This is a genomic window from Pseudogulbenkiania sp. MAI-1 (assembly GCF_000527175.1).
GTDB lineage: Bacteria > Pseudomonadota > Gammaproteobacteria > Burkholderiales > Chromobacteriaceae > Pseudogulbenkiania.
The window spans coordinates 4,071,345-4,115,000 of the sequence record NZ_AZUR01000001.1 but is presented as its reverse complement, the minus strand read 5'-3'; the positions used below and the strand labels follow the sequence as shown (position 1 = coordinate 4,115,000).

At 66.9% G+C, this 43,656-nt stretch carries 48 protein-coding genes, 2 rRNA genes and 1 other RNA gene (2 of these 51 running past the window's edge); 28 read left to right on the top strand and 23 right to left on the bottom strand.

Translation table 11 applies throughout. From position 1 onward, the window contains the following. From PSEMAI1_RS0119315 to speB, 9 genes are all read left to right on the top strand, one after another. Nucleotides 1-1,606, top strand: a 23S ribosomal RNA gene (locus PSEMAI1_RS0119315) (it extends 1,285 nt beyond the left edge of the window). Nucleotides 1,607-1,721: 115 nt separating this feature from the next. Then, nucleotides 1,722-1,835 (top strand): 5S ribosomal RNA (gene rrf / locus PSEMAI1_RS0119310). 256 nt (nt 1,836-2,091) lie between these two features. Further along, a complete protein-coding gene (gene rfaE2, locus PSEMAI1_RS0119305) occupies nt 2,092-2,592 on the top strand; it encodes a D-glycero-beta-D-manno-heptose 1-phosphate adenylyltransferase (RefSeq protein ID WP_024304454.1) in 501 nt (166 codons plus the stop codon). Further along, the gene (locus tag PSEMAI1_RS0119300) at nt 2,589-3,557 is read left to right on the top strand and encodes a biotin--[acetyl-CoA-carboxylase] ligase (protein ID WP_024304453.1); all 969 of its coding nucleotides are present in this window, start codon (nt 2,589-2,591) and stop codon (nt 3,555-3,557) included. Before rfaE2 ends, PSEMAI1_RS0119300 begins: the two co-directional genes overlap by 4 nt. Further along, nucleotides 3,554-4,270, top strand: a complete 717-nt coding sequence (locus tag PSEMAI1_RS0119295) for a type III pantothenate kinase (protein WP_024304452.1) — start codon at nt 3,554-3,556, stop codon at nt 4,268-4,270. Before PSEMAI1_RS0119300 ends, PSEMAI1_RS0119295 begins: the two co-directional genes overlap by 4 nt. Next, entirely contained in the window at nt 4,267-5,046 is a 780-nt protein-coding gene (locus tag PSEMAI1_RS0119290; RefSeq protein WP_024304451.1) for an SPOR domain-containing protein, read from the top strand. Before PSEMAI1_RS0119295 ends, PSEMAI1_RS0119290 begins: the two co-directional genes overlap by 4 nt. An 85-nt stretch (nt 5,047-5,131) precedes the next feature. Then, nucleotides 5,132-5,923, top strand: coding sequence for a YoaK family protein (locus tag PSEMAI1_RS0119285; RefSeq protein ID WP_024304450.1), 792 nt, complete (start codon nt 5,132-5,134; stop codon nt 5,921-5,923). 94 nt (nt 5,924-6,017) lie between these two features. Further along, nucleotides 6,018-7,982, top strand: coding sequence for a PhoX family phosphatase (locus PSEMAI1_RS0119280; protein ID WP_024304449.1), 1,965 nt, complete (start codon nt 6,018-6,020; stop codon nt 7,980-7,982). A 240-nt stretch (nt 7,983-8,222) separates the two neighbouring features. After that, complete coding sequence (speB, locus tag PSEMAI1_RS0119275; RefSeq protein WP_024304448.1) at nt 8,223-9,188, top strand: agmatinase; 966 nt, start codon at nt 8,223-8,225, stop codon at nt 9,186-9,188. A 96-nt stretch (nt 9,189-9,284) separates the two neighbouring features. On the opposite strand, the gene PSEMAI1_RS0119270 is transcribed toward speB, so the two are convergent. The 5 genes from PSEMAI1_RS0119270 to cobT form a co-directional block, all read right to left on the bottom strand. Beyond that, on the bottom strand, nt 9,285-10,286 hold the full coding sequence (locus PSEMAI1_RS0119270) for a M48 family metallopeptidase (protein WP_024304447.1): 1,002 nt from the start codon (nt 10,284-10,286) through the stop codon (nt 9,285-9,287). Continuing rightward, nucleotides 10,283-11,416, bottom strand: a complete 1,134-nt coding sequence (locus PSEMAI1_RS0119265; RefSeq protein ID WP_024304446.1) for a YjgN family protein — start codon at nt 11,414-11,416, stop codon at nt 10,283-10,285. The genes PSEMAI1_RS0119270 and PSEMAI1_RS0119265 overlap by 4 nt, the downstream gene beginning before the upstream one ends. Before the next feature lie 166 nt (nt 11,417-11,582). Beyond that, a complete protein-coding gene (gene cobS, locus PSEMAI1_RS0119260) occupies nt 11,583-12,314 on the bottom strand; it encodes an adenosylcobinamide-GDP ribazoletransferase (protein ID WP_024304445.1) in 732 nt (243 codons plus the stop codon). Next, nucleotides 12,302-12,904, bottom strand: a complete 603-nt coding sequence (locus PSEMAI1_RS0119255; protein ID WP_024304444.1) for a histidine phosphatase family protein — start codon at nt 12,902-12,904, stop codon at nt 12,302-12,304. Before PSEMAI1_RS0119255 ends, cobS begins: the two co-directional genes overlap by 13 nt. Continuing rightward, nucleotides 12,901-13,944, bottom strand: a complete 1,044-nt coding sequence (gene cobT, locus PSEMAI1_RS0119250; RefSeq protein ID WP_024304443.1) for a nicotinate-nucleotide--dimethylbenzimidazole phosphoribosyltransferase — start codon at nt 13,942-13,944, stop codon at nt 12,901-12,903. Before cobT ends, PSEMAI1_RS0119255 begins: the two co-directional genes overlap by 4 nt. Before the next feature lie 280 nt (nt 13,945-14,224). On the opposite strand from cobT, the gene cobU reads away from it, so the two are divergent. From cobU to PSEMAI1_RS0119230, 5 genes are all read left to right on the top strand, one after another. Further along, entirely contained in the window at nt 14,225-14,764 is a 540-nt protein-coding gene (cobU, locus tag PSEMAI1_RS0119245) for a bifunctional adenosylcobinamide kinase/adenosylcobinamide-phosphate guanylyltransferase (RefSeq protein ID WP_029770849.1), read from the top strand. A gap of 135 nt (nt 14,765-14,899) precedes the next feature. Further along, nucleotides 14,900-15,109 (top strand): hypothetical protein, encoded by a 210-nt coding sequence (locus tag PSEMAI1_RS0119240; protein ID WP_024304442.1) that lies wholly within the window; start codon nt 14,900-14,902, stop codon nt 15,107-15,109. Beyond that, on the top strand, nt 15,106-15,417 hold the full coding sequence (locus tag PSEMAI1_RS0119235; protein ID WP_024304441.1) for a cell division protein ZapA: 312 nt from the start codon (nt 15,106-15,108) through the stop codon (nt 15,415-15,417). Before PSEMAI1_RS0119240 ends, PSEMAI1_RS0119235 begins: the two co-directional genes overlap by 4 nt. A 30-nt stretch (nt 15,418-15,447) precedes the next feature. Then, nucleotides 15,448-15,631: non-coding RNA, 6S RNA (ssrS, locus tag PSEMAI1_RS21575), on the top strand. A 52-nt stretch (nt 15,632-15,683) separates the two neighbouring features. After that, on the top strand, nt 15,684-16,304 hold the full coding sequence (locus PSEMAI1_RS0119230) for a 5-formyltetrahydrofolate cyclo-ligase (RefSeq protein WP_029770848.1): 621 nt from the start codon (nt 15,684-15,686) through the stop codon (nt 16,302-16,304). Between the two features lie 46 nt (nt 16,305-16,350). Here the strand turns inward: PSEMAI1_RS0119230 and PSEMAI1_RS0119225 are convergent, their stop codons facing one another. Next, nucleotides 16,351-16,521 (bottom strand): hypothetical protein, encoded by a 171-nt coding sequence (locus tag PSEMAI1_RS0119225; RefSeq protein ID WP_024304439.1) that lies wholly within the window; start codon nt 16,519-16,521, stop codon nt 16,351-16,353. Nucleotides 16,522-16,668: 147 nt separating this feature from the next. After that, entirely contained in the window at nt 16,669-16,833 is a 165-nt protein-coding gene (locus tag PSEMAI1_RS22080) for a hypothetical protein (RefSeq protein ID WP_198019643.1), read from the bottom strand. 150 nt (nt 16,834-16,983) lie between these two features. Between PSEMAI1_RS22080 and PSEMAI1_RS0119215 the strand changes: the two genes are divergently transcribed. The 7 genes from PSEMAI1_RS0119215 to PSEMAI1_RS0119185 all read left to right on the top strand — a co-directional run bounded on the left by PSEMAI1_RS0119215 (nt 16,984) and on the right by PSEMAI1_RS0119185 (nt 24,245). Then, a complete protein-coding gene (locus tag PSEMAI1_RS0119215) occupies nt 16,984-17,442 on the top strand; it encodes an EVE domain-containing protein (protein ID WP_024304438.1) in 459 nt (152 codons plus the stop codon). After that, the gene (locus PSEMAI1_RS0119210) at nt 17,442-18,251 is read left to right on the top strand and encodes a sulfite exporter TauE/SafE family protein (protein WP_024304437.1); all 810 of its coding nucleotides are present in this window, start codon (nt 17,442-17,444) and stop codon (nt 18,249-18,251) included. The genes PSEMAI1_RS0119215 and PSEMAI1_RS0119210 overlap by 1 nt, the downstream gene beginning before the upstream one ends. Before the next feature lie 78 nt (nt 18,252-18,329). After that, a complete protein-coding gene (gene pip / locus PSEMAI1_RS0119205) occupies nt 18,330-19,271 on the top strand; it encodes a prolyl aminopeptidase (protein ID WP_024304436.1) in 942 nt (313 codons plus the stop codon). A gap of 155 nt (nt 19,272-19,426) precedes the next feature. Beyond that, nucleotides 19,427-22,045 carry a leucine--tRNA ligase gene (gene leuS, locus PSEMAI1_RS0119200; RefSeq protein ID WP_024304435.1) on the top strand — a complete coding sequence of 873 codons (2,619 nt, stop codon included), beginning with the start codon at nt 19,427-19,429 and terminating at the stop codon, nt 22,043-22,045. Between the two features lie 232 nt (nt 22,046-22,277). Next, nucleotides 22,278-22,808 carry an LPS assembly lipoprotein LptE gene (gene lptE / locus PSEMAI1_RS0119195; protein WP_024304434.1) on the top strand — a complete coding sequence of 177 codons (531 nt, stop codon included), beginning with the start codon at nt 22,278-22,280 and terminating at the stop codon, nt 22,806-22,808. Beyond that, entirely contained in the window at nt 22,789-23,793 is a 1,005-nt protein-coding gene (holA, locus tag PSEMAI1_RS0119190; protein WP_024304433.1) for a DNA polymerase III subunit delta, read from the top strand. Before lptE ends, holA begins: the two co-directional genes overlap by 20 nt. A 164-nt stretch (nt 23,794-23,957) precedes the next feature. After that, a complete protein-coding gene (locus PSEMAI1_RS0119185; RefSeq protein WP_024304432.1) occupies nt 23,958-24,245 on the top strand; it encodes a hypothetical protein in 288 nt (95 codons plus the stop codon). A 51-nt stretch (nt 24,246-24,296) separates the two neighbouring features. Here the strand turns inward: PSEMAI1_RS0119185 and PSEMAI1_RS0119180 are convergent, their stop codons facing one another. The 15 genes from PSEMAI1_RS0119180 to pxpB form a co-directional block, all read right to left on the bottom strand. Beyond that, nucleotides 24,297-25,037 carry a lytic transglycosylase domain-containing protein gene (locus tag PSEMAI1_RS0119180; RefSeq protein ID WP_024304431.1) on the bottom strand — a complete coding sequence of 247 codons (741 nt, stop codon included), beginning with the start codon at nt 25,035-25,037 and terminating at the stop codon, nt 24,297-24,299. 358 nt (nt 25,038-25,395) lie between these two features. Continuing rightward, a complete protein-coding gene (locus tag PSEMAI1_RS0119175) occupies nt 25,396-25,917 on the bottom strand; it encodes a YcnI family protein (RefSeq protein ID WP_024304430.1) in 522 nt (173 codons plus the stop codon). 222 nt (nt 25,918-26,139) lie between these two features. Continuing rightward, nucleotides 26,140-26,610: a 23S rRNA (pseudouridine(1915)-N(3))-methyltransferase RlmH gene (gene rlmH, locus PSEMAI1_RS0119170; protein WP_024304429.1), complete on the bottom strand. Its 471-nt coding sequence runs from the start codon at nt 26,608-26,610 to the stop codon at nt 26,140-26,142. Nucleotides 26,611-26,701: 91 nt separating this feature from the next. Next, entirely contained in the window at nt 26,702-27,070 is a 369-nt protein-coding gene (gene rsfS, locus PSEMAI1_RS0119165) for a ribosome silencing factor (protein ID WP_029770845.1), read from the bottom strand. Between the two features lie 87 nt (nt 27,071-27,157). Beyond that, nucleotides 27,158-27,814 carry a nicotinate-nucleotide adenylyltransferase gene (gene nadD / locus PSEMAI1_RS0119160; protein WP_024304427.1) on the bottom strand — a complete coding sequence of 219 codons (657 nt, stop codon included), beginning with the start codon at nt 27,812-27,814 and terminating at the stop codon, nt 27,158-27,160. Then, nucleotides 27,811-28,389 (bottom strand): carbonic anhydrase, encoded by a 579-nt coding sequence (locus PSEMAI1_RS0119155; RefSeq protein WP_024304426.1) that lies wholly within the window; start codon nt 28,387-28,389, stop codon nt 27,811-27,813. Before PSEMAI1_RS0119155 ends, nadD begins: the two co-directional genes overlap by 4 nt. A gap of 122 nt (nt 28,390-28,511) precedes the next feature. Then, nucleotides 28,512-28,703 carry a hypothetical protein gene (locus PSEMAI1_RS21930; protein WP_156943171.1) on the bottom strand — a complete coding sequence of 64 codons (192 nt, stop codon included), beginning with the start codon at nt 28,701-28,703 and terminating at the stop codon, nt 28,512-28,514. Between the two features lie 17 nt (nt 28,704-28,720). Further along, nucleotides 28,721-30,076 (bottom strand): acetyl-CoA carboxylase biotin carboxylase subunit, encoded by a 1,356-nt coding sequence (gene accC / locus PSEMAI1_RS0119150; protein ID WP_024304425.1) that lies wholly within the window; start codon nt 30,074-30,076, stop codon nt 28,721-28,723. Next, nucleotides 30,066-30,197, bottom strand: coding sequence for a hypothetical protein (locus PSEMAI1_RS22355; protein ID WP_255327057.1), 132 nt, complete (start codon nt 30,195-30,197; stop codon nt 30,066-30,068). Before PSEMAI1_RS22355 ends, accC begins: the two co-directional genes overlap by 11 nt. Nucleotides 30,198-30,211: 14 nt before the next feature. Then, nucleotides 30,212-30,661, bottom strand: a complete 450-nt coding sequence (gene accB / locus PSEMAI1_RS0119140) for an acetyl-CoA carboxylase biotin carboxyl carrier protein (protein ID WP_024304424.1) — start codon at nt 30,659-30,661, stop codon at nt 30,212-30,214. A 75-nt stretch (nt 30,662-30,736) separates the two neighbouring features. Beyond that, a complete protein-coding gene (locus PSEMAI1_RS0119135) occupies nt 30,737-31,963 on the bottom strand; it encodes an MFS transporter (protein ID WP_024304423.1) in 1,227 nt (408 codons plus the stop codon). Nucleotides 31,964-31,996: 33 nt separating this feature from the next. Further along, entirely contained in the window at nt 31,997-32,791 is a 795-nt protein-coding gene (locus tag PSEMAI1_RS0119130; RefSeq protein ID WP_024304422.1) for a putative hydro-lyase, read from the bottom strand. 102 nt (nt 32,792-32,893) lie between these two features. Beyond that, nucleotides 32,894-33,634, bottom strand: coding sequence for a 5-oxoprolinase subunit PxpA (gene pxpA, locus PSEMAI1_RS0119125; RefSeq protein WP_024304421.1), 741 nt, complete (start codon nt 33,632-33,634; stop codon nt 32,894-32,896). After that, the gene (locus tag PSEMAI1_RS0119120) at nt 33,624-34,550 is read right to left on the bottom strand and encodes a biotin-dependent carboxyltransferase family protein (RefSeq protein ID WP_024304420.1); all 927 of its coding nucleotides are present in this window, start codon (nt 34,548-34,550) and stop codon (nt 33,624-33,626) included. The genes pxpA and PSEMAI1_RS0119120 overlap by 11 nt, the downstream gene beginning before the upstream one ends. Next, nucleotides 34,543-35,217 carry a 5-oxoprolinase subunit PxpB gene (gene pxpB / locus PSEMAI1_RS0119115; RefSeq protein WP_029770844.1) on the bottom strand — a complete coding sequence of 225 codons (675 nt, stop codon included), beginning with the start codon at nt 35,215-35,217 and terminating at the stop codon, nt 34,543-34,545. Before pxpB ends, PSEMAI1_RS0119120 begins: the two co-directional genes overlap by 8 nt. A gap of 214 nt (nt 35,218-35,431) precedes the next feature. Here pxpB and PSEMAI1_RS0119110 point away from each other — a divergent pair, with 214 nt between their 5' ends. Beyond that, on the top strand, nt 35,432-35,941 hold the full coding sequence (locus PSEMAI1_RS0119110; RefSeq protein WP_024304418.1) for a winged helix DNA-binding protein: 510 nt from the start codon (nt 35,432-35,434) through the stop codon (nt 35,939-35,941). Between the two features lie 157 nt (nt 35,942-36,098). Here the strand turns inward: PSEMAI1_RS0119110 and PSEMAI1_RS0119105 are convergent, their stop codons facing one another. Continuing rightward, nucleotides 36,099-36,959: an MBL fold metallo-hydrolase gene (locus PSEMAI1_RS0119105; protein ID WP_024304417.1), complete on the bottom strand. Its 861-nt coding sequence runs from the start codon at nt 36,957-36,959 to the stop codon at nt 36,099-36,101. Between the two features lie 109 nt (nt 36,960-37,068). On the opposite strand from PSEMAI1_RS0119105, the gene PSEMAI1_RS0119100 reads away from it, so the two are divergent. From PSEMAI1_RS0119100 to aceE, 6 genes are all read left to right on the top strand, one after another. Beyond that, a complete protein-coding gene (locus PSEMAI1_RS0119100; protein WP_024304416.1) occupies nt 37,069-37,407 on the top strand; it encodes a helix-turn-helix transcriptional regulator in 339 nt (112 codons plus the stop codon). Further along, a complete protein-coding gene (locus tag PSEMAI1_RS0119095) occupies nt 37,404-37,832 on the top strand; it encodes a YeeE/YedE family protein (RefSeq protein ID WP_024304415.1) in 429 nt (142 codons plus the stop codon). The genes PSEMAI1_RS0119100 and PSEMAI1_RS0119095 overlap by 4 nt, the downstream gene beginning before the upstream one ends. Nucleotides 37,833-37,842: 10 nt before the next feature. After that, on the top strand, nt 37,843-38,259 hold the full coding sequence (locus tag PSEMAI1_RS0119090) for a YeeE/YedE family protein (RefSeq protein ID WP_024304414.1): 417 nt from the start codon (nt 37,843-37,845) through the stop codon (nt 38,257-38,259). Beyond that, the gene (locus PSEMAI1_RS0119085) at nt 38,256-39,926 is read left to right on the top strand and encodes a SulP family inorganic anion transporter (RefSeq protein WP_024304413.1); all 1,671 of its coding nucleotides are present in this window, start codon (nt 38,256-38,258) and stop codon (nt 39,924-39,926) included. The genes PSEMAI1_RS0119090 and PSEMAI1_RS0119085 overlap by 4 nt, the downstream gene beginning before the upstream one ends. Nucleotides 39,927-39,978: 52 nt before the next feature. Beyond that, nucleotides 39,979-41,418 carry a M48 family metalloprotease gene (locus PSEMAI1_RS0119080; protein ID WP_024304412.1) on the top strand — a complete coding sequence of 480 codons (1,440 nt, stop codon included), beginning with the start codon at nt 39,979-39,981 and terminating at the stop codon, nt 41,416-41,418. A 294-nt stretch (nt 41,419-41,712) separates the two neighbouring features. Further along, nucleotides 41,713-43,656 carry the 5' portion of a pyruvate dehydrogenase (acetyl-transferring), homodimeric type gene (aceE, locus tag PSEMAI1_RS0119070; RefSeq protein WP_024304411.1) on the top strand. It continues 723 nt past the right edge of the window, so the window shows 1,944 of its 2,667 coding nt (coding positions 1-1,944); it begins with the start codon at nt 41,713-41,715; its stop codon lies off the right edge, out of view.

Sequence of the window (43,656 nt, the reverse complement as noted above, 5' to 3'; positions counted from 1 at the left end):
CGCTCGCCGAAAGCCCAAGGTTTCCTACGCAACGTTCATCGGCGTAGGGTGAGTCGGCCCCTAAGGCGAGGCTGAAAAGCGTAGTCGATGGGAAACGGGTCAATATTCCCGTACTCTCGTATAGTGCGATGTGGGGACGGAGAAGGTTAGGTCAGCCAGGTGTTGGACGTCCTGGTTTAAGCCGGTAGGTGGGAGCGGTAGGCAAATCCGCCGCTCTATTAACACCGAGACGTGATGACGAGGCTCTACGGAGCCGAAGTGACTGATACCACGCTTCCAGGAAAAGCCACTAAGCTTCAGCTATACGAGAACCGTACCGCAAACCGACACAGGTGGGCAGGATGAAAATTCTAAGGCGCTTGAGAGAACTCAGGAGAAGGAACTCGGCAAATTGATACCGTAACTTCGGGAGAAGGTATGCCTCTTAGGGTGTAGGACCTCGCGTTCGAAGCCTCGAGAGGTCGCAGAGAATCGGTGGCTGCGACTGTTTATCAAAAACACAGCACTGTGCCAACACGAAAGTGGACGTATACGGTGTGACGCCTGCCCGGTGCCGGAAGGTTAAGTGATGGGGTGCAAGCTCTTGATCGAAGCCCCGGTAAACGGCGGCCGTAACTATAACGGTCCTAAGGTAGCGAAATTCCTTGTCGGGTAAGTTCCGACCCGCACGAATGGCGTAACGATGGCCACACTGTCTCCTCCTGAGACTCAGCGAAGTTGAAATGTTTGTGAAGATGCAATCTCCCCGCTGCTAGACGGAAAGACCCCGTGAACCTTTACTGTAGCTTTGCATTGGACTTTGAACAGACTTGTGTAGGATAGGTGGGAGGCTATGAAACCAGGACGCCAGTTCTGGTGGAGCCGCCCTTGAAATACCACCCTGGTGTGTTTGAGGTTCTAACCTTGGTCCGTGATCCGGATCGGGGACAGTGCATGGTAGGCAGTTTGACTGGGGCGGTCTCCTCCCAAAGTGTAACGGAGGAGTTCGAAGGTCACCTAGGTACGGTCGGAAATCGTGCTGATAGTGCAATGGCAAAAGGTGGCTTAACTGCGAGACCGACAAGTCGAGCAGGTGCGAAAGCAGGACATAGTGATCCGGTGGTTCTGAATGGAAGGGCCATCGCTCAACGGATAAAAGGTACTCCGGGGATAACAGGCTGATTCCGCCCAAGAGTTCACATCGACGGCGGAGTTTGGCACCTCGATGTCGGCTCATCACATCCTGGGGCTGTAGCCGGTCCCAAGGGTATGGCTGTTCGCCATTTAAAGTGGTACGTGAGCTGGGTTCAAAACGTCGTGAGACAGTTTGGTCCCTATCTGCAGTGGGCGTTGGAAGTTTGACGGGGGCTGCTCCTAGTACGAGAGGACCGGAGTGGACGCACCTCTGGTGTACCGGTTGTCACGCCAGTGGCATTGCCGGGTAGCTAAGTGCGGAAGAGATAACCGCTGAAAGCATCTAAGCGGGAAACTCGCCTGAAGATGAGACTTCCCTGAGGACTTGATCCTCCTGAAGAGTCGTTCGAGACCAGGACGTTGATAGGTCGGGTGTGGAAGCGCTGTGAGGCGTGAAGCTAACCGATACTAATTGCTCGTGAGGCTTGATCCTATCATTTGAGTGGCTTGGGCCACGCGGTGAAGTGTGCGACGTACGATCGATTACCCAAATTCGAAATGGAAGCTGACAGGCTTCCAGGCTTCTTCCAGTTTGTTGACAGTTTATGTCTGGCGGCCTTAGCGAGGTGGTCCCACTCCTTCCCATCCCGAACAGGACCGTGAAACGCCTTAGCGCCGATGATAGTGCGGCCTTGCCGTGTGAAAGTAGGACACCGCCAGACTCCCCTTGAGAAGAGCCCAGACCTTACGGTCTGGGCTTTTTGCTTTGCGTTGGCTTTGCGCCGCACGCAGACGGCCTCTCACCTTCCCTCTGCCGCAACGAAAATGGCCGGAATCCCGGCCGGAGGTAGAGCGGATTGCACCCGCACTCGGTATCGCTTGGGAGACGTGGGGCGGGATGGTATCCTGACCAGCTTGTCGAGCCGAGAGGCCGGGTCTGCAAGAGCCCGGTCTTGCCGGCCAGTTTGAAGGATGCCCATGACCTACCCCACTCCCCAGTTTGAAGACAAGATTTGCCCGCCGGAACAGTTGGCCGAGCGCCTGGCGACACTGCCGCGGCCTCTGGTATTCACCAATGGCTGCTTCGATATCCTGCACCGTGGTCACGTGACTTACCTCGCCCAGGCTGCGGCGCTGGGTGCCAGCCTGATCGTGGCCGTCAATACCGATGCCTCGGTCAAGCGTCTGGGCAAGGGGGATGATCGTCCGATCAATTCCCAAGACAATCGCGCCGCCGTGCTGGCGGCGCTGGAAAGCGTCGCGCTGGTGACCTGGTTCGACAACGATACGCCGGCCGAGCTGATCGAACTCGTGAAGCCCGATGTGCTGGTGAAGGGAGGCGACTGGACGCCAGAGCGCATCGTCGGCGCGGCAGAGACGCTGGCACGGGGCGGCAAGGTGTATTCGATCCCGTTCCTGTTCGATACCTCGACCACCGCGACGCTGCGGAAGATTCGCGAAAGCGAAGGCAAGGCGTGAGCGAGCAGCACGCTTTCGCGGTGCTGAGGGCGCTGTCCGACGGCCGCTTCCATTCCGGCGAGGCGATCGCCCAGCAGCTCGGCGTGTCGCGCACCCTGGTGTGGCAGGCGGTGCATACCATCGAGAACGATTTCGGGCTGGCGGTGTACAGCGTGCGCGGGCAGGGCTATAAGTTGGCCGAAGGATTCGAGTGGCTCGACGTGGCGGCGATCCGCGCCGGGCTCTCGCCGGCTGCCGCCGAGGCGCTGACGGTGGCGGTGGCCGAACGTGTCGACTCGACCAATTCCCAGTTGATGCAGCATGCCGCCAGCAACGATCTGCACGGTCTGGTGCTGGCCGCCGAGCTGCAGACCGCCGGCCGGGGCCGGCTCGGCCGCCGTTGGCAGATGCGGCTGGGTTCGGGGCTGACGTTTTCGCTGTTATGGCGTTTCGACAAGGGGCTGGCGGGGCTGGCCGGCTTGTCGCTGGCGGTCGGCGTGGCCTTGGCGCGGGCGCTGCGTGCCTTGGGTGCGCCGGTGACGCTGAAATGGCCGAACGACGTGTTGCTCGAGGGCCGCAAGCTGGCCGGCATCCTGATCGAGCTGTCGGGTGAGGCGATGGGGCCGGCGGCGGTGGTGATCGGCATCGGCCTCAACTTGCAGTCGCCGGGCGAGGTGGATCAGCCGGTGGCGGCGTTGGAAGAGGCTGGCATGCAGGTCGGCCGCAATGCCTTGCTGGCGGCTTTGCTCAACGAGCTGCAGCAGGTGCTCGATGCTTTTGCCAAACAGGGGTTTTCTGCCGTGCGCGAGGAGTGGCTGGCGCTGTCGGCGCATCGGGACAGTCCGGTGCGGCTGTCGTTCTCGCATGGCGAGCCGGTCGACGGCATCGCCCGGGGGGTGGCGGACGACGGCGCACTGGAGGTGGAAACGGCAGCGGGGATGCAGCGTTTCCACGTCGGCGAAGTGAGTCTGAGGGCGTTGTCGTGAAGCTGTTGATCGACGCCGGCAATACGCGGGTGAAATGGGCCTTGCACGATGGCCGCGACTGGCTGGCGCAGGGTGCGGTGGCGCATGCCGACATCGCCACTCTGGCCGGGGTCTGGGCGGCTTATCCCATCCGCAGCGTGCATGCCGCTTCGGTGGCCAGCACGGCGGTGAGCGCCGCGCTGGAGGCGGCGGTGCCGCTGCCGGTGCAGTGGGTGAAGGCGCAGAAGAGCGGCGGCGGGGTGCGCAACCATTATCGCGATCCTGGCGAGCAGGGGGCCGACCGCTGGCTGGCGGTGCTGGCGGCGCATGAGCTGGTGGCGGGCGATGTGGTGGTGGTGTGCGCCGGTACCGCGCTGACGGTGGAGGCGCTCACTGCCGAGGGGGATTACCTGGGCGGGCTGATCGTGCCCGGTCATGCCCTGATGCTGGAGAGCCTGGCGCGCGGCACCGCCAACCTGAACCGGCAGCCGGGACAGGTGGCGGCGTTTCCACAAGGCACGCAGGATGCGCTGGCGTCGGGCGCGCTCGATGCGCTGTGCGGCGCCATCGAGCGCATGCGCCGGCGCTTGGCGGAGAAGACCGGGCGCGGCGTGCCCGAGCTGCTGCTGAGCGGCGGCGATGCCGAGCGGTTGGCGCCTTGGCTCGCGGCACCGTTGCGGATCGTGGATAATCTGGTGCTGATCGGATTGTTAAAGGTGGCGAGCGAGTCATGAAGTGGTTTCTAGCCCTGGTGGTAGCCCTCAACCTGGGGGTAGCGCTGTACGGTTCGCTGAAACAGCGCCCGGCGGTCGACATCCATGCCCAGGAAGTCAGCCCGGAGCAGCTCAAGTTGCTGCCGAACGGGTGGGGCGTGCCGAGTGCGTCGGCCGAGGCCAGCGCCCCCAAGGCGCAGACGGTCTTGCCGGCCACTCTCGACGGCAAATCGGTGGCCGATGCCGCCGCGACTCCGACGCCGGCGCCGGTGGCGACCAAGGAGGAGGCTGCCCCGGCTCCCGGGAAGGCTCCGCCGGCGAAGCCGGAAACGCAGGCTTGCTTCCAGTGGGGGCCGCTCGATGCGCGCCAGTTGGCACGGGTGAAGGCCCGCCTGGCAACGCTCAAACTGGAGGCCGCCCAGCTCAAGGAGGCGCAGAGCAGCGAGTTGCGCGGCAGCGGCAAGTTCTGGGTGTATCACCCGGCGCTGGCCACGCAGGCCGAAGCGCAGACGCTGCTGGCCAACTTGAAGGGCAAGGGTTTCGACGGCTACATCGTGCAGAATGACGACTACAAGGGCAGCGTGTCGCTCGGCTTGTTCGGCAGCGAGGCCTCGGCCCAGGCGCTGGCCGCCAAGGCGAAGGCGGCCGGTTTCGCCAAGGTCGTGGTCGAGCCGCGCGGCCAGAAGGTGGTCACCACCCGGCTGACGCTGAGTGCCCTGAACGAGGAGCAGACCGGCCGATTGACCGCGCTGCAGAAGCGCCTGCTGCCGCGCGTGCCGCTGGCGGCGTGTCAATAGCATCGATTTGCTTGTCAGCCCGATTCGGGCGGCGCATTATTGAAAAGCGGCACTCCTGCCGCTTTTTCTTTGGCCTCCCGCTGCCATGTCGCGACGCGTCAACATCACCCGGCTGTTGGACCGGGGGACTTTCAACGACCGGGTCATCCACCAGCTCGGCTGGTCGATGGCGTTCAGCGCCGGCGCGCTCAACGCCGGCGGTTTTCTGGCGGTGCACCGTTACACTTCGCACGTTTCCGGCGTGGTCTCCAGCATGGCGGACCATTTCGCGCTGGGCGAACTGCGTCTGGCGCTGTCGGCGCTGTTGATGCTGCTGAGTTTCATGGCCGGCGCGATGCATTCCACCTGGCTGATCATCTGGGCGCGGCGCCAGCGCCTGCGCGGCGGCTACGGTGTGTCGATCATGGAAGAGGCTTTCCTGCTGCTGCTGTTCGGTCTGCTGGGGGCCGGACTGTCCTTGCACAAGGGGTTGCTCACGCCGCCGACGGTGTTGCTGTTGTGCTTCATCATGGGCATGCACAACACCGTCGTCACCAAGCTGTCGCGCGGCCTGCTGCGCACCACGCACATGACGGGCATCGCCACCGACATCGGCATCGAGCTCTCCAAGCTGCTCTATCTCGACCGTGCCGGTCCGGGGCGGGGGCAGCGCGTGCAGGCCAACCATGCCAAGCTGAAACTCTATCTTCTGATCCTCGTCGCGTTCTTTGCCGGCGGCGTGGTCGGGGCACTCGGTTTCAAGCATCTGGGCTACGGTTTTTCGCTGCCCTTGGCGAGCGGCCTGTTCCTGCTCGGGCTGCGCCCGGTGTGGTACGACGTCCGGCTGCGACTGCGGCTGTGGCAACAGCAGGGGTGGGCGGTCAAAGACAATTCATGAGATTGACATGTTTTAGTGATTTTCTTGTCATGTGACGCTCGTAGTCTTGGCGGTCGATTCCTTAGTGGATTAGACCGATTTCCAGGAGCATTGAATGAGCGAGAGCTACAAGATCAAGCAGCATGGCGTGGACGAGCCCACCAATCCTTCGGCCAACCCGGCCCTTTCCGAGGTGCTGGAGGCGCGACTGTCGCGTCGTGGCGTGCTGAAAGGCACGGGTGCCGCCGGTTTGGCCGGCTTGTTTGGCGGTAGCCTGGCCACGCTGGCCGAAGCGGCGCAACTGCCGTTCGCCAAGAGGCCGGCCGCGCTCGGTTTCACCCCGATACCCTTCTCCGCCGAAGACCGCGTGATCGTGCCGCAAGGCTACGTGGCCAACGTGCTGTACGCCTGGGGCGACCCGGTCGGCATCAAGGGCGCCATGCCGGCGTTCAAGCCGGATGCATCCAACAGCGCCGCCGAGCAGGAACTGCAGGCCGGCATGCACCACGACGGCATGGCCTTCTTCCCGCTGCCGCTGGGCTCCACCGGCTCCAAGCACGGCCTGATGGCGATCAACCACGAATACACCGACGACGGCCTGCTGCATACCGACGGGATGAAGACCTGGAACGCCGACAAGGTGAAGAAGGCGCAGGCGGCGGTCGGCGTGTCGGTGATCGAGGTCGAGGACACCGGCAAGGGCGGCTGGAAGGTGGTGCGTCCGTCCAGGTACGCGCGCCGCATCCACGCCAATACCCCGATCGCCATCCAGGGCCCGGCGCGCGGCCATGCGCTGATGCAGACCGAGGCCGACCCGAAAGGGGTGGAAGTGCTCGGCACTTTCCAGAACTGCGCCAGCGGCCCGACGCCGTGGGGTACCTACCTCACCTGTGAAGAGAACTTCGACGGCGTGTTCGTCAACGATTCGGGCAAGCTGACCGACCTGGAGAAACGCTATGGCATCTCCAACAAGGACGCCGGCTACAAGTGGGCGTGGGAAGATTTCCGCTTCGACGCCCAGATCAACCCGAACGAACCGAACCGCTTCGGCTGGGTGGTGGAGATCGATCCGTTCGATCCGAAATCGAAGCCGGTCAAGCGCACCGCGCTGGGTCGCTTCAAGCACGAAGGCGCCACCGTCGCCATCGCTCCGTCCGGTCACGCCGTGGTGTACATGGGCGACGACCAGCGTTTCGAGTACATCTACAAGTTCGTTTCCAAGAACAAGTTCGACCCGAAGAACCGCAAGGCCAACATGAGCCTGCTGGACGAGGGCACGCTGTACGTGGCGCGCTTCGACGCCGACGGTTCCGGCCAGTGGCTGCCGCTGGTGGCCGGCCAGAACGGCCTGAGCGCCGACAAGGGTTTCGCCAGCCCGGGCGACGTGGTGATCAAGGCGCGCATGGCGGCCGACGTGATGGGCGCGACCAAGATGGACCGTCCGGAATGGATCGCGGTGCACAGCCACAAGCCGGGCGAGGTGTACTGCACGCTGACCAACAACAGCGACCGAGGCAAGGACGGCAAGCCCGGTCCGGACGCGGCCAACCCGCGTGCCGACAACAAGTTCGGTCACATCATCCGCTGGAACGAGAACGGCGGCGACGCCACGGCCACGACCTTCAAGTGGGACATCTTCGCGCTGGCCGGCCGCCCCGATGCCGCCAAGGAGCAGCACAAGAGCGCGATCAAGGGCGATGCCTTCGGTAGCCCGGACGGCCTGAAGTTCGACTCCAACGGTGTGCTGTGGGTACAGACCGACGTGTCCACCTCGACGGTGAACATGAAGGAATATGCCGGCATGGGCAACAACCAGATGCTGGCGGTGGTGCCGGAGACCGGCGAGTTCCGCCGCTTCCTCACCGGCCCCAACGGTTGCGAGATCACCGGCATCGCCTTCACCCCGGACATGAAGACCATGTTTGTCAATATCCAGCACCCGGGCGAGCCGGATAGCGAACGCTCCGATCCGGACAAGCCGACGGCCATTTCCTCCTGGCCGGAAGGTCCGAACGCCGGCCGCCCGCGTGCCGCCACCGTGGTCATCCGCAAGCAGGATGGCGGCGTGATCGGCTCCTGATCCCGAGTTTCACTTGCCTCTTTAAAGCCTCGTGCCGGCGGTCTCCCCGCCGGCTTTTTTTCCTTCCGGCCAAGTGGCGTGCCGGCCTGACGGGCTTGAAAGTACCGGACGGGCGCGGCACACTATCGGCCTCCGTGCCAAGGCGGCGCGGCAGCCTCAACCCGTCGGCTTGCAAGATGGACGGGAAGCGTCGGTGCCGGCTGCTGTGCCGTCCCGGCGTACTCTCTGACGGAGAGTTTCATGTCTCACACGATTCATGGCGATGGCGCCATTCGTCGTACCTCGTTGTACGGTTCCTCGATCGAAAATACCTACGGTGGCGTCCTGAGCTTCATGCGCCGCAACTACACGCGCGACCTCACCGGCGTCGACGTGGCGATTTCCGGCATTCCGTTCGACCTGGCGGTGACCTTCCGCCCCGGCGCGCGTCTCGGCCCGGCCGCGGTGCGCGCCGCCAGCGTGCAACTGGCCGAACTCAAGCCGTTCCCGTGGGGCTTCGACCCCTTCGACGATCTGGCGGTGATCGACTACGGTGACTGCTGGTTCGACGCCCATAATCCGCTGACCATCAAGGACAGCATCATCGAGCACGCGCGCACCATCCTGGCCTCCGGCGCCAGGATGCTGACCTTCGGTGGCGACCACTATGTGACCTATCCGCTCTTGATCGCGCACGCCGAGAAGTTCGGCAAGCCGTTGTCGATCATCCACTTCGACGCACACTGCGACACCTGGCCGGACGACAGCCCGGATTCGCTGAACCACGGCACCATGTTCTACAAGGCGGTGAAGGACGGCCTGATCGACCCGAAGACCTCGGTGCAGGTCGGCCTGCGTACCTGGAACGACGATTTCATGGGCATCAATCGCCTGGACGCGCCGTGGGTGCACGACAACGGCGCCGAGGCGGCCATCGCGCGCATCAAGGAGATCGTCGGCGATACCCCGACTTATCTCACCTTCGACATCGACTGCCTCGACCCGGCGTTCGCCCCGGGGACCGGTACCCCGGTGCCGGGCGGGTTGACCACGGCGCAGGCGCTGAAGATCGTCCGCAACCTGAGCGACGTCAACCTGGTCGGCATGGATGTGGTGGAGGTGTCGCCGCCGTTCGACCAGAGCGAGATCACCGCGCTGGCCGCCGCGCACATCGCCTGCGACCTGCTGTGCCTGCTGCGCAACCGCAAGCTGGCGGGCAAGCTGTAAGCGCGCGCTGCCTACGGCAACAACGAGCCCTTGCCTCCGGCTGACTATAGATTTGTCGGCGCCGGTGGGCCTCCGGCCACGTCCGGAGCGACAGGCTCAGCCGGGTGGGCAGCGCTGGCCGCCGGGCGGCTGGCGGCGTTCCTCGGTACCGGGGTGGCTGGAGAGCAGCGGGCTGGTTTCGCCAACATCGACAGCGAGGCGCGCGAGGAAGCTGCCCAGCAGGCAGGGGGAGCGGCCGGTGGCGGAGAGGCGCTGGAAGGCGAAGCGGTCGGCCTCGCGTTCGAAGTCGCGCGAGTATTTCATGTCGGCCAGCAGCAGCGGCGCCAGCACCAGGATCGAGCTGCTGTCGCCGGTGAGCAGCGATACGGCCAGTGACAGCCCTCCGTACTGGATGACACCGCGCAGGCCGTGGCGGTGCTCGACGTGGCCCGCTTCGTGCGCCAGCACGGCGAACAGTTCGTCGTCGCTGCGGGCTTCCTGTACCAGTTGATCGGTCATCATCACCTGGCCGCCGGGCAGGGCGAAGGCATTGGGGCCGATGTCCGGCGCGTTGACGAGGGTGAGCTGGTAACGGTAGGGGCTGCCTGCCGGCGCGGCCTGTTCCAGTAGGGCATGCATGGCGCGTTGCCGTGCCGGGGGCAGGGTTGTGGGCCGGAGAGTGCGGGTCTGCTGGAGCAGGCGCAGGGTCTGTTCGGTCATCAGCCTTTCCACGGCGACTGGTGTATGGCGGGCGGCGGTTTCGGCGAGCCAGGGCAGGCCGTAGCGGTACCCCAGGCCGGCGGTGGCAACGGCCAGCACCAGCAGCAGGCCAAGCACATGCCAGCCGCTGTGCAGCCACTCCAGCAGACGTTCGCTCAGCGGCAGCCGGCCGAGCAACTGGCGGCCTGCTGTCCGGTCGGCCACCTCGATGACGCCGCCGTCCGGCAGGAGCAGCTTGTCCGGCAGGCCGGGCAAGCCGGCCTCGCACTCCACGTCTTTCAGCGGATAGCGCCGGGTGTGCTCGCCGTCGCTGAAGACCAGTTCGTCCCGTTCGCGCCAGAGCGCGATGGGGCGTGGCGTGGGGCGCTGGCCGTCCAGGTAGCTGCCGCGCAGTCTCATAGGCCCAGGTCCAGCTCGAAACCATCCACGGCGGCATCGCCCAGCGCCGTGCGCCCGGCTGCCGGCGAGGAGCGGAGATCGGCGAGGTCGTCGGCCGGGTACATGGCGAGATGCTCCAGCCGGTAGCGCAGGGCGCGCAGTCTGGCGTAGGGATAGAGCAGGCCCAGCGAGATCAGTGTCAGGAAGGCGTTGCCGAGGTGCAGCTTGAACAGCTGGCGCAGTGTCATGGTGCTTTCGAAGCGGTGGCGGCGACCGTCATGCTCCAGCACGGTGTGGTTCCAGACCTCGTTGGCCAGGCGGTCGCCGATCACCTGGCCGATGGCGAGCCACATCAGCAGGAAGAACAGGTAGAGTACCACGCCCGCTACGATCAGCCACAGCATGCCCGGCATGTTGGTCATGGCGTCTCGATCCATGCCTCCGGCCAGGATGCCGCTGGTCAGACCCAGGATCACCCCGACCAGCACGAAACCGAGCAGGGCGCACAGCAGGCCTTTCAGGACTACCCGGTAGTAGCGGCCGACGCAGTTCTCCATCTCGAAGCGGGCGCCGCCGAAGCGGGCGTGGTTCACCAGGAATTGCTGTTGCCAGTGGCGGACGTAGGGCAGCGCGAGGCCGAGCGTCAATACGCTGATCAGCAGCCCACCGAGATAGGGGCCGGCGGCATCCCAGCCCCGGGCCCGGAAGTCGAAACGCATCTGGCGCCAACTGGTGTTGCGCAGCCGGAACGTCATCGCGGTTACCACCACCCAGGGCAGCAGCGGCAACAGCACCAAGTAGAGCAGGGCGGACAGGCCCGGGGTGAGCCTGTCGGCCAGCGCCAGCGCCACCAGCACGGCCACGATCAAGAGGCGCCCCTTGAGAATGGCCAGCGGCTTGCCGTGGTAGTCGAAACTGGCTCCGGCCAGGCGGGTGTGGCCGTACAGGTATTTGAGGGTGCGCACCTTGCCCCAGGCCGAGTAGATGCCCAGGGTCACGATGGACAGCAGGAGGTTGACGATCCAGATGCGGAAGAAGGCGCCGGTTTCGCCGCTGAAGCTGAAGCGCAGGACGTCCGGTGTGGGCGGTGTGGCGGGAGGCGGATTCTCTAGCGGTGCGAACGGCGTGGTGTCCTGCGGTGTCGTGTACATGATGTGCCCCTGTCGTCGTGCATTGGCCGAAGCGGAGCCGCCCCGCTGCTCCCATGAGGGGGATGGGCCGGCTTATTCTTTTGTCATTGTAGGAGGAGCGCCGACGTTTTTGAATCCCGGGTGGCGGATCCGAGGGCGGCAGGCGGGAGCTGCAAGCCGCCGATGGTCAGCCCGGCAGTGCCGGCAGCACCACCGCGGCGATCAGCAGCGCGATCTCCGTGGCCTCGACGCCGGCCCCGAGGCAGTCGCCGTTCATGCCGCCCACGCGTTGCGCGAGGAAGCGGCGCCAGCCCCATAGCGCTGGGGGAGCCAGCAGGAGGGCCGGGGCGAGCAGCGCGGACAGCGCCACGAGCACGGCGGCCCCCAGCGTTAGCGCGCGCCGGTCCGGCTGGCCGGCGAACAGGGCGGCACTGCCGGGGGCCAGCGGCGGCAGGGTGGCCGACCACCACACCGCGCCCAGCCGGGCCCAGGCCGGGATCAGCAGCAGCCCCCAGGGGGCAGCTCCCGCCTTGGCCAGCAGCATCAGCAGCACCAGCTTGGCGGTCAGCGCCAGTACCAGGGCGATGACGCCGAAGCTGCCCAGGTGCGGGTCCTTCATCACTTCCAGCAGCCGTTCGCGCGAGCGGTGCGCCGCGCCCAGGCCGTCGGCCAGATCCGCCAGCCCGTCCAGATGCAGGCCGCCGGTCACCCATACCCACACGCCGAGCGCCGCCAGTGCCCCCAGCCACGGATCGACGCGCGCGCCCAGCCACAGCGCCGCTGCCAGCAGCGCGCCGATCAGCATGCCGACCACGGCGAACCAGCGCGCGCTGTCGGCCAGCCATTCGGCGCGGAACTCCTTGAGCGTCGGGGTCGGCAGGCGGGTCAGGAACTGCAGCGCCAGGATCAGTCCGCGCATGACGGCTCCAGGCGCAACAGGTAGGCGGGATGGCCGTCGAGGATGGACAGTTGGGCGAAGCCGCCGCGCTGCACCGTCAGCAGCCGCGCCACGTTGAAGCCGGTGCCGAGCAGCTCGGCCAGCAGCACGGTGATCACCCCGCCGTGGCTGACCAGCACGCGGTGGCTGCCGCGCGCCTCGCACATCCAGCCGGCGAAACCGGCCAGCACGCGGGTGCGGAAGGTGTCGAAACCTTCGCCGCCGGGGGCGTCGAGCGTGCCGGTGGCCAGCCGTTCGCTCCAGTCCGGATGGCTGGCGGCCAGTTCGTCGAGCGCCATGCCGTCCCAGGAGCCGAAATCGCATTCGGCCAGCCGTTCGTCCAGCTTGAGCGGCACGCCGGCGGCCAGCGCCTGCTGCACGGCGAACTCGCGGCAACGCTTGAGCGGCGAGCTGGCCAGGGCGGTGACGGGCGCCAGCGCGTTGATGCGCTGCCAGCTGGCGGCGAGCTGGCGCCGGCCGCGTTCGTTCAGCGGCAGGTCGAGACGGCCGATCAGCCGTCCGCCATGATCGATGTCGCCGTGGCGCAGCAGCGTCAGGGTGTAGGGGTTCACTCGCTCTTTTCCGACACGCCGGCTTCGGCGAAGGTCGCCATCTCGTTGTGCAGCAGGATGGCCGACTGCAGCAGCGGCAGGCACAGCGCCGCGCCGGAACCCTCGCCCAGGCGCAGGCCGAGTTCGACCAGCGGCGTCAGCCCGAGCGCTGCCAGCGCGATGCCGTGGCCGGCTTCCTGCGAGCGGTGGCTGGCGATCAGCCAGTCGGCCACCGCCGGCTGCAAGGCCTTGGCCGCCAGCGCGGCGGCGCTGGTGATGAAACCATCCACCAAGGACGGCACGCCGAGTGCGGCGCCTTCCAGGTAGAAGCCGGCGATGGCGGCGATTTCCAGCCCACCCAGTTCGGCCAGCGTTTCGAGCGGCGACAGCTCACGCCCGGCCAGCCGCGCCAGCGCGTCCTCGACCACGCGGCGCTTGAGCGCGAGACCGGCGTCGTCGACCCCGGTGCCGCGCCCGACCACCGTTTCCGGCGTGGCGCCGGTCAGGTGGCAGATCAGCGCCGCCGACGGCGTGGTGTTGCCGATGCCCATGTCGCCGGCGACGAGCAGGTTGGCGCCGGCCTCCAGCGCGCGGCGTGCCGCCTCGCGGCCCACCGCCAGCGCCGCCTCGGCCTCGGCCAGGGTCAGCGCGGCCTCGCGGCGCAGGTTGGCCGAGGCGGGGCGTACCTTGGCGTGCACGATGGGCAGGCCCGACAGGTCGCCCGCCACGCCGGTGTCGACCACCTCCAGCCGGGCACCGTGCTGGCGTGCCAGCACGCAGATCGCGGCACCGCCGGCGGCGAAGTTCTTCACCATCTCGGCGGTCACAGCCTGCGGGAAGGCCGAAACGCCTTCCGCCGTCACGCCGTGGTCGGCGGCGAACAGCGTGATCGCCGGCTTGAGCGGCATCGGTTGGGTCCGGCCCTGCCAGGCGGCGAAGCGGCAGGCCAGGTCTTCCAGCTGGCCGAGACTGCCGGCCGGTTTGGTCAGCAGGTTCTGACGTGCGCGTGCCTGGTCAGCAAAGGGCTGGCTCGGGCGAGGGATAGAGAGGAATGTCGTCATTGGCGGAACCTTAGAGCCAAGCTCATGGGCCGGCCATTGAGGGAGGCCGGTCCGGGGTGGCGGTTTGTCGGGAAAACGCATGAAGTGCCCAGTATAATACCGCCCCAGGCGATGTCCGTATCTACGCCATACGGGTGAAGCAGGAAGCCGCTGGCGCATCCGGTCATGGGATGGATAAAGAGGCGGGGCATTGCAAAGCTTGGTTCGCGCCGGGGATATTGAGGTTTACCCGTGGCGGCCGTAATAGACACGCTCCAATGACTGTCGGAGACCACGAGCCATGCCTCATCTCATCAGCGGCCCAGCCCGCTCCGGCAAGAGCCGCTTTGCCGAACAGCTGGCGCTCGCGCATCCCGGCCCGGTGGCCTACGTCGCCACCGCCGCGGTGGCGGACGCCGAATTCGCCGAGCGCGTGGCGCTGCATCGGGCGCGTCGTCCGGCGCACTGGGCGCTGTTCGAGGCCGACCGCCAACTGGCGGTAGCCCTGTCCCGTGCCGCTGCCGCCGACACCCTGCTGCTGGTCGATTGCCTCGGCATGTGGCTGATGCGTTTCTGCCGCGACGACGGCGACGGCTTCGACGAGGCGGCTTTCGCCCGGGAAAGAGCCGCGCTGCTGCACGCGCTCTCGACGCTGCCCGGCGAGATCGTGCTGGTCAGCAACGAGATCGGCTGGGGGGTGGTACCGCTGGGCAGGCTGTCGCGCCGTTTCGTCGACGAACTGGGGCGGCTCAACCAGGACGTCGCGGTGGGTTGCGAGCGCGTCACGCTGGTCGCCTGCGGCCTGCCGCTGGTGTTGAAGGCTCCCGCTACGGCGGCCTGAACGGGGTGGCGCAGAACGATTCGCGGCCAAGCCGGCAGCATTGGCGGGAGGTGGCTGCCGCGGCCTGTACCACCCCCGATACAGCCTCCCCGACACGGTTTGACGCCCCGCCGAGGCTTGGCTATCCTCGCCGCCATGGACAAAGAACTTGAACATCTGGAATCCCGGGTGGCGGCGCTGATCTCCCGCATCCGCGAGCTGGAAGCGCAGAACGGACGCTTTGCCGAGGCGCTGGCGCAGACGCTGAAGGAAAACGCCGAGCTGCACTTCCGCGTCGAGGAAACCAAGACCCGGGTGGCGGCGCTGATCGAGCGGCTGCCCAAAGCCGAGGAAAATGAGGCATGAGCGACGTGGTTCAGGTCGATATCGAACTGCTGGGACGGCAGTTCACCGTGGGGACGCCGCTCGCCGAGCGCGACACCCTGCTGCAGGCGGTGCAGCTGATCTCCGACAAGATCGACATCATCAAGGGGCAGGGGCGCATCGTCGATGCCGACAAGATCGCCATCATGGCCGCGCTCAACATCGCCCACGACCTGCTGAAAACAAAAGTGGGGGGCGGCTTGGAGATGGCGGAGTTTCAGCGTAAAATACGTTCCATGAGTGAAGCCGCTGACGCAGCGCTTCAGCATAGCCAGCAGTCCCTGAGTTGAGCGAAGGGGCTGGCGCGCCACAGATCAGTTCATCCCCTGCGGTGTTCGTGACGGCTCAAAAATTCCTTTGAACCAATGCGTTCGCTTTGGTTGCCAGCATCTGACGTGCAGGTGCGCGCGTCCCTTAGACGGATGTGCCCGAAGCACGAGGCAGGCGACCCCCTGGAAACAGGGTTCAAGCGAATTTTGCCCGAACGGCACTCGCGGGGGGCTCCCTTCCTGGCCCCTGCCCCGATCTGTCACAAGCGCCCTCGTCAATCTCCATCATGATTTCCCTATCGACATTGAGTCCCGATGACAAGCACGCCTTGCGTCGTGCCATCCGTCGCGCCCGCATGAGCCTACCGCCGGCCTATCGGCAGGCCGCCGCGCAGGCGGTGGCGCGCCATGCCCGGCGTTTTCTGGCGCGCGGGCGGCGCATCGGCGGCTATCTGGCGGCCGGTTCCGAGCTGGATCTGGAACCGCTGATGAGCGCCGCGTTGTTCCGCGGTGCCGCGCTGTTCCTGCCGAAGATTCCGGAGCGCGGGCGCCGGCTGTGGTTCTCCAAGCTGGGAGCGGCCGACCGCTGGAGCCATCACCCGCGTTACGGCATCGCCGAGTACCACGGTCCGGTGCTGCGTGCGCACAAGCTGGACGTGCTGTTCGTGCCGCTGTTGGGGGTGGACGAGGAAGGGTATCGCCTGGGGCAGGGCGGGGGCTTCTACGATGCCACGCTGGCGTTCCGGCATCGCCAGCAGCACCGGCGCCGGCCGCTGCTGGTGGGGGTGGCCTACGACTGTCAGCGCGTGCCGAGGGTGCCGCGCGAGCCGTGGGACGTGCAGCTCGATTACCTCGTGACGGAGTCGGGCCTGCACCGCTTCCACCGCCAGCCGATCAAGGAAGAATGAAAAAAAAGGCCGCGTGAGCGGCCTTGGTCATGGCGGCAGCCGCCGCTCAGCAGCGGCCTTTCTTGGCCTGGCCCGGCGGGCAGAAGCTGCCGCCGCCGTCGTCCACCACCACGGCGGGCTCCAGGACAATCGGCGCGCGCACCCGGACGTGGGCGGGCTGGACGACACAGGCCGACAAGGCGCCGGCGGCAATAAGAGCAAGAAGCAGGTTCTTCATATCATGTTCTCCGGCGGTGTCGTCGTGGCCGCCTTGGCCGACACTGCCCAGGGATTGTTGATGCTAGGCGGATTGGTGGATCGTCTGTTGCGTCGTCAGGCGCGGCCGGCTGGGCCTGACTTCACGGTGGCGGTGCCGCGGGATTCCTCAGCGGCGCCTGCCGCCCCTGCCGTCATAACCATACGGATAGTAATGGTAGTGAGGCGCGGGGTAATAATAGTAGTAGCCGTCGTAGTAGTCATACGGGCGTACCGGGCGAATCACACAGCCCGCCAGGGTGCTTGCCACAAGAACGAGGATCAGCGTTTTCATGACGTCTTCTCCTTGAGGAGAGCTGCCGACGGGCGAACGTTGCGCAATGGCCGCGCGCTGAGCACAATAAGCGCCGGCAGCAGATGCAATTCGAGCATAATCGAAGCATGAGGCTGCCGGATACCCGAAAATTGCTAACAATTATTAATCATGCGCTACTGGCTGATGAAATCGGAGCCGGACGAGGTCTCCATCGACCATCTGGCAACCCACCCCGACCAGGCGTTCGAATGGACCGGGGTGCGCAACTATCAGGCGCGCAATTTCATGCGCGACGACATGCGGCCGGGCGACCGCGTGCTGTTCTGGCACTCCAGCTGTCCCGAGCCCGGCATCGCCGGGCTCGCCGAGGTGGTGACGGCCGCGCACGCCGATTCCTCGCAGTTCGACCCCGATAGCCCCTATTTCGACCCCAAGTCCACGCCGGACGCGCCACGCTGGCTGTGCGTCGACGTGCGCTTCCTGGCCAAGACCCGGCTGCTGGCGCCGGCGGAGCTGCGTGCTCATCCGCCGCTCGCCGAAATGACCGTGCTCAAGCGCGGCAACCGGCTGTCCATCACCCCGGTCACGCCCGACGAGTGGGCCTACATCACGGAGCAACTGATCTGATGCTGTCGATTTCCTTGTTGCTGGTGCTGCTCGCCTGCGGCGCGCTGGCCGGCTTTCTGGCCGGTTTGCTCGGGGTGGGCGGCGGGCTAGTGATCGTGCCGGTGGTGGTGGGCGTGTTGACGTCGGCCCGACTGGGCGGCGAGCACGTGCAGCATCTGGCGGTGGGCACCTCGCTGGCGGTGATGGTGTTCACCAGCTTTTCCAGCGTGCTGGCGCACCATCGCAAGGGCGCGGTGGACTGGCGCATCGTGCGGGCCATGGCGCCGGCCATCGTCGCCGGTACCTTCGTCGGCAGCCTGCTGGCCGGCGCCATCCCTGGCCATGTGCTGCGCTGGTTCTTCGTGGTGTACGCCTACCTGATCGGCCTGCAGATGTTCTTCGGCGCCAAGCCGGCGGCGAGCCGCGAGATGCCCGGACTGGTCGGGCAGTGGAGTGCCGGCGGGGTGATCGGCGTGATTTCCAGTTGGGTCGGCATCGGCGGCGGCTCGATGAGTGTGCCGTTCATGAGCTGGTGCAACGTGCCGGTGCACACCGCCATCGCCACCAGTGCGGCACTGGGCTGGCCGATTGCTGTCTCGGGCGCCATCGGCTACCTGATGAGCGGCTGGCAGGCCCCTGGTCTGCCGTGGGGGGCGCTGGGCTTCGTCTATCTGCCGGCCATGCTGGCGCTGATGCTGATGACCGTGTTGTGCGCCCCGCTCGGTGCGCGCGCGGCGCATGCCCTGCCGGTGGCCGGCCTGAAGCGGGTCTTCGCCGTGCTGATGGCGGTGATGGCCTCGCAGATGCTGTACGGCCTGTTGCAGCACTAGCCCCGCCGTCCGATTCAAGTTTTACGTACCGCGCCGACAGAGCGCGGACGATCACCATTCGAGAATGAGAGAGACATCATGCTGTTCCCCCCGCTGGAGCCCTACGCCTGCGGCATGCTGCCGCTGGACGACCTGCACCTGATGTACTGGGAGCAATGCGGCAAGCCGGATGGCGTGCCGGTGCTGTACCTGCACGGTGGTCCCGGCGACGGTTGCTCCCCGGCCTGCCGCCAGCTGTTCGACCCGACGTTCTACCGCGCCGTGCTGTTCGACCAGCGCGGTTGCGGGCGTTCGATTCCGCGCGGCGAGATCCGCAACAACACCACCGCGCACCTGCTCGACGACATCGAACAGCTACGCGAGCATCTGGGCATCGAGCGCTGGCTGGTGTACGGCGGCTCCTGGGGCAGCACGCTGGCGCTGGCCTATGCCGAGGCGCATCCGCAGCGTGTCAGCGGGCTGGTGCTGCGCGGCGTGTTTCTCGGCCGCGACGAGGAGATCGACTGGTTCCTGTCCGGCATGGGGCGTTTCTTTCCCGAAGCGGCACAGCGCTTCGTCGCGCCCATTCCCGAAGCGGTACGTGGCGACTTCCTGCAGGCTTATTACCAGAACCTGACCGACCACGATCCGGAAGTGCATCTGGCGGCGGCGCGGCAGTGGGCGCAATACGAGAGCAGCTGCGCCACGCTTTTGCCCAACCGCGAGGCGGTGGCGCACGCGTCGGCCGAGTTCGCCGCCTTGCCGCTGGCGCGGCTCGAGGCGCATTACTTCATCCATCGCCTGTTCCTGCCGCACAACCAGTTGCTGAAGAACGTCGAGCGTATCCGCCACATCCCCGGCATCATCGTGCAGGGCCGCTATGACGTGATCTGCCCGCCCAAGTCGGCTTACGATTTGGCCCAGGCTTGGCCGAATGGCGAACTCACGCTGGTGGAGGGCGCCGGGCATTCGCTGTGGGAGCCGGGTATCCTGCAGGCGGTGCTCAGCGCGCTGGTCCGTTTCAAGGCGCGGCTGGCGTGAGAACCGAGGCGCGGGGGTCGGCCGGGGCGTGTTTCGGCCGGCGTCGGCTGCCTGTCGGCAGCTTTTCCCGCGTGGCCCTTCTGTGCCGGCCCCTGGCGCGGCTATAATTGGCCGATTGATTTCTCAGCCTTTTTCCGGATTCCGACAAGATCACCATGCAAGAACATTACAGCCCGCGCGAGATCGAAGCCGCCGCGCAACAGAAATGGCAACGGACCGCCGCCTTCAAGGCCGTCGAAGACACCTCGCGTCCCAAGTACTACGCGCTGTCGATGTTCCCCTATCCGTCCGGCAAGCTGCACATGGGCCACGTGCGCAACTACACCATCACCGACGTGCTGGCGCGCTTCAAGCGCTTCCAGGGCTATAACGTGCTGCAGCCGATGGGCTGGGACGCCTTCGGCCTGCCGGCCGAGAACGCCGCGATGAAGAGCGGCGGGGCGCCGGCGGCGTGGACCTACGCCAACATCGACTACATGAAGAAGCAGCTCGACAGCCTGGGCTTCGCGCTGGACTGGGAGCGCGAGCTCGCCACCTGCAAGCCGGACTACTACCGCTGGGAACAGTGGCTGTTCACCAAGCTGTTCGAGAAGGGCGTGATCTACAAGAAGAACGGCGTGGTGAACTGGGACCCGGTCGACCACACCGTGCTCGCCAACGAGCAGGTGATCGACGGCCGCGGTTGGCGCTCCGGCGCGCTGGTGGAGAAGCGCGAAATCCCGATGTACTACTTCGCGATCACCCAGTACGCCGACGAGCTGCTGGAGAGCCTCGACACGCTGGACGGCTGGCCGGAGCAGGTCAAGACCATGCAGCGCAACTGGATCGGCAAGAGCTTCGGCGCCGACGTGGTGTTCGCCTACGACGAGGCCAGCGTCGGTCACGGCGGTGAGCTCAAGGTCTACACCACCCGCCCGGACACGTTGATGGGCGCCACCTACGTCGCCGTGGCCGCCGAGCACCCGCTGGCCACTCAGGCCGCCGCCAGCAATGCCGAACTCGCCGCCTTCATCGCCGAGTGCAAGAAGGGCGGGGTGTCGGAAGCCGACATCGCCACCCAGGAAAAGCGCGGCATGGATACCGGCCTGTCCGTGATCCACCCGCTGACCGGCGAGAAGCTGCCGGTGTGGGTCGCCAACTACGTGCTGTGGGGCTACGGCGAAGGCGCCGTGATGGCGGTGCCGGCGCACGACGAGCGCGACTTCGAGTTTGCCAACAAGTACGGCCTGCCCATCAAGCAGGTGTACAGCCTGGCTGCCGGCGACGACGATTTCGACGCCAGCCAGTGGCGCGACTGGTACGCCGCCAAGGACGACAGCATCAAGACCGTGAACAGCGGCAAGTACGACGGCAAGGGCTTCTCCGCCGCCTTCGACGCCATCGTCGCCGACCTGGAAGCCAAGTCCGCCGGCGCCAAGAAAACCCAGTACCGCCTGCGCGACTGGGGCATCAGCCGCCAGCGCTACTGGGGCTGCCCGATCCCGATCATCCACTGCCCGTGCTGCGGCGACGTGCCGGTGCCGGAAGACCAACTGCCGGTGGTGCTGCCCGAGAACGTGGTGCCGGACGGCGCCGGTTCGCCGCTGGCCAAGATGCCGGAATTCTACGAAACCACGTGTCCCAAGTGCGGCGGCGCGGCCAAGCGCGAAACCGATACCATGGACACCTTCGTCGAGTCCTCCTGGTACTACGCGCGCTACGCCAGCCCGAAGTGCGACACCGCGATGGTGGACAAGCACGCGGCCGACTACTGGCTGCAGGTCGACCAGTACGTGGGCGGCATCGAGCACGCCATCCTGCACCTCTTGTACGCACGCTTCTTCCACAAGCTGATGCGCGACGAGGGGCTGGTGTCGTCGGACGAGCCGTTCAAGAGCCTGCTGACCCAGGGCATGGTGGTGTGCGAGACCTTCTACCGCGAGCTGCCGAACGGCGCCAAGGACTGGATCGCGCCGCAGGACGTGGTGCTGGAGCGTGACGGCAAGGGCAAGATCCTGTCCGCCACGCACCGCGTCGACGGCCAGCCGGTCGCCATCGGCGGCATCGAGAAGATGTCCAAGTCCAAGAACAACGGCGTCGATCCGCAGGAGTTCATCGAGAAGTACGGCGCCGACACCGCGCGCCTGTTCATGATGTTCGCCGCGCCGCCGGAGCAGAGTCTGGAGTGGTCCGACGCCGGCGTGGAGGGCGCGTTCCGCTTCCTCAAGCGCCTGTGGAAGGTGGTGCGCGATCACGCCGAGGGTGGTGTGGTGGCGGCCTACCAGGGCGGCGAACTCGATGCCGGCCTCAAGGAGCTGCGCTTCAAGCTGCACGGCACCATCCAGAAGGTGGCCGACGACTACGGCCGCCGCCAGCAGTTCAACACCGCCATCGCCGCGGTGATGGAGCTGCTCAACACCTACGACAGGACCGACCGGAGCAGCGATGCCGGCCGCGCCGTGGCGCAGGAGGTGCTGGAGGCGGTGGTGATCCTGCTCTCGCCGATCGTGCCGCACATCACCGATACGCTGTGGAACGTGCTCAAGCCGGGCAGCGAGCTGTTGGCGCAGGCCTGGCCGAAGGTCGACGAGGCGGCGCTGGTGAAGAGCGAAATCGAGCTGATGGTGCAGGTCAACGGCAAGCTGCGCGGCAGCATCACCGTCGCTGCCGACGCCGCCAAGGACGCGATCGAGGCCGCCGCCATGGCCAACGACAACGTCCAGAAGTTCATGGAAGGCAAGCCGGCCAAGAAGGTGATCGTGGTGCCGGGCCGTCTCGTCAACATCGTGGTATAAGAACCTATTCAGAATCTGTCGCGAGCGGCCCTCGGCGGGGTGAAGAGCAGCGCAGAAACCGGAATGGACATGCAGTCCATGAGGATTTCTGATCGCTGAGCGAATCAATAGATTCGCACGCAGTGCCCATGAGCCCCGATCAGGGACGCGCAGCAGGATCATGAACAGGTTAAGCGGGCGTTAGCGCCTGATGGGCCGGGTTTCCCGGCCTTTTTGCTCCGGGGGAAATGGCATGACCCGATTCATCCGCTGGCTGGCCTTCGCCGTGCTGGCCCTCACGCTTGCCGCCTGCGGCTTCCAGCTGCGCGGCACGGCGGGTTCGACCGTGCACCAGCTGCCGTTCCACAGCGTCTACCTGTCCGGTGGCGACGGCAGCATCAAGCCCTACCTGCGTACCGCGCTCAAGCGCCAGCCGCAGGTCTCCGTGACGGTATCGGCCAGGGACGCCGAGGCGATGCTGACCATCGCCGAGGAGAAGGTGTCGAAGGACATCCTCACCATCAACAGCGTCGGCAAGGTCAACGAATACCAGCTGATCTACCGCGTCACGGCACGGCTCAGCCAGCGTGGCGTGGCATGGGGGCCGGACATGACGGTGATCGTGCGCCGCACGCTGGGCTATTCGGACAGCGCGATCCTCGGCAAGGAACAGGAAGAAACGCTGCTGTGGAACGATATGCGGCGCGACGCCGCCGAGCAACTGGTGACCCGCCTCAGCTATCTGCAGGCGGCCCCGGGCGAGCATGCCGGCACTCAGCCCTGACGCCCTGCCGGCCGCGCTGGAGCGCGGCCTGGCGCCGCTCTACCTGATCCACGGCGAAGAGGCGCTCCTGGCGCTGGAGGCCGCCGACGCGCTGCGCCAGGCGGCCAAGGCGCGCGGCTACCTGGAGCGCGAGGTGCTGACGGTGGAGGCCGGCTTCGACTGGTCGCGGCTGACCGAGGCGATGGGCAGTGTGTCGCTGTTCGCCTCGCTCAAGCTGCTGGAGCTGCGCATCCCCGGCGGCAAGCCGGGCAGCGAGGGCGGCGAGGCGCTGCAGCGTCTGGCCGAGGCCCCGCCCGACGACACCGTGACGCTGGTGATCCTGCCCAAGCTCGAGCGCATGCAGCTCTCCAGCAAGTGGTTCGTCGCGCTGGAGAAGGCCGCGGTGGTGATCCATGCCGCGGCGGTGACTCGGCAGCAGCTGCCGGGCTGGATCGGCCGGCGGCTCAAGGCGCAGGGATTGACGTTGAGCGAAGAGGCGCTGAGCTTCTTCGCCGATCGGGTCGAAGGCAACCTGCTGGCGGCACGGCAGGAAATCGACAAGCTGGCCATCCTCCACCCCCGCGCCACCCTCGATCTCGACGCCATCCGCCAGGCGGTAGCCAACGTGGCGCGCTTCGACGTGTTCCAGCTCTCGGCGGCCTGGCTCGCCGGCGACACGGTGCGGGTGATGCGCATGCTCGACGGCCTGGAGGCCGAAGGCGAGGCGCCGGTGCTGGTGCTGTGGTCGTTCAGCGAGGACGTGCGCATGCTGCTCAAGCTGCGCCAGGGGCTGAAGGACGGCCGCCAGGTGCGCGACCTCGTGCGCGAGCTCAAGCTGTGGGGCGACAAGCAGCGCCTCGCCGAACCGGCGCTCAAGCGCATCGGGCCGCGCACGCTGATGGCGGCGCTGGCCGAATGCGCACGCATCGACCGCCAGATCAAGGGTGTGGAACCCGGCGATCCATGGCCGGCGCTGAAGGCGCTGGGCGCGCGGCTGGCGGCCTGAATCCCCTCCCTGGCACGGTGCGTCCGTGCCATTTTTCTGTCTTTTAGGCCGATTTGCAGCTACTAGCTTCGAAATTATACTATTGTCATTGAAACCTATGGCGTTTACCATTGTCATCCAGAATGGGCAAGATCCCGTATCTTGAATGACATTGGAGTCATGGTGTGACTGCGACAGTACACAATTGGCAGGAAGAAGGCCGCACGCGCAGCAAGATGATGGTGGTCGAGAACATCTACCAGACGCTGGACACCCTGCTGACCGCGGACGACAGCCGCGTGGTCAACTGGGATGGGCGCATCTTGCGCGTGCACAAACTCAGTTCGCGCAAGGCGACGCAAATCCTGCAGAGCCCGGATTCTTTCCCCGGCCTGCTCGGGGTGTTCGACCACCGTGCCACTTACCGCGACCTGGCCGACGCGCTGGGCGATATTCTCGGCATCCGCCTGTAACCGTCCGGCGGGCTGTCGTCGAGCGACCTTGTTTTTCAGTCCGCGAGCCTGTTACAACCCGGCGCCCGGCGCGAAGACGGCGCGTGCGCGCGGCCCGTTCCCTCCCCCCTTGCGCTGCTGGTAGGACGCCAGCACCTTGGCGACGTAGTCCCGCGTTTCACGGAACGGCGGGATGGTGTTGCGATATTTCTGCACCGCGCCCTCGCCGGCATTGTAGGCGGCGATCACCAGCGGCAGGTCGTGGTTGAAGCGTTCCAGCAGGAAACGCAGGTAGCGCGCGCCGGCCTGGAGGTTCTGGCGCGGGTCGGTGAGCAGGGTGACGCCGAAGCGCCGGCCGGTGTCCGGCATCACCTGCATCAGCCCGACCGCGCCCTTGGGCGAGACGGCCTGCGGGTTGTAGGCGGATTCCACGGTGACGATGGAGTGCAGCAACTGGACGTCCAGCCCGAACTCGCGGGCGGTGCGGCTGATCAGCCGGCTGAAGCGGGCGGCCGCCTGCGGGTCGACCGCCGGGGGCGTGGCGGTGCCGACATTGGCCGCGGCTGGCGGTGGCGGGAGGCTGTCGCGGCTGAGCGTGGCGCCCAGCCCCGGCGTGGTGGCGTCGGACAGCACGGCGGAGCGGTCGGCGGCGTCGGGTCCGGGCAGCGTGCCGCGCTGGAACAGCTGGTAGCGTTCGTCCACCGGGTGATTGGCCAGATGGGCCTGACCCTGCTCGTCGACATAGCCGTACAGATCGGCTCGGGCGTAGCCGGACAGCAGCAGGGCAGACAGCAGCATCAATGGCAACTTCATAATAAAGTCCCTGTCAGAAACGGGTTGTTTAATATAACGTATTGATTTATATGTCTTTATGCTAGCCTGATTGAAGTGACTTTCCAAGTGAGAGAGGCGAAAACATCAGCCTGTTCGATCAACTGAGCGCTACCCCAGGACCCTGGTGGACAAGCTCATGCCGGGCGGCGACCTGGCCGGGCAGGGCGTCAAGCTGTGGCCGGGCTGGTTCGGCCGTGGTTGAGTCGCGCTGGAATAGCGTAGGACGGATCGGGGCTCCCGCGGGAGCCCCGATCGTTTGGAGGGGGCAGGCGTCAGGCCGAGGCACCTTGGCCCTGTTCTCGGCCGGGTCGGCAACGCCAGTAGGGCGGTGCCGTGCTTAGTGGCGGTGCGCGTCGCCCGGGGCGACGAGCTTGAGCGTGGCGGCCGGGGTCGGTAGGTCGTGGGCGTCCTGGCCGGCGGCCGGAATGTCGACCCAGCGCGTCTCGCCCTTGGCGCAGCGCTGCTCGACCTTGAAGTATAGGGTCTCGCCCGGCGTCTTGGGCAGGCGCGCGCGGAACACGAATTCGTCGTAGAAGGCGTCCGGCAGATCGCCGCCGCTCCAGCTCACTTCGCTGACGTCCTCGGTCACCTGTTCGCCGTAGTAGTCGTACGGCTGGGCCAGTTTCTGCTTCTGCACCGCCAGCTGCCAGCCGGCTTTCGGCATCGGCTTGAGCTTCTGCACGCCGGCCGGCACGATCAGTTTGAGGGCGGTGGTCGGCGAGCCGGCGCAGCCGTGGCCGACGCGCAGCACGCCCTTGTAGGTGCTGCCGGCTTCGGCTTGCGGGGTTTCCAGCGTGACGTGGGCGGAGGCGGTAGCCGCCGCGAACAGCAGCGGCAGCAGGGCGAGGGGATGGCGCATCGGGAAAGATCCTTGTTGAGAATGGTTCTTGATGCGGCAGTGTAGCCGTGCCGCCTGGCGGCTGGAATGCGACAAACTGTCGCAGTCCGGGCGGGCTTCCTCTGAGGCGGGGCGCTCGACGGTGGAGCGGAAGCGGCGGGAAGGAGGCGTTTCGGCCAGGCACGTCGGTGATCCGGCGCGGGCCCGGCTCAAGTCATCGGTGCCCGGGAGCCGCCGTCGGTGTCACTCGCGGTGGTAGGGATGGTTGTTGAGGATGGAGAGCGCGCGGTAGAGCTGTTCGGCCAAGAGCACGCGCACCATGCCGTGCGGCATGGTCAGCGCGGAGAGCTGCAGCAGGGTGTCGGCGCGCGCCTTGAGTTCGTCCGACAGGCCGTCGGCGCCGCCGATGACGAAGCACAGGTCGTCGCCACCAGCGAGCCAGTCCTTCATCGCCTCGGCCAGCTTCATCGTGGTCCAGTTGCGGCCGCGCTCGTCCAGCACCACCAGCTTGCTGCGCGGCGGGATGGCCGCGATGAGCCGGGCGTGCTCGGCGGCGATGCCTTTTTCCGCCGTGACGCCGCCGCCGCGTTTCTCCGGCTTGATTTCCTTCAGTTCCAGCGTGACGTCGCGGCCGAAGCGCTTGGCGTAGTCCTGGTAGGCCTCGTCGACCCAGCGCGGCATCTTGGTGCCGACGGCGAGGATGGTGATTTTCATGGTGTCAGCAGGGGAAAGGCTTGGCCGAAGGCGGTGTCGCGCCGTGGCGCGGGGGCTTCGGCCAATCTTGTCGGTGCGCTAGTCGCGGTGCTCAGACCACCGACCACGGCTTGCCGCCGCTGGGCAGGAACGACGGCTTCTGGCCGCCCCACAGCGCCTCGAGGTCGTAGTAGTCGCGTACCGCCGGCAGCATGACGTGGATCACCACGTCGCCGGCGTCGACCAGCACCCATTCGCCCGACTCCTGGCCTTCGCTGCCGACGATGTCGACGCCGGCTTCCTTCAGCGTGACCTGCACGTTGTTGGCCAGTGCCTTGACCTGGCGGTTGGAGTCGCCGGTGCAGACGATCATGCGCTGGAACAGCGAGGTCAGCTCGCTGGTGTCGAGTTCGATGATGTCCTTGCCCTTGATGTCTTCCAGGGCTTCCACGGCCAGTTTGGCGATAGCGTCGATGTCCATGTTTCCTTCCACAATGTTTGGATGGGGCGCTGCCTCGGGATCGAGGCAACGTCCGGTATTCAGGGGCTTTGGCCGCCGGGCGGCCGTCTAGAGCCGCTCCGGGCTCGTCTGGTAGAGCCGGTGCGCGCGCAGGTAGCCTAAGACCGGCGGGGGGATCAGCTCACTGACGTCGTCCCCGCGGGCCAGTCTGGCGCGGATGTCGGTGGCGGAGAGCGCTACCGGCGGCAAAGCCAAGGGGCGGATTGTACCGGAAGGCGTTCGATTTGGAAAATCAGGGACTTGGCGCGTCTGCCACTCGTGGCGCACGGCGGCGGGGAGGGCGGCCGGATCGAAGCCGGGGCGCAGCGCCACCGCCACGTGTGCGAGTTCGAACAGTTCGCGCCAGCGCCGCCAGCTGTCGAGCGTGGCGAGCGAATCGCCGCCGATCAACAGCCACAGCGGCGCCTCGGGGCCGAGCTCGGCGCGCACCTCTTCCAGCGTCTCGACGGTGTAGGCGGGGCGCGGCCGGCGCACTTCGCGGTCGTCGGCGACGAGGCCGGGGCGGCCGGCGATGGCCAGTTCGACCATGGCCAGCCGCTGGGCCGGCGTGGCATGCGGCTGCTGGGCGCGGTGGTAGGGCTGGCCGGCCGGGATCAGCCGCACCTCGGCCAGCCCGCATTCGTCGCGGAACGCCTCGGCCATGCGCAGGTGGGCGTTGTGGATCGGGTCGAAGGTGCCGCCGAACAGCCCGATGGCGCGGGTCATGCCGCCTGGGTCAGGGTGGCGTAGCCGTCGACGATCAGGTCGAGCTTGCCGGTCACCGGGTGGATCACCAGGCCGTGCACCGGCACGTCGCGCGGCATCAGCGGATGGGTGCGGATCACGTCGACGGTGTGGCGCACGCTGTCCTCGACGTTGTCGAAGCCCTTGAGCCAGCCTTCCAGGTTGATGCCGGCGTTGCGCAACGTGGCCAGGGTCTCGGCGCTGACGCCGCGCTGGCAGGCGGCGTTCAGGATGCGCGCCGGGTCGATGGAGTTCATGCCGCAGTCGCGGTGCGCCACCACGCACACTTCTTCGGCGCGCAATTCGTAGATGGCGACCAAGAGGCTGCGCATCACCGAGCCCCAGGGGTGGGTGACCAGCGCGCCGGCGTTCTTGATCAGTTTGGCGTCGCCGTTCTTCAGGCCCATCGCCTTGGGCAGCAGTTCCACCAGCCGCGCGTCCATACAGGCCAGCACGGCGAGGTTCTTGTCGGGAAACTTGTCGGTCTGGAATTGCTCGTATTCGCGGTTGTCGACGAAGCTGCGGTTGTGTTCCAGCAAGCTGTTAAGCAGGCCCATGGTGTTCTCCTGTTTCGATGCTTGCCCGCGGGCAGCGGGTGGCTGCACGGGATCTCGGGTGTTTGCTCTATTTTGGTCGGCAGCAATGCTACCACGGTTGGGGCCGATGCCAACCTGGTGATTTATAGGGTTTTACCCGGTGCCGGCTGGTTTTTGGCGTGGCCGTGCATCCAGCCGAACACCGTGCCATTCACTTCGACCATCTGGACGAAGTGCTGTTCCGGTGTGGCGAGCTGCCCCGGTTCGCTTGGCCGCGCGGTCGGCCGGAGCGCGCGGCGAGGGAGGCGGTGGCGCGGGCCGGATGGTCGCAGCATGGCCCGGCCTTGGCGGTTTACGACGCTTGGCGCCGGGCGGTCAGCCAGTGTTCCAGGTAGTGGATGCTGGTGCCGCCCTGCTGGAAGGCGCCGTCCCGGAACAGCTCCTGGTGCAGCGGGATGTTGGTCTTGATGCCGGTGATCGCTACTTCCGACAGCGCCACGCGCATGCGCGCCATGGCTTGTTCCCGGGTGTCGCCGTAGGCGATCAGCTTGCCGATCATCGAGTCGTAGTGCGGCGGCACGGTGTAGCCCTGGTAGATGTGCGAGTCGAGGCGGATGCCGGGGCCGCCCGCCGGGTGGTAGCTGTCGATCTTGCCCGGGCTCGGCACGAAGCTGAACGGGTCTTCGGCGTTGAGGCGGCATTCCATGGCGTGGCCGCGCAGCGTCACTTGCTGCTGGGTGTAGCGCAGGGGGTGGCCGGCGGCGACGCGGATCTGTTCCTGCACGATGTCGATACCGGTGATCAGTTCGGTCACCGGGTGTTCGACCTGCACCCGCGTGTTCATTTCGATGAAGTAGAACTCGCCGTTTTCGTAGAGGAATTCGAAGGTGCCGGCGCCACGGTAGCCGATGCGGCGGCAGGCGTCGGTGCAGGCTTCGCCGATCCGTCGGCGCTGGGCGGCGCTGATGCCGGGGGCCGGGGCTTCCTCGATGACCTTCTGGTGGCGGCGCTGCATCGAGCAGTCGCGCTCGCCGAGATGGATGGCGTTGCCGTGCTGGTCGGCCAGCACCTGGATTTCGATGTGGCGCGGCTGCTGCAGGAATTTCTCCATGTACACCGTCGGGTTGCCGAAAGCGGCGCCGGCTTCGCTGCGCGTCATTTCCACCGAGGTCAGCAGCTCTTCTTCCTGGTGCACCACGCGCATGCCGCGCCCGCCGCCGCCGCCGGCGGCCTTGATGATGACGGGAAAGCCGATGCGGCGCGCCGCGGCGGCGATCGCGGCGGGGTCGTCCGGTAGGGCGCCGTCGGAACCGGGCACGCAGGGCACGCCGGAGGCGAGCATGGCTTCCTTGGCCGAGACCTTGTCGCCCATCAGGCGGATGGTGTCCGGGCGCGGGCCGATGAAGACGAAGCCGGATTGCTCGACGCGCTCGGCGAAGTCGGCGTTTTCCGACAGGAAGCCGTAGCCGGGGTGGATGGCCTGGGCGTCGGTGACTTCGGCGGCGGCGATCAGTGCCGGCACGTTGAGGTAGCTCTTGGCCGAGGGTGCCGGGCCGATGCAGACCGATTCGTCGGCGAGCTTGACGTACTTGGCGTCGCGGTCGGCCTCGGAGTGCACCACGACGGTCTTGATGCCCAGCTCGCGGCAGGCGCGCTGGATGCGCAGGGCGATCTCGCCGCGGTTGGCGATGAGGATTTTATCGAACATGGCAGGTCTCCGCGGCGAGATCGCCCGCGCCGCGTGCCGCGACGGTGCGATGTGACTGCGTCGCTGCGCTGCCTGGCGGCAGCTGGTCGCCGCGGTTGGCGATGAGGATTTTATCGAACATGTGGTGGCTCCGGCTCACTCGATGACGAATAGCGGTTCGCCGAATTCCACCGGCTGGCCTTCCTCGACCAGGATGGCCTTGAGCACGCCGGCGCGGTCGGCTTCGATCTCGTTCATCAGCTTCATCGCCTCGATGATGCACAGCGTGTCGCCGACCTTGATCTGCTGGCCGACCTCGACGAAGGTATTGGCCTGCGGGCTGGGGCGGCGGTAGAAGCTGCCGACCATCGGCGATTTGACCGTGTTGGGGTTGGTCGCCGGGCTAGTGGGGGCGGCTGGCGCGGCGGTGGCACTCGCCGTGGCGTCAACCGTTACCGGCGCCGGCAGCGGCTGGACGGGGACGGTGAGTGTGCCGGCCATGGCACGGGTGATGCGGATCTGTTCGCCGCCTTCGCTGATTTCCAGTTCGGCGATGCCGGAGTCCTGCACCAGCTGGATCAGCTGTTTCAACTTGCGTAATTCCATCGATGGGGTCCTGAGCGGAAGAGGTGGGCCATGACCGGGCGGGCGCCCGGTCCGGGAAGCGAAAAGGTGACGGGGCTAGTGCAGCGCCTTGCCGCGGGTTTCCGGCAGGAAGAACAGCGTGACGATCACCAGGCCGTAGGCCGCGGCAGCGAGCATGCCGATGGTCTTGCTGAGCGGCATGGTGGCGCTGAGGATGCCGACCAGGGCCGGGAAGAACGAACCGGTGCCGCGCCCGAAGTTGTAGCAGAAGCCTTGCCCGGAGCCGCGCAGCGCGTGCGGGAACAGTTCGCTCAGGAAGGCCCCGGCGCCGCTGAAGATACCCGACACGAAGAAGCCCAGCGGGAACCCGAGCAGCATCATCTGCGCGTCGGTGATGGGAATCTGCATGTAGGTGGTGACGATCAGCAGCGACATCAACGCGAACAGCATGAAGCACTTCTTGCGGCCGAGGTGGTCGGACAGCCAGGCGCTGGTCAGGTAGCCGGCGAACGAGCCGGTGATGATCACCAACAGGTAGCCGCCGGTGCCCAGCACCGACAGATGGCGCTCGGTCTTGAGGAAGGTCGGCAGCCAGGTGGTGATGGTGTAGTAGCCGCCCTGCATGCCCATGATCAAGATGCTCGCCAGTATCGTGGTCTTGAGGATGGCCGGCGAGAAAATCGCCAGGAACGAGGTTTTCTCGCTGCTTTCCTGCTCGCGCCGTTTGGCGTGCACGTACACTTCCGGCTCGGTCAGGTTGCGGCGGATGTAGAGGATCAGCAGCGCCGGCAGGATGCCCATCCAGAACAGTACGCGCCAGGCCAGTTCCGGCGACACCGTGCTGTAGATCCAGGCGAAGGCCAGCGCGGCGGCGCCCCAGCCGATCGCCCAACTGCTTTGCACCAGCCCGACGGCGCGGCCGCGATAGTGCGAGCGGATGGTTTCGGCGATCAGCACCGAGCCCACCGACCATTCGCCGCCGAAGCCGAAGCCCTGCAACGCACGCGCCAGCATCAGCTGTTCCGGCGTGCGGGTGAAGCCGCACAGGAAGGTGAAGAACGAGAACCATAGCACGGTCCATTGCAGCACCCGTACCCGGCCGTAGCGGTCGGCCAGCACGCCGGCGGCCCAGCCGCCCAGCGCCGAGGCCCACAGCGTGACGGTGGCGATCAGGCCGGCTTCGGCCTTGCTCATGCTCCACACCGTCATCAGGGTGGGGATCAGCATGGTGTAGATCATGTAGTCGAAGGCATCGACGGCATAGCCGCCGAAGGAGGCGGTCAGGGTGATCCGCTCAGTGGGGTTGGTATGTTTCAGCCACATCGTTGCAACTCCTGAATAGTCGAGAACCGGCGGTTACAGTGCCGCCAGACGGGCATTGAGCAGATCGGTGATCAGCATCTTGCCGGGCGCGTGGGTGATGCAGAACGGGGGCTTGGTGGCGGCGATGACCGACTGCGGGGTGACACCGCAAGCCCAGAACACCGGGATTTCGTTGTCCCGGATTTCCACCGCGTCGCCGTAATCGGGACGGGCCAGATCGGCGATGCCGATCAGTGCCGGATCGCCCAGGTGCACCGGCGCGCCGTGCACGGAGGGAAAGCGCGAGGTGATCTGGATAGCGCGGATGGCCTGGGCCGGCAGCATCGGCCGCATCGACACCACCAGCGGGCCGTGAAACGGGCCGGCGGGCTGGGTGGGGACGTTGGTGCGGTACATCGGCACGTTGCAGCCCTGCTCGATGTGGCGTACCGGCACGCCGTCGGCGAGCAGCGCCTCTTCGAAGGAGAACGAGCAGCCGATGACGAAGGTGACCAGGTCGTCGCGCCAGAACGGGTCGATGCGCTCGGGCTCGGCGATCAGCTCGCCGTCGCGGAACACCCGGTAGCCGGGAACGTCGCAGCGGATGTCGAGATCCCGTCCCAGTGCGGGCAGGGCGGTTTCGCCCGGCTCCGACACCGCCAGCACGGGGCAGGACTGCGGATTGCGTACGCAGAATTTCAGGAAGTCGTCGGCGTGGCTGGCCGGTAGGATCGCCAGGTTGCCTTGGACGTAGCCTGCCGCCAGGCCGGCGGTCGGCCCGGTGTGGTCGCCGCGCCGGATGGCGAGACGTGCCGCCACGCTGGGCAGCGTTTGAAGCGCAATGCTCATCAGGTTTCTCCGTTTGTAGATAGCGGGCTTTTTGCCCTGTCTTTTTTTGTTATCCGTCGAGGGGCGGGGGGCTTGGGCCTACCTCGCCCATGGCGCGAGGTTCTATCCCGGCGCGCGCAAGCTCAGGCCCCGCGCCAGCAGCTCGTGGCGCAGCCGGCGGGCGAAGGCCACCGCGTGGGGACCGTCGCCGTGCAGGCAGACGGTGTCGGCGGCGAGCGCGACGGTGCTGCCGTCGAGCGCGGTGACGCAGCCTTGCGTGATCATTTGCAGCGTCTGCGCCAGCGCCTGGGCTTCGTCCTCGATCAGCGCGCCGGGCGTGCCGCGCGGCGCCAGGCTGCCGTCCGCCAGGTAGGCGCGGTCGGCGAACACCTCGTTCAGCGCGCGCAGGCCGGCGGCGCGCGCCTGGCGCACCAGCTCGCCGCCGGAGAGCCCCACCACGGCGAGGCCGGGATCGGCGGCGCGCACCGCCGCCACGATGGCGGCGGCCAGCTGCGGATCGCGCGCAGCCTGGTTGTAGAGCGCGCCGTGCGGCTTGACGTGGGTGAGGCGCACTCCTTCGCCGCGGGCGATGGCCTGCAGCGCGCCGATCTGGTACAGCACGCCGCTGTAGACGGTGTCGGCGGGCAGCTGCATCGCGCGGCGGCCGAAGTGCTCGCGGTCGGGAAAGCTCGGGTGGGCGCCTACCGCTACGCCGCGTGCCTGGGCCGCGCGCACTGCGGCGCGCATGGTGTCGGCGTCGCCGGCATGCCAGCCGCAGGCGACGTTGGCGGAGCTGACGCAGTCCAGGATGGCTTCGTCGTCGCCGCAGCCCTCGCCCAGATCGGCGTTCAGATCAATGTCCATAGGCACTCCAGTTGAAGCGGTTCAGTTGATAGCGGTGCTGCTGCAGGGCGCGGCGCGCCTCGGCCGGTGTCGTCGGGATGAAATGCAGCTCGGCGCCCGGCCGCGCCTGGGCCAGCTTCCACAGGTCGGCCTCGATCACCGTGGCGATGCGCGGGTAGCCGCCGGTGGTCTGGGCGTCGGCCAGCAGCACGATGGGCTGGCCGCCGGGCGGCACCTGCACCACGCCGGGCAGCACGCCGTGCGACAGCAGCTCGTGGCTGGCCTCGCGCGTCAGCGCCGGGCCGGCCAGGCGGTAGCCCATGCGGTTGCTCTGCGGCGTGATGGCCCAGGGCCGGGTCCAGAAGGCGTCCTGTGCGGCAGCGGCGAACTCGTCGTATTCCGGGCCGGGCAGGGCGCGGAGCTCCGGCGTCCATTGCGGAGGACGGCTGCCGGCCTTGCCTTCGAGTGCCACCGGCTCGCCCTGCGGCAGATGGTCGCCGGCCTGCAGCGCGCGGCCTGCGAAACCGCCGAAACCGGCGCCGAGGTCGGTGGCGCGCGCCCCCAGCACTTCCGCTACGGCGATGCCGCCGTCCACCGCCAGGTAGGCGCGCATGCCGTGGCGGCTGCCGCGCAGCTGCAGCACCTGGCCGGCACGCACCGGCTGGCGCCAGCCGCACCACACCGGCAGGCCGTCCAGGGTGGCGTCGAAGTCGGCGCCGGTCAGGGCGAACCAGCCGGCGCGGGAAAAGCGCAGGCTGACCGGCCCGAGCACGATCTCCAGCCCGGCGGCGCCTTCCGGATTGCCCACCAGGCGGTTGGCCATCATCAGCGCCGGCGCGTCGAGCGCGCCGCTCTGGCCGATGCCCAGGTGGCGGAAGCCGTGGCGGCCCAGGTCCTGCACGGTGGTCTGTACGCCGGGACGCAGAATCTCAAGCATGGCCGGCCTCCACGGGAACGAAGCGCACAAGGTCGCCCGGCAGCAGCAACGTGGGCGGATCGCGCAGCGGGTCGAACAGGGTTCGCTCGGTGCGGCCGATCAGCTGCCAGCCGCCGGGGGAGGCGGCTGGGTAGACGCCGGTTTGGCTGCCGCCGATGGCGACCGAGCCCGCCGGCACCGCCAGCCGCGGCTCGGCGCGACGCGGGGTGGCAAGCGCCTCGGGCAGGCCGCCCAGATAGGCGAAGCCGGGCTGGAAGCCGAGGAAGAACACGGTGTAGTCCGCGCCGCTGTGCCGGGCGACGACTTCTTCCGGGCTGAGCCCGGCGTGGCGCGCGACCTCGTCGAGGTCAGGGCCGTCCGTACCGCCGTAACGCACCGGGATGAGCACCTCGCGCGGGGTGAAGCGGGCCTCGGCGGCGTCGGCCCAGAGCGCTTCGAGCTCGGCCAGCACGGCGCCGCCCTCGCTGACCAGCGGGTCGAACACCACGGTCAGGTTGTTCATGCCCGGCACGATGTCGGTGAGCTCGGGGCGGCTGCGCAGCCGGCTCGCCAGCCACCAGATGCGGCGCTGGCAGGCCAGATCGGCCGGGGCGTCGACGGCCAGCACGGCCGCGCGCTCCCCCAGCAGGTAGAAGCGGGCTTCTCCTTGCTTCAAGGTGTTCTCCATTTGCAGTCATGCCCCGGCTGTGGTGCCGGGGTCGTTGTGGGTCTTGTGGGAGTGAACATAAAAATTTGCCGCCATAACGTCAACAAAATATCGATAAATTGTATTTGAAACGCCGATGAAGTGTTGCATTCGTGTAATGCTGAGACCGTGGCGGGAGCGGTTTGGTGCACGGTGCTTGCTATACTGGTTGCCTTATTTCGATGACCAACCGTCCATGAGCACGCATCTGAACATCGTTTCGTCCTCCCTCCTGGTGTCCGAGCGCAGCGTCGAGCTGTCCGAGTTCGAGTTCGGCCTGATCGTGGTCAACAACGCCTTCAACCGCTGGATGGTGCGCTGCATGACCGCGGCGGGCGAAAAGGACATGACGGCGCTGGAGGTCTCGCTGATCCACCATGTCAACCATCGCGGCCGCAAGAAGAAGCTGGCAGACATCTGCTTCGTGCTGAACATCGAGGACACGCACGTGGTGTCGTACGCGCTGAAAAAGCTGGTGAAGATGGGGTACGTGGAGAGCGAGAAGATCGGCAAGGAAGTGTTCTTCTCCACCACCGAGGCCGGCAAGGCCTTGTGCGAGCGCTATCGCGAGGTGCGCGAGCAGTGCCTGATCGACGCGCTGGTGGAGAGCGGCACGCCGAATGCCGACATCGGCGAGACCGCCGAACTGCTGCGGGTGTTGTCGGGCCTGTACGATCAGGCGTCGCGCGCCGGCGCCTCGTTGTGAGCCTGGCTCATTAAGCGGCGGCGCCTGCGCATCTTGAGTTCGTAGGATGGGTGGAGCGTAGCGCAACCCATCGGCGATGGGTTCCGGCACCTTGTGCCTCCACCCATCCTACGTTTCTGAGCCAGGCTCGGACGGCGATATCCCTGGCAGGCCTCGCTCACAGCAGATTGAGCGGAATCTTCAGGTAGGACGTGCCGTTGGATTCGGGCGGTGGCAGCCGGCCGGCGCGGATGTTGACCTGCACCGCCGGCAGGATCAGCAGCGGCATCTCGAGCGTGGCGTCGCGTGCCTCGCGCATCGCGACGAAGTCGCCCTCGCCGATGCCGTCGCGCAGATGGATGTTGTGCGCACGCTGCTCGGCCACCGTGGTTTCCCAGCGCGGCGCGCGCCCTTCGGGGGGGTAGTCGTGGCACATGAACAGCCGCGTGTCGTCCGGCAGCGACAGCAGGCGCTGCACCGAGCGGTACAGCGTGGCGGCGTCGCCGCCGGGAAAGTCGCAGCGCGCCGAACCCACGTCGGGCATGAACAGCGTGTCGCCGACGAACACCGCGTCGCCGATCTGGTAGGCGAGGTCGGCCGGCGTGTGACCGGGGACGAACAGCGCGCGCGCTTCCAGCGTACCGATCATGAAGCGTTCGTCGTCGTGCAGCAGCGTGTCGAACTGGCTGCCGTCGACGCGGAAGCCTTCCTCCAGATGGAAAATCCCCTTGAAGATGCGCTGCACGGCGGGAATCTCGGCGCCGATGGCGATGCGTCCCCCCAGCGTGTCGCGCAGCCAGGCCGCAGCCGACAGGTGATCGGCGTGGGCGTGCGTCTCCAGGATCCAGTCGACGCTCAAGCCTTGGGCCGCGACGAAATCGCGGATGCGCCCGGCCGAGGCGGTGCCGGTGCGTCCGGCCTTGGCGTCGTAGTCGAGCACCGGGTCGATGATGGCGGCGTGGCCGCCGGGCCGGTCGTACACCACGTAGGAGATGGTGTGCGTGGACGGGTCGAAGAACGGTTCGATCTGGGCGGACATGGTGCTCCCTCGGGCAAGCGGTATCGGTGCTCTTTACTATATTGAAAGACAATATATAAATCAATATAATGAATGCCGGGCATCGATGCCCATAGAGAGAGTATGAACGATGGATTTAGCGCTATTGCGGGAAAATGCCGGCAAGGCCTCGCTGCTGCTCAAGAGCCTGGCCAACGAGGATAGGCTCTTGCTGCTGTGCCAACTGGTGGATGGCGAGAAGACCGTGTCGGAACTGGAACGGCTCACCGCCATCCGCCAGCCCACGCTGTCGCAACAGCTTGGCGTGCTGCGCAACGAAGGGCTGGTGGCCACGCGGCGCGAGGGCAAGTGGATTTACTACCGTATCGGCCGTCCCGAGGCGCTGGTGTTGCTGAACGCCTTGCACGCGCTGTTCTGCGGCGACGGCGCCGCCCAGGCAGCCGATACGGCACCGGAGCAGACGGCATGATCGCCTGGGACACGTTCACTCCTGCGGCGTCGCTGGCCGGCGGCGTGCTGATCGGACTGGCCGCGGCCTGGTTCGTGCTGGCCAATGGCCGCATCGCCGGTATCAGCGGTCTGGTGGGCGGGCTGGTCGACCGTGCCGCCGACTGGCCGCTGCGGGCCGCCTTCGTCGCCGGATTGGTGCTGGCGCCGCTGGCGTACCGGCTGCTGGGCGGTGCGTTGCCGGTGGTTCAAGTCGAGGCGTCGCCGTTCCAGCTGATCGTGGCCGGGCTGCTGGTCGGGCTGGGTACGCGCTACGCTTCCGGCTGCACCAGCGGCCATGGGGTGTGCGGGCTGGCGCGGCTGAGTCCGCGTTCGCTGGTGGCCACGCTGAGTTTCATGGCGGCGGGCTTCGTCACGGTGTACCTGTTGCGCCATGTCTTGGCATGAGGGAAGAGTCATGAAAAAGCTGTCGGCTTTTGCCGCCGGGCTGGTCTTCGGTCTCGGCCTGATCGTGTCGGGCATGGCCAATCCGGTCAAGGTGCTGGGTTTCCTCGATCTGGCCGGGGCGTGGGACCCCAGCCTCGCGTTGGTGATGGTCGGTGCCATCGGCGTGGCCTTGCTGCCGTTCCAGTGGGCGCAGCGGCACAAGACGAGCTGGCTGGGTGAACCCTTGCACCTGCCGGGTTCGCGCGCGATCACGCCGCGGCTGGTGGTCGGCAGCGTGCTGTTCGGCATCGGCTGGGGGCTCGCCGGGCTGTGTCCGGGGCCGGCGCTGGTGCTGCTGGGCACCCTGTCCGATCCGGCGCTGCTGTTCGTGCTGGCGATGCTGGCCGGCATGGCCATGTACCGCTGGCTGGAACGCCCGCGGGCATGAGGGCCTGGCTGCCGGCGTGGCTCAGCCACTACCGCCGAGACTGGCTCGCCGGCGACGTGGTCGCCGGGGTGGTGGTGACGCTGCTGCTAGTGCCGCAAGGCCTGGCCTACGCGCTGGTAGCCGGGCTACCGCCCGCCGTCGGCCTGTACGCCAGCCTGCCGCCCTTGCTGCTGTACGGCCTGATCGGCAAGAGCCACGCGCAATCGGTGGGGCCGATGGCGCTGACCTCGCTGCTGGCGGCGGCGACGCTGGCGCGGTTGGCCGAACCCGGCAGCGGCGAGTACCTGGCGCTGGCGGTGTGGCTGGCGCTGCTGTCCGGGGCGATGCTGATCGCGCTGGGGCTGGCGCGGCTCGGTTTTCTGGCCGATTTCCTGTCGTTGCCGGTGCTGTCGGGGTTCACGTCGGCCTCGGCGCTGCTGATCGTGTTGTCGCAACTGGCGCCGCTGCTCGGGCTGCACGCGCAAGGCGCCTCGTTGCCGGTGCTGCTGATGGGCTTGCTGGAAGGGCTGGGCCGGATCGATACGGCGGCGCTGGCCTTCGGTGGGGCGGCCTTGCTGTGGCTGGCCGGGGCGCGGCGGGCCTTGCCGCCGGCGCTGGCGCGCACCGCACCGGCCCTGGCCGTGCTGGCCGCCTTGCTGGCGGTGCGCCAGGCGGGCTGGGAGGGCCGCCTGCCGGTGGTCGGCCCGGTGCCGTCGGGACTGCCGTCGCTCGCCCTGCCGGTGCTGCCCTGGGGACGGCTCGGCGAGTTGATGCTGCCGGCCTTCTTCATGGCCCTGATCAATTACGTGCAAAGCCTGTCGGTGGCGCAGCTCTTGGCCGCGCCGCGGCGCGAGCGGGTGGAGCCGGACCGTGAACTGCTGGCGCTCGGCGTGTGCAACGTCGGGGCCGGGTTGTTCGGCGGTTTTCCGGTCACCGGCGGGCTGACCCGCTCGCTGGTCAACGCCGCCGCCGGGGCGAACAGCCAACTGGCGTCGTGGGTCGCCGCCGCCGGCATCGCGCTGGTGCTGCTGTTCGCCGGCGACGCGCTCGCCAGCCTGCCGCTTGCCGTGCTGGCGGCGATCATCGTTGCGGCGGTGGCGCCGAGCATCCGTTTCGGTGTGCTGCGCCAGGCTTGGCGCGCCGACCGCGCCGACGCGGTGGCCTTCGCGCTGACCTTCGCGCTGGTGCTGCTGCTCGGGGTGGAGAGCGGGATCGTGGTCGGCGTGCTGGTGTCGCTCGGCGCCTGGCAGTGGCGCAGCAGCCGGCCGCACATGGCCGAAGTGGGGCGGCTGCCGGGCACGCAGCACTACCGCAACGTGGCGCGCTTCACGGCCGAGACGCTGCCGGGCGTGCTGTTCCTGCGCGTCGACGAGAGCCTTTACTTCGGTAATGCCCGGCTGGTGCGCGACGCTGTGCTCGAACGCTTGTCCGAACGGCCCGAGCTGACCACGCTGGTGCTGATCATGAGCGCGGTCAACCGCCTCGATGTCAGCGCCGTGGCGATGCTGGAGTGGCTGGACGACAGTCTGGCGGCACGCGGGGTGACGCTGGCGCTGGCCGAGGTCAAGGGACCGGTGGCCGCGGTGCTCGCGCGTGCCGGCCTGCTCGAGCGCTTCGCCGGACGCCATTATCTGTCCACCCATGAGGCTTGGGAGCGTTTCGCCGCGGCACCGGAATTCCACATCTGAGTCGGGGACAAACCTGCAACTTTGCGCGGGCGATGGGTATCATAGGTGGGACATGAAGACCACCCTGACCGCCGCCGTGCTGGCGCTGGCCCTGTCCGGCACCGTTTCCGCCCAGATCGACCTGCCCGAGCTGGGCGATGCCTCGTCCGCTTCGTTCAGCCCCAGCCAGGAAGCGGCGGTGGGGCGCGACGTGATGAACCGGCTGCGCGAATCCGGTGACGTGATCGACGATGCCGACGTCGCCGCCTACCTGCAGGAGCTGGGCGGGCGGCTGGCGCAGGCGGCGCAGGCTCCCGATCTGAGCTTCTCGTTCTTTGCCGTCAACGAGCGCAGCATCAACGCCTTCGCCATGCCCGGCGGCTACATCGGCGTGCACTCCGGACTGGTGCTGACCACGCAGAGCGAGGCCGAACTGGCCTCGGTGCTGGCGCACGAGATCGCCCACGCCAGCCAGCACCACCTGGCCCGGCTCAAGGCGGCCAGCGCGCCCAACCAGCTGTGGCTGCTCGCCGCGCTGCTGGCCGGCGCGCTCGCCTCGCGTTCCGGCAACTCCGACGCGGCGTTCGGCGCCATCAACGCCGGCATCGGCCTGTCGATCTCCAGCCAGCTGGCGTACTCGCGCGATTTCGAACGCGAGGCCGACCGGCTCGGCATGCAATACCTGGCCGCCGCCGGCTTCGACGCGCGCGCCATGCCGACCTTCTTCCAGCGCATGCAGCAAGGCAACCGCTTCAACGACAACAATGCGCTCGCCTTCCTGCGCTCGCACCCGGTCACCGGCGAACGCATCAGCGAGGCGCAGGACCGCGCGCTGGCCTTTCCGCTCAAGATGCGCGCCGACAGCACCGCCTACCTCTTGATACGGGAAAAGCTGCGCCTGGCGACGCTGGGGCGCGACGAGGCGCTGCGCTACTACCAGACGAGCCTGCAGAACCGCCAGTTCCTCAACGAGGGGGCGCAGTGGTACGGCCTGTCGCTGGCGCGGCTCGCCGCCGGCCAGCCGGCGGCGGCGCGCACGGCGCTGGCCGAAGCGCGTCAGCGCCTGCCGGCGAGCCCGCTGCTGTTCGTCCAGCAGGCCGCCATCGAGCGCACCGAGCGCAACTGGGCGGCGGCGCAGGACACCTACCGGCGCGGCCTGGCGGCGTTCCCCGGCTACGGCCCGCTGCGCTACGGCGAGCTCGATACCTTACTCGACAGCGGCCAGCGCGAGGCCGCGCTGGCACGGCTGCGCAGCCAGCTCGGCCAGCATCCCGGCGAGCCCGGGCTGTACCGGCGCGAGGCCGCCATCTACGCTGATAAGGACGCGCTGCGTTACCACGCCGCGCTGGGGCAGGCGTTCTATTACGAACAACGCTACGAGGCCGCGCTGGAACAATTCCAGTACGCCAGCCAGGCGCCGGGCGAGGATTTCTACCTGCGCTCTTCGATCGAGGCGCGCGTGCGCGAACTGCAGAGCCGGCTCAAGGAGGAGCGCCGCCCGGCGCGGAAATGAGCGTTTCGGCATTCCCGCAGGGTGGGAATGGTAAAAAAACAACATCGTGCATCGCAGCAACTCCTCTCAATTCGCATAATTTGTGGGAAATCCCTGATTGCCTATTCCTTTTCGAACAGTGCAAGCTTTACACTGCGAATCTGATGAACAAACTGTTCGTAAACGAAAATTTCGATTCGGTTAATGTTCATTTTCAATCCAACACCGGCAAAGCCGATTCATTCCTGAGCCGGGTGATGACAGAGCGGGAACGGCCCCGACCGCTACCCAAGAAACCAGATGTGAGGATGAGAGATGGCTACAACCTTCCCTGACGATATCGATCCGTTGGAGACGAAAGAGTGGCTGGATGCACTGCAATCGGTACTGGAAAACGAAGGTATCGAACGTGCCCAGTACCTGCTGGAACATCTGGTCGAACGCTCCCGCGACGGCGGCGTCGATCTGACTCTGGGGTCGACCACCCCCTATGTGAACACCATCGCCCTTGACCGCCAGGCGCCGCTGGCCGGCGACCCGGCCGTGGAAGAGCGCCTGCGCAACATCGTGCGCTGGAACGCGCTGGCCACCGTGGTCAAGGCCAACAAGGGCAACGACATGGCGCTGGGCGGCCACATCGCCTCGTTCCAGTCCGCCTCCACGCTGTACGAAACCGGCTTCAACCATTTCTGGCACGCCCCGAGCGACGGCCACGGCGGCGACCTGGTGTACGTGCAGGGCCACTCCGCCCCCGGCATCTACTCCCGCGCCTTCCTGGAAGGCCGCCTGACCGAAGACCAGATGCTCAACTTCCGCCAGGAAGTGGACGGCAACGGCCTGTCCTCCTACCCGCACCCGTGGCTGATGCCGAACTTCTGGCAGTTCCCGACCGTATCGATGGGCTTGGGCCCGTTGATGGCGATCTACCAGGCGCGTTTCATGAAGTACCTGGACGACCGTGGTCTCGCCAATACCAAGAACCGCAAGGTATGGGTGTTCTGCGGCGACGGCGAGATGGACGAGCCGGAATCGCTCGGCGCCATGGGCGTGGCCGCGCGCGAAGGCCTCGACAACCTAGTGTTTGTGATCAACTGCAACCTGCAGCGCCTGGACGGTCCGGTGCGCGGCAACGGCAAGATCATCCAGGAGCTGGAAGGCGAATTCCAGGGCGCCGGCTGGAACGTGATCAAGGTGATCTGGGGCTCCAAGTGGGACGCCCTGCTGGCCAAGGACAAGACCGGCCTGTTGAAGAAACGCATGATGGAGTGCGTGGACGGCGACTACCAGACCTTCAAGTCCAAGGACGGCGCCTACGTGCGCCAGCACTTCTTCGGCAAGTACCCGGAGCTGTTGGAACTGGTCGCCGACCTGACCGACGACGAGATCTGGGCGCTCAACCGCGGCGGCCACGATCCGCGCAAGGTGTACGCCGCCTACCATGAGGCCTGCCACAACGCCAACGGCAAGCCGACCGTGATCCTCGCCAAGACCGTGAAGGGCGAAGGCATGGGCAGTTCGGGCGAAGCGCAGAACACCGCGCACCAGCAGAAGAAAATGGACATGGAAGACATCAAGCACTTCCGTGACCGCTACGGCATCCCGCTCTCCGACGAACAGCTGGAAAGCGTGCCGCTCTACAAGCCGGCCGACGACAGCCCGGAAATGCAGTACCTGCACGCCCGCCGCAAGGCGCTGGGCGGCTACCTGCCGGCGCGCAATCCGGTGAAGGAGCCGATGGCGATTCCGGAACTGTCCGCCTTCGACGCGCTGCTGAAGGATTCCGGCGGCCGCGAGTTCTCCACCACCATGGCCTTCGTGCGCATCCTGGGCACCCTGGTCAAGGACAAGCAGATCGGCAAGCACATCGTGCCGATCGTGCCGGACGAATCGCGTACCTTCGGCATGGAAGGCATGTTCCGCCAGCTCGGCATCTGGAACACCTGGGGCCAGAACTACGTGCCGCAGGACCACGACCAGCTGATGTTCTACAAGGAGTCGAAGGACGGCCAGATCCTGCAGGAAGGCATCAACGAGCCGGGTGCGATGAGCTCCTGGATCGCCGCCGCCACCTCGTACGCCAACCACGGCGTGCCGATGATCCCGTTCTACATCTACTACTCGATGTTCGGCTTCCAGCGCGTCGGCGACCTGGCCTGGGCCGCCGGTGACCTGCGCGCCCGCGGCTTCCTGCTGGGCGGCACCGCCGGCCGCACCACCCTGAACGGCGAGGGCCTGCAGCACGAAGACGGCCACAGCCAC

What these genes read in the sequence shown, in the direction of transcription:
- PSEMAI1_RS0119085 (WP_024304413.1), top strand. Translation starts at nt 38,256, where the DNA reads ATGAGGGCCTGGCTGCCGGCGTGGCTCAGCCACTACCGCCGAGACTGG.
- leuS (WP_024304435.1), top strand. Translation starts at nt 19,427, where the DNA reads ATGCAAGAACATTACAGCCCGCGCGAGATCGAAGCCGCCGCGCAACAG.
- PSEMAI1_RS0119180 (WP_024304431.1), bottom strand. Translation starts at nt 25,037, where the DNA reads ATGAAGTTGCCATTGATGCTGCTGTCTGCCCTGCTGCTGTCCGGCTAC.
- holA (WP_024304433.1), top strand. Translation starts at nt 22,789, where the DNA reads ATGCCGGCACTCAGCCCTGACGCCCTGCCGGCCGCGCTGGAGCGCGGC.
- PSEMAI1_RS0119080 (WP_024304412.1), top strand. Translation starts at nt 39,979, where the DNA reads ATGAAGACCACCCTGACCGCCGCCGTGCTGGCGCTGGCCCTGTCCGGC.
- PSEMAI1_RS0119100 (WP_024304416.1), top strand. Translation starts at nt 37,069, where the DNA reads ATGGATTTAGCGCTATTGCGGGAAAATGCCGGCAAGGCCTCGCTGCTG.
- PSEMAI1_RS0119230 (WP_029770848.1), top strand. Translation starts at nt 15,684, where the DNA reads ATGATTTCCCTATCGACATTGAGTCCCGATGACAAGCACGCCTTGCGT.
- PSEMAI1_RS0119215 (WP_024304438.1), top strand. Translation starts at nt 16,984, where the DNA reads ATGCGCTACTGGCTGATGAAATCGGAGCCGGACGAGGTCTCCATCGAC.
- PSEMAI1_RS0119105 (WP_024304417.1), bottom strand. Translation starts at nt 36,959, where the DNA reads ATGTCCGCCCAGATCGAACCGTTCTTCGACCCGTCCACGCACACCATC.
- lptE (WP_024304434.1), top strand. Translation starts at nt 22,278, where the DNA reads ATGACCCGATTCATCCGCTGGCTGGCCTTCGCCGTGCTGGCCCTCACG.
- pxpB (WP_029770844.1), bottom strand. Translation starts at nt 35,217, where the DNA reads ATGGAGAACACCTTGAAGCAAGGAGAAGCCCGCTTCTACCTGCTGGGG.
- cobU (WP_029770849.1), top strand. Translation starts at nt 14,225, where the DNA reads ATGCCTCATCTCATCAGCGGCCCAGCCCGCTCCGGCAAGAGCCGCTTT.
- PSEMAI1_RS0119155 (WP_024304426.1), bottom strand. Translation starts at nt 28,389, where the DNA reads ATGGGCCTGCTTAACAGCTTGCTGGAACACAACCGCAGCTTCGTCGAC.
- PSEMAI1_RS0119290 (WP_024304451.1), top strand. Translation starts at nt 4,267, where the DNA reads ATGAAGTGGTTTCTAGCCCTGGTGGTAGCCCTCAACCTGGGGGTAGCG.
- speB (WP_024304448.1), top strand. Translation starts at nt 8,223, where the DNA reads ATGTCTCACACGATTCATGGCGATGGCGCCATTCGTCGTACCTCGTTG.
- PSEMAI1_RS0119175 (WP_024304430.1), bottom strand. Translation starts at nt 25,917, where the DNA reads ATGCGCCATCCCCTCGCCCTGCTGCCGCTGCTGTTCGCGGCGGCTACC.
- rlmH (WP_024304429.1), bottom strand. Translation starts at nt 26,610, where the DNA reads ATGAAAATCACCATCCTCGCCGTCGGCACCAAGATGCCGCGCTGGGTC.
- pip (WP_024304436.1), top strand. Translation starts at nt 18,330, where the DNA reads ATGCTGTTCCCCCCGCTGGAGCCCTACGCCTGCGGCATGCTGCCGCTG.
- PSEMAI1_RS0119210 (WP_024304437.1), top strand. Translation starts at nt 17,442, where the DNA reads ATGCTGTCGATTTCCTTGTTGCTGGTGCTGCTCGCCTGCGGCGCGCTG.
- rsfS (WP_029770845.1), bottom strand. Translation starts at nt 27,070, where the DNA reads ATGGACATCGACGCTATCGCCAAACTGGCCGTGGAAGCCCTGGAAGAC.
- PSEMAI1_RS0119235 (WP_024304441.1), top strand. Translation starts at nt 15,106, where the DNA reads ATGAGCGACGTGGTTCAGGTCGATATCGAACTGCTGGGACGGCAGTTC.
- PSEMAI1_RS0119110 (WP_024304418.1), top strand. Translation starts at nt 35,432, where the DNA reads ATGAGCACGCATCTGAACATCGTTTCGTCCTCCCTCCTGGTGTCCGAG.
- PSEMAI1_RS0119240 (WP_024304442.1), top strand. Translation starts at nt 14,900, where the DNA reads ATGGACAAAGAACTTGAACATCTGGAATCCCGGGTGGCGGCGCTGATC.
- PSEMAI1_RS0119265 (WP_024304446.1), bottom strand. Translation starts at nt 11,416, where the DNA reads ATGTACACGACACCGCAGGACACCACGCCGTTCGCACCGCTAGAGAAT.
- PSEMAI1_RS0119130 (WP_024304422.1), bottom strand. Translation starts at nt 32,791, where the DNA reads ATGAGCATTGCGCTTCAAACGCTGCCCAGCGTGGCGGCACGTCTCGCC.
- nadD (WP_024304427.1), bottom strand. Translation starts at nt 27,814, where the DNA reads ATGACCCGCGCCATCGGGCTGTTCGGCGGCACCTTCGACCCGATCCAC.
- PSEMAI1_RS0119135 (WP_024304423.1), bottom strand. Translation starts at nt 31,963, where the DNA reads ATGTGGCTGAAACATACCAACCCCACTGAGCGGATCACCCTGACCGCC.
- PSEMAI1_RS0119090 (WP_024304414.1), top strand. Translation starts at nt 37,843, where the DNA reads ATGAAAAAGCTGTCGGCTTTTGCCGCCGGGCTGGTCTTCGGTCTCGGC.
- rfaE2 (WP_024304454.1), top strand. Translation starts at nt 2,092, where the DNA reads ATGACCTACCCCACTCCCCAGTTTGAAGACAAGATTTGCCCGCCGGAA.
- PSEMAI1_RS22355 (WP_255327057.1), bottom strand. Translation starts at nt 30,197, where the DNA reads ATGTTCGATAAAATCCTCATCGCCAACCGCGGCGACCAGCTGCCGCCA.
- accC (WP_024304425.1), bottom strand. Translation starts at nt 30,076, where the DNA reads ATGTTCGATAAAATCCTCATCGCCAACCGCGGCGAGATCGCCCTGCGC.
- PSEMAI1_RS0119270 (WP_024304447.1), bottom strand. Translation starts at nt 10,286, where the DNA reads ATGAGACTGCGCGGCAGCTACCTGGACGGCCAGCGCCCCACGCCACGC.
- accB (WP_024304424.1), bottom strand. Translation starts at nt 30,661, where the DNA reads ATGGAATTACGCAAGTTGAAACAGCTGATCCAGCTGGTGCAGGACTCC.
- cobS (WP_024304445.1), bottom strand. Translation starts at nt 12,314, where the DNA reads ATGCGCGGACTGATCCTGGCGCTGCAGTTCCTGACCCGCCTGCCGACC.
- PSEMAI1_RS0119095 (WP_024304415.1), top strand. Translation starts at nt 37,404, where the DNA reads ATGATCGCCTGGGACACGTTCACTCCTGCGGCGTCGCTGGCCGGCGGC.
- PSEMAI1_RS22080 (WP_198019643.1), bottom strand. Translation starts at nt 16,833, where the DNA reads ATGAAAACGCTGATCCTCGTTCTTGTGGCAAGCACCCTGGCGGGCTGT.
- PSEMAI1_RS0119225 (WP_024304439.1), bottom strand. Translation starts at nt 16,521, where the DNA reads ATGAAGAACCTGCTTCTTGCTCTTATTGCCGCCGGCGCCTTGTCGGCC.
- PSEMAI1_RS0119285 (WP_024304450.1), top strand. Translation starts at nt 5,132, where the DNA reads ATGTCGCGACGCGTCAACATCACCCGGCTGTTGGACCGGGGGACTTTC.
- PSEMAI1_RS0119120 (WP_024304420.1), bottom strand. Translation starts at nt 34,550, where the DNA reads ATGCTTGAGATTCTGCGTCCCGGCGTACAGACCACCGTGCAGGACCTG.
- PSEMAI1_RS0119280 (WP_024304449.1), top strand. Translation starts at nt 6,018, where the DNA reads ATGAGCGAGAGCTACAAGATCAAGCAGCATGGCGTGGACGAGCCCACC.
- cobT (WP_024304443.1), bottom strand. Translation starts at nt 13,944, where the DNA reads ATGACGACATTCCTCTCTATCCCTCGCCCGAGCCAGCCCTTTGCTGAC.
- pxpA (WP_024304421.1), bottom strand. Translation starts at nt 33,634, where the DNA reads ATGGACATTGATCTGAACGCCGATCTGGGCGAGGGCTGCGGCGACGAC.
- PSEMAI1_RS21930 (WP_156943171.1), bottom strand. Translation starts at nt 28,703, where the DNA reads ATGCTGCGACCATCCGGCCCGCGCCACCGCCTCCCTCGCCGCGCGCTC.